The sequence below is a fragment of the Pseudoalteromonas sp. CR1 genome, from assembly GCF_019392235.1.
GTDB lineage: Bacteria > Pseudomonadota > Gammaproteobacteria > Enterobacterales > Alteromonadaceae > Pseudoalteromonas.
In genome coordinates, this window is sequence record NZ_JAHXRM010000023.1 from 1 (window position 1) to 57,076 (window position 57,076).

55 protein-coding genes are annotated in these 57,076 nt (G+C 40.4%); 31 read left to right on the forward strand and 24 right to left on the reverse strand.

All coding sequences use genetic code 11. From position 1 onward, the window contains the following. Window positions 1–257: 257 nt before the first annotated feature. Window positions 258–794 carry a gamma carbonic anhydrase family protein gene (locus tag KZZ04_RS16700; protein ID WP_219423351.1) on the forward strand — a complete coding sequence of 179 codons (537 nt, stop codon included), beginning with the start codon at window positions 258–260 and terminating at the stop codon, window positions 792–794. Here KZZ04_RS16700 and KZZ04_RS16705 read toward each other — a convergent pair. Together KZZ04_RS16705 and aroE are read right to left on the reverse strand one after the other, a co-directional pair. Continuing rightward, complete coding sequence (locus tag KZZ04_RS16705) at window positions 777–1,037, reverse strand: DUF1488 domain-containing protein (RefSeq protein ID WP_219423353.1); 261 nt, start codon at window positions 1,035–1,037, stop codon at window positions 777–779. The genes KZZ04_RS16700 and KZZ04_RS16705 overlap by 18 nt on opposite strands. Next, on the reverse strand, window positions 1,034–1,858 hold the full coding sequence (aroE, locus tag KZZ04_RS16710; protein ID WP_219423355.1) for a shikimate dehydrogenase: 825 nt from the start codon (window positions 1,856–1,858) through the stop codon (window positions 1,034–1,036). The genes KZZ04_RS16705 and aroE overlap by 4 nt, the downstream gene beginning before the upstream one ends. 53 nt (window positions 1,859–1,911) lie before the next feature. On the opposite strand from aroE, the gene KZZ04_RS16715 reads away from it, so the two are divergent. After that, window positions 1,912–2,349 carry a group II truncated hemoglobin gene (locus tag KZZ04_RS16715; protein WP_138530280.1) on the forward strand — a complete coding sequence of 146 codons (438 nt, stop codon included), beginning with the start codon at window positions 1,912–1,914 and terminating at the stop codon, window positions 2,347–2,349. A gap of 42 nt (window positions 2,350–2,391) precedes the next feature. Here KZZ04_RS16715 and hemF read toward each other — a convergent pair whose 3' ends face one another. The 6 genes from hemF to KZZ04_RS16745 all read right to left on the reverse strand — a co-directional run bounded on the left by hemF (window position 2,392) and on the right by KZZ04_RS16745 (window position 7,346). Continuing rightward, window positions 2,392–3,342 (reverse strand): oxygen-dependent coproporphyrinogen oxidase, encoded by a 951-nt coding sequence (hemF, locus tag KZZ04_RS16720; protein WP_219423357.1) that lies wholly within the window; start codon window positions 3,340–3,342, stop codon window positions 2,392–2,394. A 1-nt stretch (window position 3,343) separates the two neighbouring features. Further along, entirely contained in the window at window positions 3,344–3,907 is a 564-nt protein-coding gene (locus KZZ04_RS16725) for an L-threonylcarbamoyladenylate synthase (RefSeq protein WP_138530278.1), read from the reverse strand. Window positions 3,908–3,932: 25 nt separating this feature from the next. Further along, window positions 3,933–4,508: a type I DNA topoisomerase gene (locus KZZ04_RS16730; protein ID WP_219423358.1), complete on the reverse strand. Its 576-nt coding sequence runs from the start codon at window positions 4,506–4,508 to the stop codon at window positions 3,933–3,935. 118 nt (window positions 4,509–4,626) lie between these two features. After that, window positions 4,627–5,100 (reverse strand): DUF494 family protein, encoded by a 474-nt coding sequence (locus tag KZZ04_RS16735; RefSeq protein WP_058405191.1) that lies wholly within the window; start codon window positions 5,098–5,100, stop codon window positions 4,627–4,629. A gap of 1 nt (window position 5,101) precedes the next feature. Next, complete coding sequence (dprA, locus tag KZZ04_RS16740; protein ID WP_138530274.1) at window positions 5,102–6,193, reverse strand: DNA-processing protein DprA; 1,092 nt, start codon at window positions 6,191–6,193, stop codon at window positions 5,102–5,104. Window positions 6,194–6,224: 31 nt separating this feature from the next. Further along, window positions 6,225–7,346, reverse strand: a complete 1,122-nt coding sequence (locus KZZ04_RS16745; protein WP_219423360.1) for a LysM peptidoglycan-binding domain-containing protein — start codon at window positions 7,344–7,346, stop codon at window positions 6,225–6,227. A 119-nt stretch (window positions 7,347–7,465) separates the two neighbouring features. On the opposite strand from KZZ04_RS16745, the gene def reads away from it, so the two are divergent. From def to trkA, 4 genes are all read left to right on the forward strand, one after another. Further along, window positions 7,466–7,972, forward strand: a complete 507-nt coding sequence (gene def, locus KZZ04_RS16750; protein WP_006794002.1) for a peptide deformylase — start codon at window positions 7,466–7,468, stop codon at window positions 7,970–7,972. 21 nt (window positions 7,973–7,993) lie between these two features. Then, a complete protein-coding gene (gene fmt / locus KZZ04_RS16755) occupies window positions 7,994–8,947 on the forward strand; it encodes a methionyl-tRNA formyltransferase (protein ID WP_219423362.1) in 954 nt (317 codons plus the stop codon). Beyond that, window positions 8,940–10,238: a 16S rRNA (cytosine(967)-C(5))-methyltransferase RsmB gene (rsmB, locus tag KZZ04_RS16760; RefSeq protein ID WP_219423364.1), complete on the forward strand. Its 1,299-nt coding sequence runs from the start codon at window positions 8,940–8,942 to the stop codon at window positions 10,236–10,238. Before fmt ends, rsmB begins: the two co-directional genes overlap by 8 nt. A gap of 81 nt (window positions 10,239–10,319) precedes the next feature. Beyond that, window positions 10,320–11,696 carry a Trk system potassium transporter TrkA gene (gene trkA, locus KZZ04_RS16765; protein ID WP_058405186.1) on the forward strand — a complete coding sequence of 459 codons (1,377 nt, stop codon included), beginning with the start codon at window positions 10,320–10,322 and terminating at the stop codon, window positions 11,694–11,696. 67 nt (window positions 11,697–11,763) lie between these two features. On the opposite strand, the gene KZZ04_RS16770 is transcribed toward trkA, so the two are convergent. The 8 genes from KZZ04_RS16770 to KZZ04_RS16805 all read right to left on the reverse strand — a co-directional run bounded on the left by KZZ04_RS16770 (window position 11,764) and on the right by KZZ04_RS16805 (window position 19,331). Beyond that, window positions 11,764–11,979 (reverse strand): calmodulin, encoded by a 216-nt coding sequence (locus KZZ04_RS16770; protein WP_219423365.1) that lies wholly within the window; start codon window positions 11,977–11,979, stop codon window positions 11,764–11,766. 80 nt (window positions 11,980–12,059) lie between these two features. Beyond that, the gene (locus KZZ04_RS16775) at window positions 12,060–12,272 is read right to left on the reverse strand and encodes an EF-hand domain-containing protein (protein ID WP_058405184.1); all 213 of its coding nucleotides are present in this window, start codon (window positions 12,270–12,272) and stop codon (window positions 12,060–12,062) included. Between the two features lie 137 nt (window positions 12,273–12,409). Continuing rightward, window positions 12,410–12,622: an EF-hand domain-containing protein gene (locus KZZ04_RS16780; RefSeq protein ID WP_006793996.1), complete on the reverse strand. Its 213-nt coding sequence runs from the start codon at window positions 12,620–12,622 to the stop codon at window positions 12,410–12,412. Window positions 12,623–13,086: 464 nt separating this feature from the next. Further along, window positions 13,087–13,749: a flagellar brake protein gene (locus tag KZZ04_RS16785; protein WP_058405182.1), complete on the reverse strand. Its 663-nt coding sequence runs from the start codon at window positions 13,747–13,749 to the stop codon at window positions 13,087–13,089. Window positions 13,750–13,785: 36 nt separating this feature from the next. After that, a complete protein-coding gene (locus tag KZZ04_RS16790; protein ID WP_058405181.1) occupies window positions 13,786–15,237 on the reverse strand; it encodes a TrkH family potassium uptake protein in 1,452 nt (483 codons plus the stop codon). 96 nt (window positions 15,238–15,333) lie between these two features. Then, window positions 15,334–15,948, reverse strand: a complete 615-nt coding sequence (locus KZZ04_RS16795) for a YigZ family protein (protein ID WP_219423367.1) — start codon at window positions 15,946–15,948, stop codon at window positions 15,334–15,336. A gap of 57 nt (window positions 15,949–16,005) precedes the next feature. Continuing rightward, window positions 16,006–17,328: a Xaa-Pro dipeptidase gene (pepQ, locus tag KZZ04_RS16800; protein ID WP_219423369.1), complete on the reverse strand. Its 1,323-nt coding sequence runs from the start codon at window positions 17,326–17,328 to the stop codon at window positions 16,006–16,008. A 116-nt stretch (window positions 17,329–17,444) separates the two neighbouring features. Next, window positions 17,445–19,331: a transglycosylase SLT domain-containing protein gene (locus tag KZZ04_RS16805; protein WP_219423371.1), complete on the reverse strand. Its 1,887-nt coding sequence runs from the start codon at window positions 19,329–19,331 to the stop codon at window positions 17,445–17,447. 192 nt (window positions 19,332–19,523) lie between these two features. Between KZZ04_RS16805 and fadB the strand changes: the two genes are divergently transcribed. The 3 genes from fadB to tusA all read left to right on the forward strand — a co-directional run bounded on the left by fadB (window position 19,524) and on the right by tusA (window position 23,392). Further along, the gene (gene fadB, locus KZZ04_RS16810) at window positions 19,524–21,683 is read left to right on the forward strand and encodes a fatty acid oxidation complex subunit alpha FadB (RefSeq protein WP_219423373.1); all 2,160 of its coding nucleotides are present in this window, start codon (window positions 19,524–19,526) and stop codon (window positions 21,681–21,683) included. Window positions 21,684–21,687: 4 nt separating this feature from the next. After that, on the forward strand, window positions 21,688–22,857 hold the full coding sequence (fadA, locus tag KZZ04_RS16815) for an acetyl-CoA C-acyltransferase FadA (RefSeq protein ID WP_008130791.1): 1,170 nt from the start codon (window positions 21,688–21,690) through the stop codon (window positions 22,855–22,857). A gap of 295 nt (window positions 22,858–23,152) precedes the next feature. Then, entirely contained in the window at window positions 23,153–23,392 is a 240-nt protein-coding gene (tusA, locus tag KZZ04_RS16820; RefSeq protein WP_058405177.1) for a sulfurtransferase TusA, read from the forward strand. A gap of 128 nt (window positions 23,393–23,520) precedes the next feature. On the opposite strand, the gene KZZ04_RS16825 is transcribed toward tusA, so the two are convergent. The 7 genes from KZZ04_RS16825 to dnaA form a co-directional block, all read right to left on the reverse strand. Further along, the gene (locus KZZ04_RS16825) at window positions 23,521–23,970 is read right to left on the reverse strand and encodes a hypothetical protein (protein ID WP_219423375.1); all 450 of its coding nucleotides are present in this window, start codon (window positions 23,968–23,970) and stop codon (window positions 23,521–23,523) included. 108 nt (window positions 23,971–24,078) lie between these two features. Further along, window positions 24,079–26,148, reverse strand: a complete 2,070-nt coding sequence (gene glyS, locus KZZ04_RS16830; RefSeq protein WP_219423376.1) for a glycine--tRNA ligase subunit beta — start codon at window positions 26,146–26,148, stop codon at window positions 24,079–24,081. Window positions 26,149–26,150: 2 nt separating this feature from the next. Beyond that, on the reverse strand, window positions 26,151–27,053 hold the full coding sequence (gene glyQ, locus KZZ04_RS16835) for a glycine--tRNA ligase subunit alpha (RefSeq protein ID WP_008130780.1): 903 nt from the start codon (window positions 27,051–27,053) through the stop codon (window positions 26,151–26,153). A 141-nt stretch (window positions 27,054–27,194) separates the two neighbouring features. Beyond that, window positions 27,195–29,621 carry a DNA topoisomerase (ATP-hydrolyzing) subunit B gene (gyrB, locus tag KZZ04_RS16840; RefSeq protein WP_219423378.1) on the reverse strand — a complete coding sequence of 809 codons (2,427 nt, stop codon included), beginning with the start codon at window positions 29,619–29,621 and terminating at the stop codon, window positions 27,195–27,197. 12 nt (window positions 29,622–29,633) lie between these two features. Beyond that, window positions 29,634–30,728: a DNA replication/repair protein RecF gene (recF, locus tag KZZ04_RS16845; protein WP_219423380.1), complete on the reverse strand. Its 1,095-nt coding sequence runs from the start codon at window positions 30,726–30,728 to the stop codon at window positions 29,634–29,636. 15 nt (window positions 30,729–30,743) lie between these two features. Continuing rightward, window positions 30,744–31,847 carry a DNA polymerase III subunit beta gene (dnaN, locus tag KZZ04_RS16850; protein ID WP_006793980.1) on the reverse strand — a complete coding sequence of 368 codons (1,104 nt, stop codon included), beginning with the start codon at window positions 31,845–31,847 and terminating at the stop codon, window positions 30,744–30,746. Window positions 31,848–31,860: 13 nt separating this feature from the next. Further along, entirely contained in the window at window positions 31,861–33,249 is a 1,389-nt protein-coding gene (gene dnaA / locus KZZ04_RS16855) for a chromosomal replication initiator protein DnaA (RefSeq protein ID WP_219423382.1), read from the reverse strand. Between the two features lie 518 nt (window positions 33,250–33,767). Between dnaA and rpmH the strand changes: the two genes are divergently transcribed. From rpmH to glmU, 20 genes are all read left to right on the forward strand, one after another. Next, window positions 33,768–33,902, forward strand: coding sequence for a 50S ribosomal protein L34 (gene rpmH / locus KZZ04_RS16860; RefSeq protein WP_004335215.1), 135 nt, complete (start codon window positions 33,768–33,770; stop codon window positions 33,900–33,902). Between the two features lie 7 nt (window positions 33,903–33,909). Next, complete coding sequence (gene rnpA, locus KZZ04_RS16865) at window positions 33,910–34,335, forward strand: ribonuclease P protein component (protein WP_058405171.1); 426 nt, start codon at window positions 33,910–33,912, stop codon at window positions 34,333–34,335. Between the two features lie 126 nt (window positions 34,336–34,461). Further along, window positions 34,462–34,737 (forward strand): membrane protein insertion efficiency factor YidD, encoded by a 276-nt coding sequence (yidD, locus tag KZZ04_RS16870; protein ID WP_006793977.1) that lies wholly within the window; start codon window positions 34,462–34,464, stop codon window positions 34,735–34,737. Between the two features lie 8 nt (window positions 34,738–34,745). Next, window positions 34,746–36,380 carry a membrane protein insertase YidC gene (yidC, locus tag KZZ04_RS16875; protein ID WP_058405170.1) on the forward strand — a complete coding sequence of 545 codons (1,635 nt, stop codon included), beginning with the start codon at window positions 34,746–34,748 and terminating at the stop codon, window positions 36,378–36,380. Between the two features lie 134 nt (window positions 36,381–36,514). Next, window positions 36,515–37,879 (forward strand): tRNA uridine-5-carboxymethylaminomethyl(34) synthesis GTPase MnmE, encoded by a 1,365-nt coding sequence (mnmE, locus tag KZZ04_RS16880; protein WP_058405169.1) that lies wholly within the window; start codon window positions 36,515–36,517, stop codon window positions 37,877–37,879. Between the two features lie 939 nt (window positions 37,880–38,818). Beyond that, a complete protein-coding gene (gene mioC, locus KZZ04_RS16885; RefSeq protein ID WP_058405168.1) occupies window positions 38,819–39,268 on the forward strand; it encodes an FMN-binding protein MioC in 450 nt (149 codons plus the stop codon). 426 nt (window positions 39,269–39,694) lie between these two features. Continuing rightward, window positions 39,695–41,584, forward strand: coding sequence for a tRNA uridine-5-carboxymethylaminomethyl(34) synthesis enzyme MnmG (gene mnmG / locus KZZ04_RS16890; protein ID WP_058405167.1), 1,890 nt, complete (start codon window positions 39,695–39,697; stop codon window positions 41,582–41,584). Window positions 41,585–41,599: 15 nt separating this feature from the next. Continuing rightward, complete coding sequence (gene rsmG, locus KZZ04_RS16895; protein ID WP_219423384.1) at window positions 41,600–42,220, forward strand: 16S rRNA (guanine(527)-N(7))-methyltransferase RsmG; 621 nt, start codon at window positions 41,600–41,602, stop codon at window positions 42,218–42,220. 14 nt (window positions 42,221–42,234) lie between these two features. Then, on the forward strand, window positions 42,235–43,020 hold the full coding sequence (locus KZZ04_RS16900) for a ParA family protein (RefSeq protein WP_006793958.1): 786 nt from the start codon (window positions 42,235–42,237) through the stop codon (window positions 43,018–43,020). Between the two features lie 19 nt (window positions 43,021–43,039). After that, on the forward strand, window positions 43,040–43,966 hold the full coding sequence (locus KZZ04_RS16905; protein WP_219423386.1) for a ParB/RepB/Spo0J family partition protein: 927 nt from the start codon (window positions 43,040–43,042) through the stop codon (window positions 43,964–43,966). Between the two features lie 142 nt (window positions 43,967–44,108). Further along, window positions 44,109–44,489, forward strand: a complete 381-nt coding sequence (locus KZZ04_RS16910) for an ATP synthase subunit I (protein WP_006793956.1) — start codon at window positions 44,109–44,111, stop codon at window positions 44,487–44,489. Between the two features lie 15 nt (window positions 44,490–44,504). Continuing rightward, window positions 44,505–45,362 carry a F0F1 ATP synthase subunit A gene (atpB, locus tag KZZ04_RS16915; RefSeq protein WP_006793955.1) on the forward strand — a complete coding sequence of 286 codons (858 nt, stop codon included), beginning with the start codon at window positions 44,505–44,507 and terminating at the stop codon, window positions 45,360–45,362. 50 nt (window positions 45,363–45,412) lie between these two features. After that, on the forward strand, window positions 45,413–45,655 hold the full coding sequence (gene atpE / locus KZZ04_RS16920; RefSeq protein ID WP_006793954.1) for a F0F1 ATP synthase subunit C: 243 nt from the start codon (window positions 45,413–45,415) through the stop codon (window positions 45,653–45,655). A gap of 41 nt (window positions 45,656–45,696) precedes the next feature. Beyond that, window positions 45,697–46,167, forward strand: coding sequence for a F0F1 ATP synthase subunit B (gene atpF, locus KZZ04_RS16925; RefSeq protein ID WP_006793953.1), 471 nt, complete (start codon window positions 45,697–45,699; stop codon window positions 46,165–46,167). A gap of 16 nt (window positions 46,168–46,183) precedes the next feature. After that, entirely contained in the window at window positions 46,184–46,717 is a 534-nt protein-coding gene (gene atpH / locus KZZ04_RS16930) for a F0F1 ATP synthase subunit delta (protein WP_006793952.1), read from the forward strand. A gap of 14 nt (window positions 46,718–46,731) precedes the next feature. Continuing rightward, window positions 46,732–48,273: a F0F1 ATP synthase subunit alpha gene (gene atpA / locus KZZ04_RS16935; RefSeq protein WP_006793951.1), complete on the forward strand. Its 1,542-nt coding sequence runs from the start codon at window positions 46,732–46,734 to the stop codon at window positions 48,271–48,273. Between the two features lie 60 nt (window positions 48,274–48,333). Continuing rightward, the gene (gene atpG / locus KZZ04_RS16940) at window positions 48,334–49,194 is read left to right on the forward strand and encodes a F0F1 ATP synthase subunit gamma (protein ID WP_058405162.1); all 861 of its coding nucleotides are present in this window, start codon (window positions 48,334–48,336) and stop codon (window positions 49,192–49,194) included. A gap of 33 nt (window positions 49,195–49,227) precedes the next feature. Beyond that, window positions 49,228–50,613 (forward strand): F0F1 ATP synthase subunit beta, encoded by a 1,386-nt coding sequence (gene atpD / locus KZZ04_RS16945; protein WP_006793949.1) that lies wholly within the window; start codon window positions 49,228–49,230, stop codon window positions 50,611–50,613. 13 nt (window positions 50,614–50,626) lie between these two features. Next, entirely contained in the window at window positions 50,627–51,049 is a 423-nt protein-coding gene (locus tag KZZ04_RS16950) for a F0F1 ATP synthase subunit epsilon (RefSeq protein WP_006793948.1), read from the forward strand. A gap of 290 nt (window positions 51,050–51,339) precedes the next feature. Further along, window positions 51,340–52,698, forward strand: a complete 1,359-nt coding sequence (glmU, locus tag KZZ04_RS16955) for a bifunctional UDP-N-acetylglucosamine diphosphorylase/glucosamine-1-phosphate N-acetyltransferase GlmU (RefSeq protein ID WP_219423387.1) — start codon at window positions 51,340–51,342, stop codon at window positions 52,696–52,698. Window positions 52,699–52,726: 28 nt separating this feature from the next. Here glmU and KZZ04_RS16960 read toward each other — a convergent pair whose 3' ends face one another. Further along, window positions 52,727–53,569: a LytTR family DNA-binding domain-containing protein gene (locus tag KZZ04_RS16960; protein WP_219423389.1), complete on the reverse strand. Its 843-nt coding sequence runs from the start codon at window positions 53,567–53,569 to the stop codon at window positions 52,727–52,729. Between the two features lie 143 nt (window positions 53,570–53,712). On the opposite strand from KZZ04_RS16960, the gene KZZ04_RS16965 reads away from it, so the two are divergent. Then, complete coding sequence (locus tag KZZ04_RS16965) at window positions 53,713–54,942, forward strand: acyltransferase family protein (RefSeq protein WP_219423391.1); 1,230 nt, start codon at window positions 53,713–53,715, stop codon at window positions 54,940–54,942. An 85-nt stretch (window positions 54,943–55,027) separates the two neighbouring features. Next, window positions 55,028–56,821: a choice-of-anchor I family protein gene (locus KZZ04_RS16970; RefSeq protein ID WP_219423393.1), complete on the forward strand. Its 1,794-nt coding sequence runs from the start codon at window positions 55,028–55,030 to the stop codon at window positions 56,819–56,821. Window positions 56,822–57,076 lie beyond the last annotated feature (255 nt).

Here is a 57,076-nt window from a genome sequence, read left to right on the forward strand (position 1 = left end):
TTTACTTAACTCTCTGATTAACTCTTGCCTCGCTATGCGTTGGCGCCTGCCGTCTCAGTGGGGTCGCATTATAGGGAGAACAGATTTTTACGCAAGTACTTTTTTAAAGAAAAACTAAAAAAACACACTGTTCGGTTAGTATGTGAGCGAAAGCACTTAAAACTGGTAGTTTTATAATCAATATAGGCTTTGCAGGCACTGAATTAAGCGCTACTGTTACACTAAATACTCATAATTTTTAATTTAAAGGTGCATATATGGCAATACGTTCTTATAAAGGAATTACTCCTTCATTTAATAAATCTGTTTATATAGACGAGTCGTCAGTATTAGTCGGAGATATCACTGTAGGTGATAATAGCAGTGTATGGCCTTTAGTTGCTGCCCGCGGTGATGTTAACCATATTCGTATTGGTCAGCGTACTAATATTCAAGATGGCAGTGTATTACATTTATCGCGTACAACTAAAAGCAACCCGGATGGTTACCCTCTTATAATAGGCGACGATGTAACGGTTGGTCACAAAGTAATGCTACATGGGTGCGTACTTGGTAACCGTATACTCGTGGGTATGGGTGCGATTGTCATGGATAACGTAGTTGTAGAAGACGATGTTATTATTGGTGGGGGGTCGTTGGTACCACCCAATAAGCGCTTGGAATCAGGCTATTTGTATGTAGGAAGTCCAGCAAAGCAAGCCCGTCCATTGACTGAGCAGGAGCTCGCTTTTTTAAAAATATCGGCAGATAACTATGTCCAATTAAAAGATGAATATTTAGCTGAAGCTAACTAAGTCCACTTCTATTTGACCTGCCGAGTTATAACTTTCTTCTTCTATTAGTTGCTCGGCACGTTCTTCGTATTCAAAACGATATTTTTCAAAATACTCTGTAGCGTGACTTTCATCAGTTAGTTTAAGCGTACTTACGGCAATAATACATTCCACTAGCATGCCATTCACCTGAGCAAAAAATACCAACTTGTGATCAGGCTCCCTAAATTCGAGTCTATCTATAAATTGTATAGCTTGGTTCATTTTAGTGAGCCTTGTTTAAGCGCTTTAACTACAGGGAGGATTTCTGGCATTTTGTTATGCCAAACATAATAAGCTTGTGCAGCTTGGCCTACTAACATACCACTGCCATCTAAAAGCTTAGTGCTGTTATTATGCCCTGCTACCCAGTTCATAAAAATTGTGTTTGTCAGTGAATAAAACATATCGTATGCAACATCACAGCATGTTAAATGCTTTTTATCTAGAGCTGGCAATTCGTTATTCATGCTGCTAGATGTTGAGTTTAAAATTAGTGAGTAATCGCTTACTGGTAAATCATCGAACCCATAGCCTGAAACTTTTCCGTATTCAGCAAATAGCTGAGCTAAGTCTTTTGCCTTTTGAGCGGTACGATTAACAACAATAATTTCTGCGGGTTTTTGTTCAAGCAATGGTAATATTACTCCCCTTGCCGCACCACCAGCACCAATTATTAAAATACGCTTATTTGTAATCACAACTTTATTAGCAAGCAGGTCATTTACAAAACCAACACCGTCGGTGTTCTCTCCTAATAATGTACCATCGTCTCTTTTTTTGAGTGTATTAACCGCTCCTACTATTTTTGCAAGCGGCGTTAACTCATCGGCCATGGCAAACGCTTGTTCTTTAAATGGCATGGTAACGTTTGCACCTTTTCCCCCTTGCTCAAAAAAAGTCGATACTGTTTTTTCAAAGCTGTCGATAGGTGCTAATATTGCGCGATAGTCGATTTGCTCACCCAGTGAGATAGCAAATTGTTTATGTATCGCGGGGGATTTTGAATGTTTAATTGGATTTCCAAAAACCGCATATTTGTCCATTTTAACACAACCTCTTTGCAGCTAACTGCTGCCTATAAACGATGATAAATAATATGATTAAACGACTTTTTTCTAAATCTAAGCCTGAAAAAGTAGATCAAACACCTACGCCTGAAAAAACACCTTACGAAATAATTGGTGGAGAAAAAGGGGCACGCGCTATTTCTGAACGATTCTACGACATTATGGCCTCAGATGAATACGCTAAACCGTTATATGATATGCATCCTCAACCATTAGATAGGATTCGCCAAGTCTTTTTCGAGTTTTTATCAGGTTGGTTAGGTGGCCCCGCCCTCTTTGAGCAAAAGCATGGACAGCCCATGCTACGTAAACGCCATATGCCATTTTTAATTGATCAAAACTTACGGGATCAGTGGATGTATTGTATGAACAAAACCCTTGATATAGAAATAGATAACCCGCTACTTCGAGAAGGGCTTAAAAACTCATTCGCCCAACTAGCAAGCCACATGATTAACCAACATTAATCATAAACAATAAAAAAGACGCTTTCGCGTCTTTTTTATTGTTTATATCTGCCACTCTCGGGCTATCAACTCTTCTGGTTTACTCGAAAGCCAAGCTTGTGGTCGTAAGTAATACTGATATAGGTTTGCTTCAAGGCTGTTTTCAGCAGGTGTGAAGTTATACTCCCAGCGAGCCAGTGGTGGCATAGACATTAAAATAGACTCTGTTCGCCCACCACTTTGTAGGCCAAACAAGGTGCCTCTGTCCCAAACCAGATTAAACTCAACGTAACGGCCGCGACGGTAGAGTTGAAAATCACGCTGTTGCTCGGTAAATTTATCATTTTTACGGCGTTCAATAATTGGGATATAGGCGTCTAAAAAGCCATTCCCGACTGATTGCATAAACGAAAAACTTTGCTCAAAACCTAATTCATTTAAATCATCAAAAAATAAACCACCTACTCCTCGTGTTTCATCTCGGTGTTTTAAATAAAAATACTCGTCGCACCATGTTTTATATTTTGGATAAACGTTACTACCAAACGGCGCACAGATATCGTGTGCCACTTGGTGCCAATGCTGGACATCTTCAAATACCGGGTAAAAAGGGGTTAAATCAAATCCGCCGCCAAACCACCAAATAGGCTCTTCGCCCTCTTTTTCGGCTATAAAAAATCGTACGTTGGCATGACTTGTTGGCACATGCGGATTTTTTGGGTGAATAACAAGTGATACCCCACATGCATGAAAGCTTCGTCCTGCAAGCTCTGGCCTATGGGCAGTTGCAGAGCCTGGCATTGAGGCTCCAAATACATGAGAGTAATTAACCCCACCTTGCTCTATGATAGTGCCATTGGTGGTAACGCGAGTACGCCCGCCACCGCCTTCAGCTCTTTGCCAGCTATCTTCAACAAATTTAGCGCTTCCATCAGCAGCTTCTAGCCCCTGGCAAATCGTATCCTGTAAAGCCATAAAGTAGGTTTTTACTTGTTCTAATAATTCGCTTTGCATATTACCCTCTAAATACTTTACCGGTCATGGCATCTTTTATTGTGCTGGGTTGTGTGTTGCCACCTAATGGCTCGTCAACATAAAAACCAACTTGATCAGCAAATTGCTCTTTTGCCTGCTCAATACTTATTACTGTTTCTTGGCCTGTTAAATTTGCACTCGTTGATACCAGTGGCTTTCCAAATTCTTGGCATAAGCGTTTAACTGTTGGGTGACTTGTTACTCTTACTGCAATTGTATCAAACTGCCCTGTTAGCCATTTTGGTGTACCTTTTGCTGCTGGCATAACCCAAGTTATAGCAGCCGGCCAACTAGAGAATATATCTGCACGTTTGTCCATGGGTATTTTGGCGTCGTCAACATACTTTAGTAATTGCCCATAGTTGTCTGCAATTAAAATAAGGCCTTTTTCAACGGGACGCTGTTTAATTGCCAGTAATTTCTCAACAGCGTGCAGATTATCTGGATCACAACCCAAACCAAACACAGCCTCTGTTGGATAAACAATGACATCGCCTTGATTTAAGCAAGAGAGTGCCGAAGGCATATTTGAAAGTTCTGACAAAGTAGTCTCCAAAAATAATTAAATGTTATTGAGGTTTAGCAAGCTTATGCATGCAACTTTTTTGTGGGCATTGTAGTAGTGTACCATTTGCCATTTGTCTTTCTATGACGATGGGCCAGTTACATTTAGGGCAAGGTTGCTCTACAGGTTTATTATTGAGTGTGTATTTACAACTTGGGTAGCTGTCGCATGAGTAAAACACTTTACCGAACTTGTTACTCCGCGCAACTAAGTGACCTTTTTTACATTTAGGACATGAAGGTAGTGTAACCTCTTGTTCCTTTTGCTCGTTGTCGTTTGCAATGTAGTGGCAGTCAGGGTACCCCGTACACCCAATAAACATACCGTAACGTCCGTTTTTAACCACCAGCGGTTTGCTGCACTGAGGGCACGCTGAATCTTCAAGTATTTTTATTTCGTTACTTTCGTGGTGCACTAATGGCCTAATAAAATCACATTGAGGGTAGCTTGCACACCCCAAAAAAGGGCCTGACTTGCTATTACGCATCACTAACTCTGAGCCACACTTTGGGCATACTTCGTATTCTTTTTCTAAGGCGTGTTTATTCGCCGAGAAAAGCGAATGATCGATTTTACTCATGGTGTTCCTAAGAGATAAGTGAATTTTCGCCTAATATACCCAAACCACTTAAAGATACAAGCTATGGTGAACGCTTAGCTTTAAGTAATTTGCGTAATGGGAATAAAATAATAAGGCATTAATGCAACAATTCAGTGGGCTCATCAAAAATTAAGTCTTCCATTTGCCCATAGGCCTCTTCGGAGCCAGGTACATTAAACAGCACCATAAGCACTAACCACTTTAAATCGTCTAGGTTAATGCTTGGTTTATCAAGCGCGGCGAGTTTATCCATGACCATTTCACGAGTAATACTGTTTATAACGCCAATCTGCTCAACAAACATTAAAAAGCCACGACACTCAACGTTAAGCATGGCGCATTCGCTTTGAGTAAAAATTCGAATAGCATGCCCTGGGTTGGCAATTAAATATGGGGATTCATCGCTATGTTGTAAATCGGCTAGTTGCTCTAGCCAATTGAGCGCTTTAAAAATTTCTGGTTTATTAAATCCGGCTCGCATTAACTCATCAGTTAACTCATTTTGTTCAGCAAAAATATCAGCTTCGCTATGAATATAATTTTCAAATAGATACATAAGTATATCGAACATGCTACCTTCCTGCGCTTAGCCTAATATAACCATCTAAAATACGTTCAATCTGATCGTCTAACTCTAAATCAAGCAATCTTGCCAACACCTTATCTATTGGCCACTGAACTCGGCGTACAATATCGTCAACGGTTGTTACCTCAAACCCAATGCTATTTAATACTTCGCAATCACTACTTTGCTGCAGCGTCTCTTCTTTACTATATAGACCGCTTTGATAAGAAAAGCTCACTTCATCTAAAATATCAGTCACATTTTCAACAAGTTTAGCCCCTTGCTTAATTAAAAAATGGCTGGCTTGTGCAAGCGGGTTTTTAATAGAGCCCGGCACTGCAAACACCTCTTTATTTTGTTCAAGCGCATAACGCACCGTAATTAATGAGCCACTTTTAATTTCAGCTTCAACAATTAAAACACCTAAAGATAAGCCCGAAATAATTCTATTTCGACGAGGAAAGTTATGCGCGTTAGCGGCAGTACCGGGTAAAAATTCACTGATTAATAAACCACTATTGAGCACTTGTTCGGTTAACAGTTTATGACGTTTAGGATAATAAATATCAACGCCCGTGCCTAATACTGCAATGGTTTTACCAGATCCAGCTAGTGCACCTTTGTGCGCAGCACCATCTATTCCTCTGGCCATGCCCGATGTAATGGTAATACCTGCATTCGTTAATTCGTATGCAAACTCTGAGGCTATTTCAAGCCCTGTTGGGGTGGCGTTACGGCTCCCAACAATAGCTATTTGCGAGCTAGAAAGTAAAGACACATCGCCCTTACAAAAAAGTAATAAGGGTGCGCTAGCTATCTGCTTTAATGAATCAGGGTAACGTGCATCAAAAAAACAAATTACCTCTATACAATGCTGTGTAATACGATCTTCATAATGCTGTACTTGCAGCCAGTCTGTACTGAGTAAATTACTGGCCTGGTTAGCGGTTAAGCCTAACTCGAGTAATTTAGCGTGGGGTAAGTCAAACAATGACTCAAGTGGGTGGTGTTTAGATAGGGCCAATAAGGTTTTTGTACCTAATCCCTTACACATATAAAAGGCAAGCCAGTGAGCTAACTTGCCTGATGACTGATCCATGCTCTCTCCTAGAGCACCGACTCGCTACTTCTTAATGAATAACTGCAATATCTCCAACGCGAATTGGGTGCTGGTTTTTTGTTATTAATGCATAACTTACTTTGTCATACACTTTGAATACAATTAACTCGCCTACTTTTTCTTTGGGCATTTTCCATGTTGTATTATCTTCGTCAGCTTTATCACTAAATAACTGACTTGCATCAGATAACAGTTTTTCAAATTTACTTGAATCTTCTGGATAACGAGGACCACGAGGGCCATCAATAACCGTAGGTGATTCACGCTCTAAATCTAAAACATGGCCTGGTTCAATATTTTGCTCGCGGCCTAAGTTTAGCACTACAACATCCATTGTGCTGAACTCTCTTACTTGACGAGGTGATGCTATGACTTGCCCTTCAACGGGCTCTTTTGGGCGGTGAATATCAAAATACGCAGGCAATAGCTGTCCTTCCATTGCTGGCATTAAAAAGTCACCTTGTTTAATTTCTCGTTTTACTGACTCGACTCGTAATGACGACGGCACACCGTTACTTTCATCGCCACTTCTAAACGCTCGCGCCATGCCAACGTAAGATGCACGCGTTGCTAATACTTCGCCTGTGTTTAAATCAACATAGGGTTCACCCTCGTTGTAAATCGCATAGGCGCCATGTACTTTAAGATCGCCTTTAACATATAAAATATGGCCCAAAGTTTGTGTTTTTGTGTTTTCGTTAGCACCTAACACATACGGCATATTTTTTATATCGTCGCTGTTAATCGCTTGCTCGTAACTTAAGTAAGGTTTAATCATTTGCAAAGGTAAAGTGGTAATTGCATTTAACCCTTTTGGCGTAATACGTCCTTGAGGAGACAGCTTTCGATACGCTTTATTAATGACTAAACGTGGATTTCCGTCTGCATCGTATATAAGTGCCAATGCATCACCCGGATAAATTAAGTGAGGGTTATCAATTTGCGGGTTCATTTGCCATAGTTCTGGCCACAACCATGGCTCATCTAAATAAATGCCAGATATATCCCACAACGTATCACCTTTTTTTACAACATACTGTTTTGGTGCATCTTTTTTTATTTTTAGCACGTCAGCAATCGCCCCAAAAGAGGTGCTTAGTGCCAGTATGATTGCAACTAACGGAAATTTCATTGAGCTTCCTTGTATTGTTTTTTCATTATTATTGCTCAAAACCTGTTAAAGGTGAACGTGAATGGCTAAAATAAGAGCATACAATACCCTAAATTAAGCACAAGTGAAAAAGGTAACTAATGGCTAGGTTAGAAGTTTTAAGATTTCCAGATGAGCGTTTACGTACAATAGCAAAAGATGTTGCAGACGTTGACGACCAAGTTCGCCAAATTGTAAAAGACATGCTCGAAACCATGTACGACGAAAATGGCATTGGTTTAGCCGCAACGCAGGTAAATATCCACCAGCGTATTGTGGTTATTGATGTATCTGAAGAGCGTGACGAACCGCTGGTATTAATTAACCCGCAAATCATTAAAAAAGATGGGTCAACGATTAGCGAAGAAGGCTGTTTATCAGTACCTAACTCGTACGCAAAAGTAGACCGAGCAGAAACAGTCACAGTGGCTGCACTAAACGAAAACGGTGAAGAATTTGTGTTAGACGCAGATGAGCTATTAGCTATTTGTATTCAACACGAACTAGACCACCTACAAGGCAAGCTATTTATTGATTACTTATCTCCATTAAAGCGCCAACGTATCCGTAAAAAGCTTGAAAAAGAAGCCAAGTTTGCAGCACAGTAATCAGTACCTTAGGAAAACTCAGTGATCCAACCATTACGCATAATATTTGCCGGTACGCCGGATTTTGCCGCACGCCATTTACAAGCGCTAATAAATAGCGAACATGAAATTGTGGGCGTATATAGCCAACCAGATCGCCCTGCAGGTCGCGGTAAAAAATTAAAAGCGAGCGAAGTTAAAGCCCTGGCGATTGAAAATGACTTACCGGTTTTTCAGCCTCAGTCATTAAAAAATGATGAAGCACTTGCAGAGCTCACCGCATTAAACGCCGACATAATGATTGTTGTGGCTTACGGCTTAATTTTACCTAAAGCTATTTTAGATACGCCACGCTTAGGCTGCTTAAATGTGCATGGTTCTATATTACCTCGCTGGCGTGGTGCTGCACCTATTCAACGCGCAATTTGGGCGGGTGACGAAGAAACAGGCGTAACCATAATGCAAATGGACGAAGGGTTAGATACCGGCGACATGCTGCATATTAGCCGCTGCCCTATTAGTGATACAGAAACCAGTGCCAGTTTATATAACAAACTAGCAGAGTTAGGTCCTAGTGCATTAATTGACACCGTTAATAAACTAGCTAATGGCGACATTACCCCTGAGCCTCAAAATGATGAGCTGGCTAACTACGCCAAAAAGCTCTCTAAAGAAGAAGCAAATATTGATTGGTCTATGAGCGCCGTGCAAATAGAACGTAATATTCGCTCTTTTAATCCTTGGCCAGTGTGTTTTACCCAAATGGGTGAACAAACCGTAAAAATATACCAAGCGAAGGTAGTTGATCAATCAGGCAAGCCGGGCGAAGTTTTAACAAGTGATAAAAACGGTGTTGTTGTTGCCTGTGGTGAGCATGCTTTAAACATTACTCAGTTGCAACCGCAAGGTAAAAAACCAATGGCAATTAGCGACTTTTTAAATGGTCGCAGTGACTGGGTTAGCCCTGGCACACTATTAGGCGAAAATAATGAATAAAGTGCAAAACGTACGAGCGCTGGCCGCTGAGACTTTATATAACGTGGTTGATAAAGGCGCTTCGCTTAATCAAGAATTACCGTTTGCAAGCCAAGGTTTACCCCCAAAAGACAAAGCACTGTTACAGCAAATTTGTTATGGCGTTTTACGCTACTTACCTAGCCTTGAAAACTACTGCCAACATTTAGTAGAAAGTCCACTAAAAGGTAAACGCAGAATTTTTCAATTTTTACTCTATGTGGGTATTTATCAGCTACAACACATGCGCGTTCCACCGCATGCTGCGATTAGCGAGACCGTAAATGCATTAGGTCAAATGCGCGCACTTGGCTTAAAAGGGTTAATAAATGCTATTTTACGTAGCTTTCAACGCCAACAAGCGGAGCTTGAAGAAAAAGCAAAGCTGATTCCAGTGTGTTTATACAACCACCCTAATTGGTTTATTAAACAAGTAAAAGAAGCCTACCCTGAAAACTGGGAAGCCATACTTGAAGAAAACCAGCAGCAAGCGCCAATGTGGTTACGTGTAAACCAATCACAATTTAGCACGCAAGAATACAGCGATATGCTAACGGCAAATGATATAGAGCATACATTAAACCCAGATTTTGTAGATGGGATTAAACTTGCCAAGCCGCGTGATGTTTTTTCACTTCCTGAGTTTGATACCGGTGCTTGTTCAGTGCAAGATGCAGCAGCGCAATTAGCCGCTCGCTTCCTAGAGCCAAAAAATGACGACGTTATATTAGACGCCTGTGCAGCCCCAGGTGGCAAAACATGCCATATTTTAGAGCTTGCCGACGCCGACGTACTTGCACTTGATAGCGATGCCACTCGCCTTGAACGCGTAAAGCAAAACTTAACTCGTATTGGTTTAGGTGCTGACCTACAATGTGGCGATGCATCGCAACCGCATACATGGTGGGACGATAAACAATTTGATCGTATTTTATTAGATGTGCCTTGTTCAGCAACAGGCGTTATTCGTCGCCATCCAGACATAAAATGGTTGCGTCGTGCATCTGACATTGAAGACTTAGCTGCACTACAAGGCGATATACTCAATAGCATTTGGCCTCTACTGAAGCCCGGTGGTACATTGGTATATGCCACATGTTCGGTTCTTCCAAAAGAAAACCAACAACAAGTTGCTAAATTTTTAGCTAATAACGATGATGTAGAACATATTCCACTTCATGATAAAGACACCCTCACTACACCGGGGTTACAACTACTTCCGGGCGAAAGTGATGGTTTTTATTACGCTAAAATGGTTAAAAAGCCAAGTTAATTAAGGCTTAATAACGCGTACAACAAGCCATTTTTAAATTTAAAAATGGCTTTTTATTACTACTTAATACACTGGTAAATAATGAAAATAATCATACTCGGTGCTGGACAGGTTGGCGCCACGCTAGCTGAAAACTTAGTAGGCGAACAAAACGAAATTACCGTAGTAGATATTGACGGTAACCGTATACGCGAGCTGCAAGATAAGTACGACCTTCAAGGTGTAATGGGCCACAGTGCTCACCCTGATGTATTGCGCCGCGCCGGCGCAGACGATGCCGATATGATTATTGCGGTAACCAGCTCAGATGAAGTAAACATGGTGGCATGCCAAGTGGCGTATAGTATTTTTAATACACCCACTAAAATTGCTCGAATTCGCTCTGAGCAGTATTTAAAATACCGTGAAAAGCTTTTCCAAAACGATGATTTACCTATCGATCATTACATAGCTCCAGAAGCGTTAGTCACTAAGTATATTCGCCGCTTAATTGACTACCCTGGTGCATTACAAGTCTTGCAATTTGCCGATGGTATGCTCTCACTAGTTGCAGTAAAAGCCTATTACGGTGGTTTATTAGTAGGCTATGCTTTATCGGCATTAAAAGAGCATATACCTAATGTAGAAACTCGTGTTGCGGCTATTTATCGTCAAGGTAAAGCTATTAAGCCGCTGGGTACAACCGTTATTGAAGCCGACGATGAAGTATTTTTTATCGCAGCAACAAAACATATACGCGCCGTAATGAACGAACTACAAAAGCTTGAGCGTTCATACAAAAAAATCATGATAGCCGGTGGGGGCAACATCGGAGCCGGCCTTGCTCGCTCTCTTGAAAAAAATCACACCGTTAAACTGATAGAGCGCAGTAAAGAGCGGGCGGAACAGCTTTCAGAAATGCTCGATAATACGGTAGTATTTTGTGGCGACGCTTCCGATCAAGAACTCCTCTCTGAAGAACATATTGAACAAGTGGATGTATTTATTGCCGTTACCAACGACGATGAAGCAAACATTATGTCAGCCATGCTTGCAAAACGCATGGGCGCGCAAAAAACCATGGTGCTTATTCAACGTGGTGCTTATGTAGACTTAGTACAAGGTGGCGAAATAGACATTGCTATATCACCGCAACAGGCAACAATTTCTGCATTGTTAACCCACGTACGTCGCGGTGATATTGTTAACGTGTACTCGCTGCGTAAAGGAGCTGCAGAGGCTATAGAAGCAGTTGCCCATGGTGATGAAAGCACCTCTAAAGTAGTTGGCCGCGCAATTGCCGATATAAAATTACCTGCCGGAACAACCATTGGTGCCATTGTGCGTAACGACGATGTACTCATTGCCCACGACGACACCATTATTATGTCGGGCGATCACGTAATCATGTTTTTAATTGATAAAAAGCATATCAACGTGGTAGAAAAACTCTTCCAAGTAAGCGCTATATTTTTATAACGCGTCAGACACAAAAAAGCCGCTGAATATGGCGGCTTTAGTGGAGTATGATTGGGGTATATTGATATTACTGTACTTTGGCAAACTCGTCTTTTGAAAGCTCACCATTTCCATCTGTGTCTAAATCTTTAAAAATTTTTACTAGCTGTGAATTTACTTTTGCCTCTTCCATGCTAATTACACCATCGCTATTGCTATCAAACGATGCAAAGTCTACGGCCGCATAAGCTGCTGAAGAAGATGCTAAAACTAAAACTGCAAGTGTTATATTTAATGTTTTCATAATAATGTTCCTAGTAAAATGGGAAGTCCTTTTCTAAGATCCCTGTCTGTGAAAAATAGTTAAACCAATACCGGTTAACTTTAAAATTTTGCAAACTCGTCTTTAGAAAGTTCACCATTGCCATCTGTATCTAGCTCTGTAAACTCAGCCATTAAATCAGTGTCTATTGCCGCTTCGCTTGGGCTAATTGCACCACTGCCGTCGGTATCTAAACTGTCAAAATCTGATGCTGCAAATGCTGCTGAAGAAGACGCTAATGCAATAAGTGCTAATGCTTTGTTTAAATGTTTCATGACTTAATCCTTCAAAATTTTATTTAAAAAATAACCTAATTAACTCGTAAAATAGCTTCACTTCCTTGTTATCCTTTTTCGAAGGCTCCCTTGCCTACTTAGGTTGTCTTTGGCAACTCAGGATGCTTGTTATCTAATTAAGCTTTTGAAAACTCTTCTTTTGATAACTCACCGTTTTGGTCAGTATCGAGCTCTGAAAACATGCTCATTAATTTTGCATCAACCGATGCCTCAGCTTGGCTAATTGCGCCATTGCCGTCTACATCGAGTGTATTAAAGTCAGAGCCTGCAAAAGCGGCTGACGAAGAAGCAAGTGCGATAAGTGCTAATGTTTTATTTATGCGTTTCATAGTATGTATCCTTCAAATTGTATGTGAGTGATTGGTACTTACTGTTAATCACGTTTTTCGATTAGTACAACCAGACTATTACAACTTAAATGCCAACATTTAATAAGTGTTATTTTTCAATAACTTAAGCATTAAATACTGAAAGCCATGCAAATTTAAGCATTATTTTTGTAGCTATTTAGCAACGCAGGTTTAGTTAAAATTTGTAAGTTATTAAAAATCAGTTAGTTAGGTTTCATACAAAAAACCACAAAGCCAGATAACTTGAATAACTAAGAGGGGGTTAGGTATTGAGCAGGTAAGTTTTAAACTGAACGAGGTATAAAAAGAAAATAAATCATAAAAAAATTTAAAGTTATCCAATTGTTTTTATTGAGTAAAAAGAATAATTTTAAAGGCTGGTAATTTATTTTCGTTCATAAAGTAAAAAGTCGTTATTTTGTTGCAAAATAGCGACATTAAAGCTAATCGGCATCGAGTTCTATCATTGCGGGGTCAATAAAGTGCTCTTTCATAAAAGCTTTCATTTCTTCTTTACTGGCTAATAACTTAATCCCACAACGCACGCCTGCATTATGATCTTTTACACTGCACACTTCGCCTTCAAAGTCTTTACCATTACTCCCTAATACAACTGTGCATTGAGAGTCTTTAATGCTTTCTAGATCAGCGTCAGTTTTTATATCGAACATAGCACCGGTTAGTGAAATATCTTTAATAACACCATCAAGTACCTTGTCATCACTGAGTTTAAGTTTTGCAGGTAATAAGGTTGGAATACGTGTTTGCGAACGTAAACTAAATAGCTGAACTTGCTTAGGGTAGTTAATAAAAATAAGCCTAACGGGATGTGATGCAATAGATTTAATTTGCTGTCTAAAAGCAATTATTTGTCCATCGTCACCTTCTATTAATGCTCTTACAACCACAGTAACACCATCTCGTAAGTAGTCATTTGCGCCCGGTAAACGTTTAGCTGTTGGAAAATTTAAAATAATAAACTTTTCCTCAAGCAAGCCGACCATTTCTGTTTTCACGCGCTTACTGCTGGTAGGTGTTAATATTTCTAAGTCAACTAAACTGCCAACCGGTATATTATTTAATTTATCTGCATGTGTTGCTGGCATATCCATTCCATAAACATAGTAGTAAAACGTTGTGTTTTATCCGCGCCAAAACGTAGGCGTAAATAACACAAGCAAAGTAAAAATTTCTAGTCGGCCAAATACCATTGCAATCGTCAGCAACCATTTAGCGCCATCGGTAATTGCACCATAATGCGAGGCAACATCACCTAAGCCTGGACCTAAGTTATTTAAACACGCCGCCGTAGCCGAAAACGCTGTAATATTATCCATTCCCGTTCCCATCAGCGCCAGCATAATAATAATAAACACCAGAGCATAAGCAGAGAAAAACCCCCACACTGCTTCTACAACCTTATCAGGCAATGCTTTACGGCCAAGCTTAATTGAATAAATAGCACGAGGATGTACCAAACGGTTGAGTTCACGCACGCCTTGCAGGTAGAGTAAAAACACGCGCACCACTTTCATACCGCCCCCGGTAGAGCCCGCACAGCCGCCTATAAAGCTCGAAAATATTAATAAAATAGGTAAAAACAGTGGCCACGTCGAAAAGTTATCAGTAGCAAAACCGGCCGTTGTACTCATTGATACCGCTTGAAATAATGCTTGGTCGAGCGTTTCATCACCATTAGCGTAAATCTCATTTGAGGACAAAACCGCAAAACAAATAACCACCAGCGCTAATTGAATACATAAAAACACTTTAAACTCAGGGTCACGAATGTAGACCTGCACGTTCCGGCTTGCCACAGCAGCGTAGTGTAAAGAGAAGTTAATAGCTGCGATGATTAAAAAGAAGACACAAATAAAGTTAATAACCGGGCTATCAAAGTGACCCATAGAAGCATCATAAGTCGAAAACCCGCCAATCGCGACGGTAGAAAACGCATGACAAATTGCATCAAACCAGTCCATACCTGCCGCCCAATACGCCAACATACAGGTAATGGTTAACGACACATAAATATACCAAAGGTGCTTTGCGGTATCGGCTATGCGAGGGGTCATTTTTGAATCTTTTACTGGGCCGGGGATTTCAGCACGGTACAACTGCATTCCACCAACACCTAGCATGGGCAGTATTGCAACAGCTAATACGATGATCCCCATACCGCCAAACCACTGTAATTGCTGGCGGTAAAACAGTACCGACTTAGGTAAATACTCAATCCCAGTCAAAACTGTAGCCCCCGTGGTTGTTAAACCCGAAAAGGCTTCAAACACAGCATCAGCAAGGGATAAATTAGGTTCTTGTAAAAAGATAAGAGGCAAGGATGCGAATGCCCCCAGTACCAACCAAAACAAAACCACAATTAAAAAGCCTTCGCGTGCTTTCAAATCCCCGTTTTCATGTCGGTTTGGGTAATACGCTATTAAACCAATAATAATACTGAAAATAAACGCCAAAACAAAAGGGACACCGCCACCATCTTTATAAATTAAAGACACCACAGCAGGTGGCACCATGGTAATACTAAACAGCGCAACAAGTTGGCCAAGAATTTTTATGATGGTACGAAATTGCATTTAGCTAATCGCTTTTATTATTAGTAAATTCAGGCTCAACTGCATTAACCTGGTTAAATAGAATGAATATGCATTATATGCAACTTGTGTAGGTTATTACTCTTTAATAGTTAACTCAACTGCGCCGTGACTTAAATCAAAAATATCTTTAATTGCTTGCTGTGCTTGGCGGCTATCAATGGTGATCACCCAGTTAATATTAGCAGTAAATTGCTTTTCAATGTTAAGCACTTGGTAGTGTGTTTTAAGTAGCTGCTCAATTGCGCCCTGCATACTGTATTCGCTGCTGCCCAGTAGCTCAACGCTTGGCACTTTAAGTACGGTGTTTAATTTTGCTAATGCATTATTTAACGATCCGCCATATGCTCGCACTAAACCGCCAGTTCCAAGTTTAATCCCTCCAAAATAACGAGTTACCACGGCTGTAACTTCACCTAGCCCTGATCCCACAAGCACATTTAACATTGGTTTACCGGCCGTACCATTTGGCTCACCATCGTCTGAAAAACCATACACATGGCTTCCACCGGGGTTACCTGCCACATGGGCCCAACAATTATGCCGAGCATCGCTGTACTTATCTTCAATACTTTTAATAAACGCTTTAGCTGCGACTAAATCTGGGGTGTGTGCAATATGCACAATAAAGGTGCTTTTTTTTATTTCTTCTTGATGAAACACACCCTCGGCTGGGTATTTATATTCTGACATATTTTACTTAACCAAAAAAATGGGGCCATCAGGCCCCTTCTATCGCAAACTGCTCACTTAATCTAAGTGTAAGTCACGCGTCATATTTTCTAAACTATCTTCGTGCACAATAATGTTATCTTCAATACGAATACCACCATAAGGTTTAAATTCTTCAACCTTATTCCAATTAATGTATTGCTTGTTATCCGTTTGTGCTAAATCACCTAACAACGAATCAATAAAATATAAACCTGGTTCGATAGTAAATACCTGGTTTTTCTCTATCATACGGGTACAACGTAAAAATGGGTGCCCGTCTGGTGATGCTTGATGAGTACCTTTGTCGTCACTCATAAAACCGCCTACATCATGCACTTGTAAACCAAGGTGATGCCCTAAACCATGTGGGAAGAAAGTAGACGTGATTTTACGCTCAACTATATCTGCAGCCGGTAAGTTAACTATATTAAAGTCGCTAAGAATTTGCGCTATACGGTTATGGCACTCAACGTGTAAATCACCGTATAACATGCCCGGTTTTAAACCTTTACCTAACTCAATCTGTATTGCAGTCATTGCTGTAACTAACTCAGCAAATTCACCCTGCTTTTTAAAGTCATAAGTGCGCGTGATATCTGCAGCATAACCGTTAAAGTTTGCGCCAGCATCAATTAAAAATGAGTTATGTGTTTGCGGTGCATTTGGCTCAAAATGGGTGTAATGCAAAATAGCGCAGTTTTCGTTAAGCGCCACTATATTACCGTATGGCATTTCATTTTCGCTTTGGCGTGTTGCCATTAGGTAAGCGTGCTGAATATCAAACTCACTGCCACCGTTAAAAAAAGTGTCGCGCGCAGCTTTGTGGCCGTCAACGGCTATGCGGTTAGCATTACGTAAACATTCGAGTTCATATTGTGTTTTGTAAGCACGGTTAAAGTGTAAATAGTTAAGCACGGGCTCTGGGTTCATGATGCTAAAACCAAGTGCTTGAGCTACTTCTATGTATTCACCCATATACGCGTATTTTGCTTTATCATAAGGGAGCAGCTTTTCAACCTGATCGGGCTGTAACAATAACTCTATATCAAAATACTCAGCCCAAAAATCACGTGGCTCGTCGGGTACTTTATGCCAAAAGTCAACAGGACGATAAAAAATAAGCTTAGGTTTATCGCTACCATTAACAACAATCCAGCAATGCGGGTTATCAATAACAGGTAACCAGGCTTTAAAGTGAGGATTAACTTTAAACGGGTAATACATGTCGTCTAAAAATTGGCGCTTTGCTTGGCCAGAGTGAATAACTAATCCTTCTAACCCTTCGCTTTCGCAAATTGTACGAGTACGCTGCTGCAGTGTTGCAATATGTTCTGCGTATAAAACGGCTAATTTATCCATTGTTAATCCATCTGTTAAATTTAACGTGTGCTGAGTCTACCACTTATAGCTATTACGCTCAAAAAAGGGGGATGGCTCACTGTAAGCACTATCCCCCTAATTTAAACTTATGTTTACTACCCGCCTATTTTCATTTCCAGTATAGGAGCCAATATATTACCCTCTCGGCCCATGCGAGTATGGTATACCTGCCTATAAGCAAATACATTTTTTACGTAATCGCGTGTTTCACGGTATGGAATAAGCTCTATCCATAACTCTGCAGGCATTGCATCATCAGGCACCCAGCGTTTTATACGATGGTAGCCTGCATTATAAGATGCCGTAGCTAATATTTCGTTACCGTGATTTTTCTTTTTCAAATAACGTAGATAACTAGTTCCTAGCCTAATATTTGTTTTAGGTTGATATAACCGACTATTAGACACGCTACCTTTATTTACATATTTAGCAGTACTTGGCAGCAATTGCATTAAACCTCGAGCATTAGCACTTGATCGCGCGTCAGGTGCAAATGAGCTTTCTCGCCTTGCTATAGCTATACTCCACGCCACATCTATTTTATTGCGCTTACTGTAGCGTTCAAATATGTCTTGAAAAGCAAACGGAAAACGCTGCTCAACGTTATCCCACGCTTTTATTTTAGCCAGTGTGAATATAGTGCTGTCGTGCCACCCCAAATCGGTAGATAAAACGGAGGCTGCAAGTTTTTCTTCTTCATTTGAAGTATTTGTTAAGTAATTCCACTCACGTCTCGCGGAAGTAACACGCTCTAGTTCGTATAATGCTTTTGAACGTTTAAAACCGGGAGCATTACTTACTTTATTGATTAGTTGCTCACTGACCACTTTAGGTTGATTATTTAAATCAACCGATAACCCTAAACGAGCAGCAGCTAAAAAGCCGTAGTAATCTCGGTTAGTTGCAATACTTTGCCACATTTCTTTAGCTTTTTGCTCATCGCCGCGTTCTGCGTAACTATATGCAAGCCAATACTGTTGACCCAAGCTAAGGTTTTCTTTACCAGTAAAAAACGCAGCAATGCCTGCCCAATCCTGAGTTTTTAGCATATTACCAAGCTGCCATTGCATTAATTTGTTGTCTTGGCGCTCTTTTGGCACTTTGTTTAACCAAAAACTGGCTTGTTTATGCCCGCTAGAAGCGAGTGATAAAGCAAAGGTGTAGTATAAATCTGCCTTTTCTTCATCGCTGTAGTTAAACATACGCTCTATTTTTTCCCATGCGCGAAGTGCAAGTTCTTTATCTCGCCAAATTAGACGCTTAACACCATAAAGTGCAATTTCCCCCTCTTTGCGCGATTTATTTTTATAGCGGTATAACCCCGCCGCGGCACTCGGGTCGCGTCGTACTTTTAAATATAAGTCAGCAAGGTAACGCTCATTTTTTGGTAAAAGTGTTTTTAAATAAGGAAGTAAACTTTGTGTACCGCCTTGCGCGGCAAGCGTTATTCGCTGCCATACAGTATCGGCATTCATATAGCCTTTTTTACGCCAATACGAAAATAACGAGTCACACTCTTTAGGTTGTGACTTACCCACCGTCCATAAATCGGTCACCTGATTTAAAATGGCCTTTTCTGGGGCACCTAAGTCCAGCTGATACCCTAAATAAGTGCAAGTGTACTCAACATTACTCGTGTCGCGGTAATTACGAATATACGCCGCTTTTCTATTATTTTTTTCAAGATACTCCAGCCACACTTTACGAACAGGCCATTCAAGTGGCGTATGCTGATATATATTTAGATAGCTTTCTATCTCTGCCTGATATTTTATGCTCGGGTTTCGTTGCCAGTATGTTTTTTCTACATACGGTTTTAGTGGGTGATTTAGGTTATTAACTACATTTTTGAACTCACGGTAACTTGCGTTGCGTACTTTTTTTTCAGCATCTAAAAATGCGTCGTTATCGATGCTAGCCTCGGCAGAATAAAGAGGAAAAATAAAAGCAGCTGCCGCAAAACTAAATAATTGTTTTTTCATAATGTCCTTTAATAAAAAATTAAAGTAGTGAATAAAAGCTTTTTCACCACCTTAGCACCAAACCAGCTATATTTTAACCAGTCGTTTGTAACCGAGTTAAATTTTTCGTTGCATTTTCTATTCAAAGCAAGCACACTGATTGAAATGCAAACTCATCGTACCAGTCTTAGTTCGTCAACTAGGGAGAATAAAATGTTATATAAAAGCGATTCCTTTGAAGTTAGCTTCCTAAAGGAAAACATCGCCGAGTTTAAGTTTTGTGTTGCAGGTTCTGTAAACACATTATCTCAAAAAACTCTTTCAGATTGTGCTGCAGCATTAAAAGAATTAGCTGCTAATTCTGATATCAAAGGCATGGTTTTTACCAGTGATAAAGACCACTTTATTATCGGCGCCGACATCTTCGAATTTTTACCTACATTTACTAAACCTGAAGAAGACTTAGTAGTGTGGATCAAAAACGCAACTGACGTTTTTGATGCAATTGAAGATCTTCCATTCCCAACTCTAAGCGTTGTAAACGGTTTAGCACTTGGCGGCGGATGTGAGTGGGCACTTGCTACCGATTATCGTGTTGCAAGCGAAAGCGCTAAAATGGGCCTACCAGAAGTTAAACTTGGCATAATGCCTGGTTTTGGTGGCACAGTGCGCTTACCACGTATCATTGGTGCAGATAACGCAATGATGTGGATCACTTCAGGCGCTGAAAACCGCGCAGCTGATGCCCTTAAAGTAGGTGCGTTTGACGCGGTAGTTAGTGCTGACAAACTTTTAGAGTCAAGTGTAGCAACACTTGAATTAGCGATTGCAGGCAAGTTAGATTGGCAAGCAAAACGCAACGCAAAACTACAGCCACTTAAATTAAACCGTGTTGAACAAGGCATGAGCTTTGCTATGGCAGAAGGTATGGTAATGGGTAAAACCAAAGGCCACTATCCTGCTCCGGTTATGGCAGTACGTACTATTAAAGCAGCGGCAAACTGTACTCGCGATGAAGCAATGGCAATCGAAAATGCTAACTTTGCAAAACTTGCGCGTACTAACGAAGCTGCAGCACAAACGGGCATTTTCTTAAATGACCAATTCATCAAAGGTAAAGCACGTAAACTTGCTAAGCACAGCGATGTAGAAATTAAACAAGCTGCAGTATTGGGCGCGGGTATTATGGGCGGCGGTATTGCATATCAGTCAGCTTATAAAGGCACACCTATCATAATGAAAGACATCCAACAGGATGCGCTTGATTTAGGTATGGGTGAAGCGTCTAAATTATTAGGTGCAAAAGTTAAGCGTGGCCACATGCCAATGGAAAAAATGTTGGCAACACTCAGTAAAATTAAACCTACACTTAACGATTCAGACCTACAAGACGCCAACATTATTGTTGAAGCCGTTGTAGAAAACCCTAAAGTTAAGCAAGCAGTATTAGCAGACCTTGAAAAGAACATGCCAGAAGGTACTGTACTTACATCAAACACGTCAACTATCTGCATTGATTTACTTGCTGAAGCACTTGATAAGCCAGAAAACTTCTGTGGTATGCACTTCTTTAACCCAGTGCCAAAAATGCCATTAGTAGAAATTATTCGTGGTGCAAAAACGTCAGACAAAACCATTAACGCAGTTGTTGATTATGCCCTTAAACTTGGCAAGTCTCCTATCGTTGTTAACGATTGCCCAGGCTTTTTTGTAAACCGTGTTTTATTCCCTTACTTTGCAGGCTTTAGCAAGCTAGTTGTTGAAGGCGCTAACTTTGCAAAAGTAGATAAAGTAATGGAAAACGTATTTGGTTGGCCTATGGGTCCGGCTTACCTACTAGATGTTGTAGGTATTGATACGGCTTATCATTGTACTGGCGTAATGGCTGACGGTTTCCCTGAGCGCATGGCGCGTGCAGAAAAAGACCCAGTGACTGTTTTCGCAAATGAAAAACGTTTTGGTCAAAAGAACAAAGCAGGCTTCTACAAGTACGAAACAGACCGTCGTGGTCGTCTTAAAAAATCAAGCGATGCAACAGCAGTTGAGCTACTAGCGCCAATTACTGATGCACCGAAAGAATTTGATAAACAAGAAATCATTGACCGTTGTATGATTCCAATGATCAACGAAGTTCTTCTTTGTTTACAAGAAGGCATTGTTGCTTCTCCACAAGAAGCTGATATGGCCCTTGTGTACGGTGTTGGTTTCCCTCCATTTAGAGGCGGTGCGTTCCGTTACTTAGATCAAACTGGTTTAGCTAACTTTGTTGCAGCAGCAGACAAATACGCTCACCTAGGTGCGATTTACCAAGTATCAGAGCAAACTCGCAAATGGGCTGAAGAAGGCCGTGTTTTCTATAAGGTGGAAGGTTAATATCATGAATAATCCAGTAATTGTAGATTGTATCCGCACACCAATGGGTCGCTCAAAAGGCGGCGTATTTAAAAACAAGCGTGCGGAAGATTTAAGCGCTCATTTAATGAAGGGCTTACTAGAACGCAACCCAGCGGTTGATCCTGCATCAATCGACGACATTTATTGGGGTTGTGTACAGCAAACATTAGAGCAAGGCTTTAACGTTGCACGTAACGCATCGCTACTTGCGGGTATTCCACACTCAGTACCAGCAACGACCGTTAACCGTTTATGTGGCTCGTCAATGCAAGCATTGCACGACGCTGCGCGCGCTATTATGACTGGCGCTGGCGATACTTACCTAATTGGTGGTGTTGAGCACATGGGTCACGTTCCTATGACTCACGGTAACGACTTTCACCCAGGCCTAGCAACGTCAATTGCGCAAGCTTCAGGCTCTATGGGTTTAACAGCAGAATACCTTGCAACTATTCACGGCATTAGCCGTCAGCAGCAAGATGAATTTGCATACCGTTCGCATCAACGTGCACATGCTGCAACAGTTGAAGGACGTTTCCGCCGCGAAATTTTAGCAATGGAAGGTCATGCAGCAGATGGCTCTTTAATTTTAGTTGAAGACGATGAAGTAATTCGTCCTGAAACAACGGTTGAAGGTTTATCTCAGCTTCGCCCAGTATTTAACCCAGCATCGGGTTCTGTTACAGCGGGTACATCTTCTGCACTTTCTGATGGCGCATCAGCGATGTTAGTAATGAGCGAAGAAAAAGCTAAAGAGTTAGGCTTACCAATTCGTGCGCGCATTAAAGCAATGGCAGTTGCCGGTTGCGATCCATCAATCATGGGTTACGGCCCAGTACCAGCAAGTAAAAAAGCACTTGCACAAGCGGGTATCACAATTGATGACATTGATGTAGCTGAGCTTAACGAAGCCTTCGCAGCGCAATCACTGCCAGTACTTAAAGACTTAGGTTTAGCTGATGTGGTTGACGAAAAAGTTAACTTGAATGGCGGCGCTATCGCTCTGGGCCACCCTCTAGGTTGTTCTGGTTCGCGTATCAGCACCTCGCTAATTCACTTAATGGAAGATAAAAATGCTAAATATGGTTTAGCGACTATGTGTATTGGTTTAGGCCAAGGCATCGCAACTGTATTTGAGCGTGTTCAAGACTAATACTCTTAACATGTAAACCATCTTGGTGAGTAAAAAGGCGCACTGACGAAAGTTAGTTCGCCTTTTTTATTTGCCAAATTTAAGGTACTTTACTAAAGCGATTTAGATTAGTGATGTTGTTGTGATCGGGTTTATAATTTAATGTTTATGTGTATAAACTTAAATGAAAACTGATCCAGATCTAAGTAATTTAGTTAAAGTATACTTAAAATTACGCTAAACTTTGGCGCAACAAAAAAGTCTGACTACTCATTAAAATCACATATTTGAATCACTATTAACAGGCATACGTACTATGAATTTTGATAATCCCGATCACCAATTAGATGCAATAGGTCTTCGCTGTCCAGAACCTGTAATGATGGTACGTGCTGCTATTCGAAAAATGAACGAGGGTGAAACACTGTTAATAACCGCCGATGACCCATCAACCACCCGTGATATTCCAAGCTTTTGTGTATTTATGGATCACACGCTGGTCGCTAAAGACGCGAATGAAGCACCGTATAGGTATGTGGTGAAAAAAGGGTTGTAAAGCTCTCAGTTCTCAGTTCTCAGTTCTCAGTTCTCAGTTCTCAGTTTCAAAATAGAAACCGTGCTCGTTAAATCAAGTACGGTTTTTTACTTCTCTTTACGCTAAAAACTGCAACTATAAACATTCTGCTATTTCTTCGTTATAGTCACTTTTGGTTCGTCGTAGTCACTGAAATCAATGCTGACTATATACGCGCCTTTTATCGCAGGTGTATAACTAAAGTAATTATAAATAGTATTACAGTCTGCGCTTGCTGCTTGGCCTAGCGTTAAACTTTGACCTTGTGGATATGAGTCGCTATAACCACAGTTAAAGCCTTCACTAAAATCGGCATCGGCTATTTTAAATTCGTACACTTTACCTGGTGTGCTAAATTTTACCTGTGCTTGATAAAGTGCTGGGCCCACTAAATTAAACTGATATTGAGGCTCTGCATCCCATAAAGTAAAATCGCCTCGCAGGTACATGGTGCGGTCGAGTTCTTTTTGTGGCAATACATCGTTAATTGATATTTGGCTTGAACATGCGCTGAGTAACCCAACAATAGCGAGTGGTATTATTTTTTTTATTGAAATCATCAATTTTAATCCTATTCATTATACATATTAAAAAAATGCCTATTTTGCTAATAGGTATTAAAACTAAAAAGCCAGCGTTATGCTGGCTTTTTAAATTGCTATTGGCTGTTATTTTTGTAAAACAGATATATCTGCAATATCCAAAAATAAACCACTTAACTGACTTAATAGCGCAAGGCGATTTTGCTTAACATCTTCATCGTCAGCCATAACCATTACGTTGTCAAAAAAGTTATCAACACTTTCACGAATGCCTGCCAATTGGCTAAGCGCCTCTTGGTAGTTTCCATCAGCATAAAGTGGTGCCAGCTCAGTCGCAAATTTTGCCACTTGTGAAGCAAGTGCTTTTTCTGCATCGTCGCTTAATAAGCTCTCATCAACGTTACCTTGGCTTGTGATATCGTTTTTAGCCAGAATATTACCTACACGCTTATTAGCTGCTGCAAGCGCTTCTGCGGCGTCTAAAGTGCGAAAGTGGCTTACCGCTTTAACACGGCGGTCAAAATCAACAGGTTTAGTTGGACGACGCGCAAGCACAGCTTGAATTACATCAACTTCAATGCCTTCATCTTGATACCATGCGCGGAAGCGCCCTAGCATAAACTCAAACACATCTGTTGATACATTTAGATTAGTTAGCTTATCGCCAAACAATGTTTGTGCTTTTGCTACTAGGTCTAAAATATCAAGCGGTAACCCTTTTTCGACCATGATACGCAATGCACCAATAGCAGCACGACGAAGTGCAAATGGGTCTTTATCACCTTTTGGTGCTTGGCCTATACCAAAAATACCCACCAGCGTATCAAACTTATCAGCAATGGCTACTGCACAACTAATTAGGTTTGTAGGTAAGTTATCACCTGCAAAGCGTGGCATGTATTGCTCATTTTGCGCTATGGCTACATCTTCTGCTTCACCGTCAAAACGAGCGTAATGCATTCCCATTACACCTTGTACGTCGGTAAATTCCATTACCATTTCGGTCATTAAGTCTGTTTTACTTAATAGGCCTGCACGTTTTGCAAGGTCTTTATCTGCGCCTAATTGCTCTGCAATGTATCCGGCAAGTTCGCTAATACGTACAGACTTATCTTTAAGCGTACCTAACTGCTTTTGGAATAAAACGGTATCTAGCGACTCTAAACGGCTTTCTAATGTTTTCTTTTTGTCGGTTTCAAAAAAGAACTGCGCATCGGCTAAACGTGGACGCACTACTTTTTCGTTACCTGAAATTACCACGCTTGGATCTTTACTTTCGATGTTAGATACAAACAAAAACTTATTTAAAAGTTTGCCGTTTTGATCTAATAACGGGAAGTATTTTTGATCGTCTTTCATGGTGTAAATTAGCGCTTCGGCAGGTACATCTAAAAATGCTTCTTCAAATGTTGCCGTTAACGTTACTGGCCACTCTACAAGTGATGTTACTTCTTCAAGTAAGTCTTCATCCATTGCAACAACCGCATTCACTGCGTTTGCAGCGTCTTCTATTTGTGCACGAATTTGCGCTTTACGTTGTTCGTAGTCAGCAATAACGTAAGCAGATTTAAGTACATCAAAAATCTCATCAGCATGGCTGATGCTAATTTTTTCTGGGTGATGAAAACGGTGACCTTGCAGTTGGTTACTTACTTGCTTACCCAGTATTTCACCTTCGAGTAACTCGCTACCAAATAAAATAGTGACGGTATGAACTGGGCGAATAAATTGTGTTTTATTTGCCCCCCAGCGCATAGGCTTTGGAATTGGTAATTTACTTAACGCTTTAGCGATAGCATCTGTCATTAGCGTTTTTGTTTCTTGCCCTGCTACTTTAGCAATATGCAGTAACCATGCGCCTTTATCGGTTTCAAGTGTTTGTGCTTCACTTACGTCAATACCACAACCACGTGCCCAACCCATCGCGGCTTTAGTTGGGTTACCTTCGCTGTCGAACGCTGCTTTTGTTGCAGGGCCGCGTTTTTCAACTTCTTTGTCTTGTTGTTTAGCTTCAAGCGCTTTTACTTGCAAGCCCAAACGACGAGGTGAAGCATACCAGCTTACGCCTTGGTGCGCTAACTCTAGTGTTTCTAACTCTTGTGTTAAGTTTGCAGCAAATGCTTCGGCAAGTTTACGCAACGACTTTGGTGGCAATTCTTCAGTGCCAATTTCTACTAATAAATTTTGTGCTGACATGCTTACTTATCCTTACACAGCGGGAAACCAAGCGCTTCACGTGCATCGTAATAACTTTGTGCACATGCTTTTGATAACGCGCGGACACGTAAAATATAACGCTGACGTTCTGTTACCGATATAGCATGACGCGCGTCTAATAGGTTAAATGCATGCGATGCTTTCATTACTTGCTCGTAAGCAGGAAGGGGTAAGTTCGCTTCAATTAACTTTTGGCTCTCGGCTTCACACTTATCAAACTGTGCAAACAAATCTTCTACGTTTGCATGTTCAAAGTTGTAAGTAGACTGCTCTACTTCATTTTGATGAAATACATCGCCGTAGGTTACGCGTCCTAATGGACCGTCTGCCCATACTAGGTCGTAAATACTATCTACGCCTTGAATATACATTGCTAAACGTTCAAGGCCATAAGTAATCTCGCCAGTTACTGGTGAGCACTCTAAACCCCCTACTTGTTGGAAGTAGGTAAACTGCGTTACCTCCATACCATTTAACCAAATTTCCCAACCTAGGCCCCACGCACCTAATGTAGGTGATTCCCAGTTATCTTCTACAAAGCGTACTTCGTGAGTAAGGGTATCAATACCCATTGCTTCTAGTGAGCCTAAGTAAAGCTCTTGAATGTTATCTGGTGATGGCTTTAGCACTACCTGAAATTGGTAGTAATGTTGTAAGCGATTTGGATTTTCACCATAGCGACCATCCGTAGGACGACGACACGGTTGAACGTATGCGCTCGACATTGGCTCTGGGCCAATAGACTTTAAAAATGTTTGCGGGTGGAATGTCCCTGCGCCCACTTCCATATCAAGTGGTTGAATAATGACACAGCCTTGCTGCGCCCAATAATCCTGTAAAGCCAGGATCAAACCTTGGAAGGTTTTTACGTCGTATTTTTGCATATTTGGCTTTTTACTATCTAAGAAGTAGCGTGAAAATTACCCTTAGTATACCGTGTGTACACTCAGGTTTTAAGCAGTTTGTTTATTTGTAGAAAATAAAAAAGGAGCCATTAGGCTCCTTTTTATTATCTAAATATGTTTTTACACGTCTAAGTTAACTACGCGAAGCGCGTTAGTTTCAATAAAGTCACGACGTGGCTCTACCTGATCACCCATAAGCGTAGCAAATAACTGATCCGCGCCTACAGCATCTTCAATGGTTACTTGTAACATACGGCGTGCACCTGGATCCATGGTTGTTTCCCACAGTTGATCAGGATTCATCTCACCCAATCCTTTGTAGCGTTGAATATAGATCCCACGCTTAGATTCAGTGATCAACCATTCCAAAGCATCCACAAAGTTATCAACAGGTTTTGTTTTCTCACCACGTTGAATATAGGCACCTTCTGTAATGATGTTTGCAATGTTAACACCAGTCACAGCAATACGTTGGTAATCACGCGATGTAATGAAGTCGTAGCTTAGTACATGAGACTTATCTACACCGTGTTGACGAATATTCACAACTGGGTAGTACAAGTTACGCTCTGCATCATACTCAGTTGCAGCGTTGAAAATAGTTGCATCTTCGTCACGGTCTACTAGGTCATCAACAAGCTCTTTTGTCCACGCAATTACTTTAGCTTCGTCTTCAAGGTCTTCTTTTGTTAATTCGCTTTGGTAGATCAAACGTTCCATTACCGTATTAGGGTATTTACGTTTTAAACGCTCGATTACTTTAACTGTGTTTTGATAATCGTGAACTATTTCCTCTAACGCTTCACCTTCAAGTGCTGATGCATCGGCACTTGTGTATAGCGCTGCGTTATTTAGTGCAAGCGATGTTAAGTAGTCAACAAGTGCAGGATCGTCTTTTATGTAGCGTTCTTGCTTACCTTTTTTCACTTTATAAAGTGGTGGTTGAGCAATATAAATATAACCGCGCTCTACAATTTCTGGCATTTGACGATAAAAGAACGTAAGCAACAAGGTACGAATGTGAGAACCATCCACGTCCGCATCGGTCATTATAATGATACGGTGGTAACGTAGTTTTTCAGGGTTATATTCATCACGGCCAATACCACAGCCTAACGCAGTGATTAGCGTTGCCACTTCTTGTGAAGACAGCATTTTATCAAAACGTGCTTTTTCAACGTTTAGAATTTTACCTTTAAGCGGAAGAATCGCTTGATTCTTACGGTTACGACCCTGCTTGGCTGAACCGCCAGCAGAGTCCCCTTCCACTATGTAAAGTTCTGATTGCGCAGGATCTTTTTCCTGACAATCTGCTAATTTACCCGGTAAACCGGCAAGGTCCATAGCGCCTTTACGACGTGTCATTTCACGTGCTTTACGTGCAGCTTCACGCGCACGTGATGCATCAATAATTTTCCCAACAACAATCTTAGCATCTACTGGGTTTTCTAATAAAAACTCAGTGAATTTTTCAGCCATTGCTTGTTCTACCGCAGACTTAACTTCGCTAGATACTAGCTTGTCTTTTGTTTGCGATGAAAACTTAGGATCTGGAACTTTAACACTGATAACTGCAGTCAAACCTTCACGCGCATCGTCACCGGTTGCGTTACTCGTTGTTTTTGCTTTCTTGTTAAAGCCTTCTTTTTCCATAAAGTTATTAAGTGTACGTGTTAGCGCAGATCTAAAGCCAGCTAAGTGAGTACCACCATCACGTTGTGGAATGTTATTTGTGAAACAGTAAATGTTTTCTTGGTATGCGTCATTCCATTGCATTGATACTTCAACGCTAATTCCGTCTTCAACACGCTCATGTGTAAAGTGGAATACACCTTTATGAATAGGTGTTTTATTGCGGTTAATGTATTCAACAAATGCCTGAATACCACCTTCGTATTTAAAGTGATCGCTTTTATTTTCTTCACGCTCATCATTTAAAATGATGCTAACACCGGAATTCAGGAACGACAGTTCACGTAGGCGTTTTGCTAAAATATCGTAATGAAAATCTAAATTAGTGAATGTTTCTGCACTAGGCCAAAAGCGTAGTTCTGTCCCCGTAGTTTCAGAGTCACCAATGACAGCGAGTGGTGCATCTGGCACACCCATAGTGTAAAACTGCTCATGAAGTTTGCCTTCGCGACGCACGGTTAGTTTTAATTTTTCTGAAAGTGCGTTTACAACCGAAACACCTACACCATGCAAGCCACCTGATACTTTATAAGAGTTATCATCAAACTTACCACCAGCGTGAAGTACCGTCATGATTACTTCGGCAGCCGAAACGCCTTCTTCTTCATGGATAGACACTGGGATACCACGGCCGTTATCTCTAACCGAAACAGAGCCATCTAAGTGAATCGTTACAAAAATATCATCACAATGACCGGCTAAGGCTTCGTCTATTGAGTTATCAACGACCTCAAACACCATGTGGTGTAAGCCTGTGCCATCATCGGTGTCCCCTATATACATTCCAGGACGCTTTCTTACTGCGTCTAATCCTTTAAGTACTTTAATACTCGACGAGTCATAATTCTCAGACATGGTTAATCCCACTTATCTTGTTATTAGGTTGCCATGTTTCACGTGGAACATTTGTAGTTCTCGTTGCATGGGTTCCACCACAGCAGAAATACTCTCAGATAAAATTGAAGAGATAAATATTTGAGAACGACAGTAAGACAATAATTGTCCAACTTTCTCTTTTGTATCTTCGCCTAACTCTGAGGGTAAATCATCTATTAGCAATATAGATTGCTTATCGGTCTCTGACTCAATTAAGCTATTTTGCGTTACTTTTAACGCATACAATAATAACTTTAACTGCCCGCGTGAGAACGTATTCTCTACACTGTTGCCAGCGACACTAAAACTAAAGTCAGCCTTATGAGGGCCTTTACTTGTAAATCCTTGGCGAGAATCTCGCTCAAAGTTTTGTTCTAATGCATCGTTAAGAGATTCATTCTCTTTCCAGCCTGCATTAAAGGTAATTTCTAAATCGCGTATAAGCGTTAATTCTGCACACATTTTACCAAAAAACTGCTGCTTAAACCTACTTATATACGCCATTCTCAATTTATTTATTTCTTCAGCCAGTCTAACAAATTCTTTGTCCCAAAACTTAATTTGGTCAAAATAATTCTTAGGCTTAGACTTTAACAATGCATTGCGTTGTTTTAATACTTTATTAAAGGATTGCCACAGGTAAAAGAACTCATGTTCCACGTGGAACAATCCTAAATCTAAAAACTTTCTGCGCTCTTTTGGACCACCAAAAAACAAAGAGTAGCTTTCAGGCGTAATTATTTGAACAGGCATAAGTTGTGCAAGTTCAGATATTTTCCGGCTCGCTTTGCCTTGAATCTTTAAATTTGTTTCACCTAACCGCGTTTTACTAATACCAATAGGAATTGATAAATCATGAACCGTTTTTCGGCCATGAATTACAAACTGGTCCTGTTGGTGTGCAATTATGCTTTTATGTTTTGGTGTTCGAAAAGACTTGCCGTGAGAAAGGTAATAAATAGCTTCTAAAAGACTGGTTTTCCCGCTGCCATTTTCACCATATATAATATTAACGCCATTAACAGGTTCTAGCGTCAGCGCCTCAATATTACGAAAATATTTGAGGCTCAAATGACTTAAGCTCATTATATGTTTATGATCTTATAAACGCATAGGCATAACAACATACATAGCTTCATCATCACCAGCGCCTTCTATTAAAGCACTGCTGTTTGAATCTGCTAACGTAAACTGTACATCTTCGGTTTTTAATGTGTTTAATACATCTAAAACATACGAAACATTAAAACCAATTTCTAATTCATCACCTTGGTAATTTACTTCAACAACCTCTTCAGCTTGCTCTTGCTCTGGATTGTTAGCAGTAATTTTTAATAAACCATTTGATAAATTTAAGCGTACACCACGAAACTTTTCGTTCGACAAGATAGATACACGCTGAAACGCATTTCGCAACCATTCACGGTTCGCAATAATTGTTTTATCACCGCCACGTGGAAGTACACGTCGGTAATCAGGAAAACGCCCATCAACAAGTTTACTTGTAAATGTAAACTCAATATCAATAATACGAATGTGGTTAGCACCAAATTGGATAGTTACTAGCTCATCGTCGGCAACCATAAGGCGCATAATTTCTTGTACACCTTTGCGCGGTATAATTAATTGGCGCTGGGTATTTAATGATTGAGTAAGTTTTTTCTGTGCAATAGCCAAACGGTGCCCATCGGTAGCCACCGTTTTAATATCACTGTTATCAACTTCAAACGACATACCATTTAAGTAATAACGTACATCTTGGTTTGCCATTGAAAAGTGTGTGCTTTCAAGTAATTTACGAAGCTCTAAACGTGTTAGTTGAAATTCAACTTCACCGTCCCATTCTTCTAAATTGGGAAAATCAGCAGCGGATAATGTCGTTAATGAAAAACGACTTTTACCACTGGTTAATAACAGCTGGTGATCTTGTAAGCTTAAAGTAATGTCTGAACCTTCAGGTAAGCTTTTACAAATATCGAGTAATTTTTTAGCGGGTAAAGTCAATTTTGTGTCGGCAATATCATCACCTACAAAAACACCAGACACTAATTCAATTTCAAGGTCGGTCCCTGTCATCGAAAGCTGTCCGTTTTCTACTACTAACAAAACGTTAGATAAAATTGGTAACGTATGCTTTCGCTCAATTGCGCCCGATACTTGTACCAATGGCTTTAAAAATTGTTGTCTTGATATTGTTATTTGCATAATAAAGTCAGCCCTAAGATGACAATGTTCTTATTAAATTTTGATAATCTTCTTTGATTTCGTGGCTTTCATCACGTAGTGATTTTATTTTACGGCACGCATGTAAAACAGTTGTATGGTCTCGCCCGCCAAAAGCATCCCCAATCTCAGGTAAGCTGTGATTAGTAAGTTCCTTAGACAACGCCATAGCAACCTGACGAGGTCTTGCTATAGAGCGGCTTCGGCGTTTAGAAAGTAAATCTGACACACGAATTCGATAATACTCAGCCACTGTACGCTGTATATTATCAATTGTGACAAGCTTATCTTGCAGTGCCAGTAAATCACGCAGTGCTTCTTTTACAAAGTCGATAGAGATAGGACGCCCTGTAAAGTTTGCATTTGCAATTACACGATTAAGTGCCCCTTCAAGCTCTCGCACGTTTGAACGTAATTTTTTTGCAATGAAGAAAGCCACTTCGTGCGGTAAATTAATTTTACTTTGCTGGGCTTTTTTCATCAAAATAGCAACGCGAGTTTCAAGTTCTGGTGGCTCTATAGCAATTGTTAATCCCCAACCAAAACGAGACTTAAGTCTGTCTTCAACCCCTTCAATTTCCTTAGGGTAACGATCGGAAGTTAAAATAATTTGTTGGTTGCCTTCAAGTAAGGCATTAAAGGTATGAAAAAATTCTTCTTGAGAACGCTCTTTGTTTGCAAAGAATTGAATGTCATCAATCATTAATGCATCAACACTACGGTAATAACGTTTAAATTCTTCTATTGCGTTATTTTGTAGCGCTTTAACCATGTCTTGCACAAAACGTTCAGAATGCATATAAACAATTTTTGCATCAGGCTTATTAGCCATAATGCCATTGCCTACAGCATGGAGTAAGTGCGTTTTACCTAAACCTGTTCCACCGTATATAAATACAGGGTTAAATGCAGAGCCAGGATTATCGGCCACTTGAGTTGCAGCCGCTTTTGCTAGCTGGTTAGATTTACCCTCAACAAAACTATCAAAGGTATAGTTTTCTTTAATATTAGATTTATAACCCGATTTAGGTGCTGGCTCAACAACCGGCTTTTGCTCTCGCGGTTGTTGCTTTGCTGATGCTTGCGTATTAGGTGCAGATTGCGTTTCTATAACAGGTGCAATCTGTGTATTTAACAGCGGCTTACTACCTACATCAAAACGCAGTTCAGGTGCTTCATCACCACAAATCTCTACAAGTAATTCGTTAATTCGATTAAGGTATTTTTCTCTTACCCAATCAAGCACAAAGCGATTAGGTGCATAAATAGTCAGAGTATCTTCGGTACTTTCTGCTTGAAGTGGTCTTACCCACATACTGAACTGCTGCGAAGGCAATTCATCTTGCAATACATATAAACAACTTTGCCAAACCGACAGATACACAGTTAAACTCCCAGAGATATAATTTTTATTCCCGCACATCAAAAATGGTTAAATACCATGCATTTATTGCGTTTAAATAGCCAAATAAGCGGCCCAAGACCAAGTATTATGAAGGCAGTTTATCCACAAGTAAAAGGCTGATTTTTATAAAATGATGTATAACGTTATAAAAAAACACTAACAAACTGATTTAATTACATTTTTAATTATTAACTTGATAGTAGATCATAACAAAATAACACCAAGATCGCGAACCAATTCTACGATCCAATTTACTTTTCCCCGGCTTTTATTCACTTTTTATACAGGGGCTGTGGAAAACTTCTTATTTATGATGATCCTACTAGATCACGCTTTATGATCCCCAGCTGCTTGCTTAATAAACACAGTGCTTAACGCGTAATTATGATTGACTTTAAGTCGTTTCATCTATAATATCTCGCGCTCGCAATGGCACCTGTGCCAGGATCGCGACCTGCATAGGATGTTTTAACTTTAACCGATCGGATGAGATTGTTATGAAAAGAACTTTTCAACCTAGCGTTTTAAAACGCAAACGTGCACACGGCTTCCGTGCTCGCATGGCAACTGTAAATGGCCGTAAAGTATTAGCACGTCGCCGCGCTAAAGGCCGCAAAGTTCTTTCTGCTTAATTTATAAGTGGAAGACTTTAGCTTTGGCAGGGAGTTACGTCTGTTAACTCCCTCGCATTACTCTCGTATATTTAACGAACCCGCCCGGGCTGCAACTCCTTACTTCACTCTATTAGCTAAACCCAATGACCAAGGGAAACCTAGGTTAGGACTTACTGTTGCTAAAAAACGTGTAAAAAAGGCATGCCAACGAAACCGTATTAAACGTCTTGCTCGCGAAAGTTTTCGTTTAAATCAACACAACATTGATAACATTGATATTGTGCTTATGGTTAAAAATGGTATTGACGAACAGTCTAATGAAGAATTAACCAAGCAACTGACTAAGTTATGGCGAAAAATTAATGAACGCTGTAAACCAGGTGCGCCTAAGCCTCCACCCTTTAAGAAACGCCCAAACAAATCAGCTAAATCTAATAAACAAACCCAATAGCAATAGAATTACAGGGTTAATTAATGTATCTTTAGCTCACCTTTTAATCATGCATTTAAAATTTCCAATAGAGCCTTTAAATACATGATATCTATCTCACTAAATTTAACTAGGGGCATAAACATCATGAGGTTACTTAAACCACTTGTTGCTTTACCGACATTATGTTTAGTGTTATTGATCCGCGGTTATCAAAAGTGGATTAGCCCGCTATTAGGTCCGCATTGTCGTTTTAATCCAAGCTGCTCACATTACGCAATTCAAGCAATAAAATTGCATGGATTGATAAAAGGAAGTTGGTTAGCATTAAAACGCATATTAAAATGCCATCCTTTACATTCAGGTGGTGATGACCCAGTACCTGAAAAAATAACCCATATTAACCACCAACACGAGAAATAAGAGCTGTTATGGAATCGCAACGCACGTTTTTATTCATTGGCCTAATGCTAGTGTCGTTTTTATTGTTCCAAGAATGGAATAATGATTATAACCAGCCAAAAGTCGATCCAAGTGCCACAACACAAACACAACAAGCAAATTCAACTGAATCAGATGATTTTATACCCTCATCATCAGAATCTGGCTTACCGGCTTCAACAACATTAGCTAAACGTTCTGTTATAGAAATTAAAACAGACGTGTTTAAAGTTAAAATCGACACCAAAGGTGGTGATATTGTTGAATCAGACTTACTTCAGTATGAAGAAGTGAAAGGCGAAGAAACACCTTTCATGCTGCTGGGTGAGTTTGATGGTAATCAATACTTTTCACAAAGTGGTTTAATTGGTTTAAATGGTCCTGACGCATCTGCAAACGGTCGCCCTACTTACCACAGCGAACAAACATCTTATACCTTAACCGGTGATGAGTTACGTGTACCGCTGCAGTTTACTGACAGCAACGGTGTTAGCTTTACTAAAACGTATGTATTTAAAAAAGGGCAATATGACGTTGGCTTAGAATACACAGTAAACAATACAACCAGTGCGCCTATTCAAGTACAGCTTTACACGCAAGTTAAGCGCACAGTACAAGAAAAAGGCAGCTTAGTTGATCAAAACTATTTAGGTGCAGCTTACGGTACTGACGAAGAACCGTACGAAAAGTACAGTTTTTCTGACATGGCTGACAAAAACCTCAATGAAAGCACACAAGGTGGTTACATTGCATTTATTCAACATTACTTTGTAAGTGCGTGGGTACCAAAACAAGACCAAACCAACACCCTGTATAGCTTAATTACGAGCAGCAATGCCGCAATCATTGGTACAAAAGCACAACCAGTTAATGTACAAGCCGGTACTGAGCAAACTATTACTTCTATCTACTACATGGGCCCTAAAGAGTCTGATGTATTAGAAGCGCTTCACCCTGACTTAGACCTAACTGTAGACTACGGCTGGTTATGGTTTATTTCACAGCCACTATTTGTATTACTAAAATGGCTTTACAGTATCCTTGGTAACTGGGGTTTAGCAATTATTGCTATCACTATTATTGTTAAATCATTGATGTACCCGCTAACTAAAGCACAATACACGTCAATGGCTAAAATGCGTGCCCTTCAACCAAAAATGGCTGCATTAAAAGAAAAATATGGTGATGACCGTCAAAAATTCGGTCAAGCTACTATGGAAATGTACAAAAAAGAGAAAGTAAACCCAATGGGTGGCTGTTTCCCTATTTTGTTACAAATGCCAATATTCTTAGCGTTGTTTTATGTATTTTTAGAGTCAACAGAACTTCGCCATGCTGAGTTTATGCTTTGGTTAACTGATTTATCAGCACAAGACCCATACTACGTATTACCAATTTTATTTGGTGCAAGTATGTTTATAACTCAGAAGCTTCAACCAATGACGGTTACCGATCCAATGCAGCAAAAAATGATGACCTTTATGCCGGTTATCTTCTCTGTATTCTTCTTATGGTTCCCATCAGGCTTAGTACTTTATTGGTTAGTATCTAACCTTATTTCAATCGCGCAAATGCTTTATATTTATCGCGGTATGGAAAAGAAAGGAATAAAAGTAAGAGGCTAACTTAGCCCTACTTATCAAAAAGGCGACTTAGGTCGCCTTTTTTATTGCCCATTTTTTATCAGAGCATTCGCGAGTGGTAATTTCATAGGTTACAATAGCGCCATAACGTACACATTGTTGGTAAATTTAATAGCATGATCAATCAAGACACAATTGCAGCACAAGCAACCGCCCCCGGCCGTGGTGGTGTTGGTATTATTCGGGTTTCTGGCAGCCTTGCTAAAAGCGTTGCCGAGCAAGTTATTGGTAAAATACCAAAGGTGAGATACGCCGATTACGTACCATTTAAAAACTTAAACGGTGATCAGCTTGACCAAGGTATTGCTATTTATTTTGCCGGACCGAACTCATTTACTGGCGAAGATGTACTTGAGTTGCAAGGCCATGGCGGCCCAGTTGTGCTTGATATGCTACTTAAAGAAATTAGTAAAATAGAGGGTGTACGTTTAGCAAAGCCAGGAGAATTCTCTGAGCGCGCATTTATGAACGACAAGCTTGATTTAACCCAAGCAGAAGCAATTAGTGACCTTATTAATGCCACCAGTGAACAAGCCGCTAAAAGCGCCTTACAATCGCTTCAAGGTGAGTTTTCCAAACATATAGAAACCCTGGTTGAAAAAGTAATCCACCTTCGTATGTACGTAGAAGCTGCAATCGACTTTCCAGATGAAGAAATAGACTTTTTGTCTGACGGTAAAGTAAGCGGTGATTTAGACGCAATTATAAATCAGCTAAACACCGTAACTAACAAAGCCAAACAAGGCAGTATAATGCGCGAAGGTATGCGTGTAGTTATTGCAGGTCGTCCTAATGCAGGTAAATCAAGCTTGCTTAATGCCCTAGCAGGTCGAGAAGCAGCAATCGTAACCGAAATAGCAGGTACCACCCGCGACGTGCTACGCGAACACATTCACATTGATGGCATGCCACTGCATATTATCGATACCGCAGGTCTTCGTGAAAGCCCTGACCGCGTAGAACAAATAGGTATTGAGCGCGCATGGGAAGAAATAAACCAAGCCGACCGCGTTTTATTTATGCTTGATGGCACCGATACCGTCGATACCGACCCACATAAAATTTGGCCAGAATTTATGGCAAAATTACCAAAAGGCATGGGGGTTACAGTGATCAGAAATAAAGCCGATTTGTCGGGTGATATTGTAGGCCTAGATGAACACCAACAATACCCAGTCATAAGCTTAAGTGCTAAAAATGCAGATGGTATTGAGCTTGTACGAGAGCATTTAAAAGCCTGTATTGGTTTTGACGGCGCAACAGAAGGTGGCTTTATGGCTCGTCGCCGCCATTTAGATGCTCTAGAGCGCGCAGCTTATCATTTAGATACGGGTAAAACGCAGCTTGAAATGCATATTGCGGGTGAAATTTTGGCCGAAGAGCTACGCTTAACGCAGCAATTTTTAAACGAAATAACGGGTGAGTTTACTTCAGACGACCTACTAGGAAAAATATTTAGCTCGTTCTGTATTGGTAAATAAAAGACCTAACAACTAAATAATTAAAAATTAAGGGCGTAAAAACGCCCTTTTTTACTGCCTAAATTAAGCCTTCCTATATCAATGTATGAGTATTTTTTAGATAAGCTAAGTGCTATTTTAGGCTCTCAATTACTCTAAATTAGTATCTTTAAATGCTTATTAATGGCCTACTTTACAAGATATAACCGCCTAATTAGGGTGATATATCCCCCACATACGAATAAGTTAAGCCAATATAATTAACCTTAAAACAAACTAAAATCACTGTTTTTAGTATTTTGTTAGCTAAATTGCAGCCATATTTGGCTATATATCAAAAAATAAAGCGATCACAAGTGTGTATTGATCGGGCTATCCACCAGCTAAAACATATAAAAACATGTACCAATATTACAAAAATTTTAAATTTAGTCAGATCAGTTATCCACAATTCCTACTTTTTGAACAAAACCCTAAAAATTTTTAACTGAAAAACACGTTATTAACTCTATTTTTAGTAAAAAACAGCCATAATGAAATTTAATTTGGTATTTATTTAGTAAGATCATATTTAATTGATCACTTTTTAAAATTGTTTTAGATCTTAATAATCAGTTATAAACACCCTTTATATCCACATTATGATCAACTTCATTTTTATATTAAATATTCATCACTTTTGCACTTACAAATAATTAAAATCAATAACTTACAAAATTTCAGGCTAATAGGATATAGAGTTAAACAGAACTTCCCCCAATCTTATTAACAGCTTGATCAGAAGATTACATTTAAATATTTTATGTTACAGCCATATAAATCAATAACTTAAAATAATTTTAAACAATGATCTAAAAATCAACCTAAAAATAGTTATCCAAACTAACACTCTTCTCTTTACTGCTGTTTTCACTCGGCTATCATAGGCAGCAATTAAAACTAATGCGATCATAACTAATCATGAGTTCAGTAAATATTATTGTTGGCAGCCAAATGGGATCGGCCGAGTATGTTGCAGAGCAATTAAGCGATGAGCTTAATAACCAAGGTATTGAAGCTCAACTACATGATCAGCCTGAGTTTAATGAAATAGATCAACACAATACAGTATGGCTAGTATGTACATCTACTTATGGTGCAGGTGATTATCCAGATAACCTTTTAAGTTTTGTAGAACAAGTAGCTCAAACAACTGATTTAAAACATTTAAAGTTTTCGGTTATAGCACTAGGCGATACCAGCTACGACACGTATAACTTAGCAGGGCGCAATATAGAAGCACTACTGCTCGAAAAAGGCGCTATAAAAGTAGCAGAACGCTTAGAGTTAAATATATTAGACGAATCACTCCCTGAAGACACAGCACTAGCTTGGTTAGATGCTTGGGTGTCTCAAACAGGATTAAAATAAAGAGATCAAGTTAAATTCCATATAAAAGTTACCCACAATTTACTAATAATTTAATTAATAATGTGGATAAAGATTGAATAAACTGCATTTTAGAGCATGCTTATCCATGGGATAAGATCTAACTAATCACCCCCTGTGTATAAAGTGGCTTTTTGATCAGTGCTTATTTGTGGGATGATCCGATCATATTAACACCTTTAGATCTGATCTAATTTAATGTTTTTAAACAAGATCTAAAGCTTATCAACAGAAAACCCGATCAGTAGTAGTAATAGTATTAAAAGATCTCTTTAAAAGATCCTTTATATTATTAGAGATCACTTACTTAGATCTGAGCACAGTTTAATCATTTATCTTCTGCTCATTTCTAGGTAGAATACGCTCCCTTTTGAAGTTTACCGGTTTGATTTAAGTAGGATCCCATTAATGATTTTTCATGAAAATTTTGACGTTATCGTAGTAGGTGGTGGACATGCAGGCACTGAAGCCGCATTGGCAGCTGCCCGTATGGGGATGAATACCCTGCTACTGACTCACAATATGGATACCCTTGGTCAAATGTCTTGTAACCCAGCAATTGGTGGGATAGGCAAAGGTCACTTGGTAAAAGAAATAGATGCCCTTGGTGGTGCAATGGCACAAGCTATTGATAAAGGCGGGATCCAATTTCGTACTTTAAATTCTTCAAAAGGACCGGCTGTTCGTGCAACTCGAGCACAAGCCGATCGCGCTTTGTACAAAGCGGCTATTCAAACAACATTACAAAATCAAGAAAACTTAAAAATATTTCAGCAATCGTGTGACGATCTAATTGTTGAAAACGATCGTGTTACTGGCGTAGTAACTCAAATGGGGTTACGTTTTAGCGCACCCAGTGTAGTACTTACTGTAGGTACCTTTTTAGGTGGCCAAATACACATAGGTTTAGAAAATTACAAAGGTGGACGTGCAGGCGATCCGCCATCAATTGCTTTAGCACAGCGTCTTCGCGAACAACCATTTAGAGTAGATCGTCTAAAAACAGGAACTCCACCACGCATTGATGCCCGTACGGTTGATTTTAGCAAAATGCAAGAACAACCAGGTGATACGCCTACACCAGTGTTTTCATTTTTAGGTAAACAAAGTGATCACCCGCAACAAATACCGTGTTACATCACTTACACAAATGAAAAAACACACGATGTTATACGCAAAAATTTGCATCGTTCACCTATGTACTCGGGTGTTATAGAAGGGATTGGCCCGCGTTATTGTCCATCTATTGAAGATAAAATTGTCCGCTTTGCTGATAAAGACAAACACCAAATATTTGTAGAGCCAGAAGGTTTAACATCTTACGAGCTTTACCCTAATGGCATTTCAACAAGCCTACCATTTGATGTGCAATTGGAAATAGTGCAATCGATTACTGGTTTTGAAAATGCACATATTTGCCGACCTGGTTACGCAATTGAATACGATTACTTTGATCCACGTGATTTAAAACAATCATTAGAAACTAAATTTATTGAAGGTTTATTCTTTGCAGGCCAAATAAACGGAACTACAGGCTATGAAGAAGCCGGAGCGCAAGGCTTAATTGCTGGTATGAACGCAGCGCTTAAAGTGCAAGGTAAAGATTCGTGGACGCCACGTCGTGACGAAGCATACGTTGGTGTATTAATTGACGACTTAGCAACGCTTGGTACAAAAGAACCGTACCGTATGTTTACTAGCCGTGCCGAATACCGTTTACTATTGCGTGAAGATAATGCCGATATTCGTCTAACCGAAAAGGGCCGTGAGCTAGGTTTAGTTAATGACGAGCGTTGGCAAGCATTTAACGAAAAAATGGAAGTGATCGAGAAAGAAAAACAACGCATAAAGGACACGTGGATTCATAAAGATCATAATGTTGTTGATCAGGTAAACGCATTATTAAAAGCGCCATTAACGCGTGAGGCAAGTTTAGAAGAATTATTGCGTCGTCCTGAGATCCGTTATGATGATCTAATGGCTATTGAAGGCTTAGGATCTGAATTTACAAATAAGGCGGCTTTAGAGCAAGTTGAGATCCATACTAAATACGCAGGTTACATTGCGCGTCAGCAAGATGAGATCAACAAACAGCTTCGTCATGAAGAAACAATCTTACCAAAAGAGTTTGATTATAAAACCGTGTCTGGTTTATCAAATGAGGTGGTGGCAAAACTAGAAGAGTCTCGTCCAGACACTATTGGTCAAGCCTCGCGTATTTCTGGTATCACACCCGCGGCTATTTCGTTATTATTAGTGTATCTGAAGAAGCAAGGCTTATTACGCAAATCTGCGTAATGGTAAGGGCACCTAGTGTTACAACAACAATTAACTACATTGTTAGCGCAAACTGATATTGCGCTAACAGAAAAACAACAACAACAGCTTGTTCGCTACGTTGAGCTACTGGATAAGTGGAACAAGGCGTATAACTTAACCTCAGTACGTTTGCCTCAAGAAATGATGGTAAAACATATTATGGACAGCCTTGTTGTTGCACCTCATTTACCCGGTCATCATTATATTGATGTGGGTACAGGCCCAGGCCTTCCAGGCATTGTATTAGCCATTGCACTTCCTACTACCCAATTTGTTTTACTCGACAGTTTAGGTAAACGTGTACGCTTTTTAATGCACGTTAAGCATGAACTTGGGCTTGATAATGTTACCCCGGTGCAGTCAAGAGTTGAAGAATATCAACCAAGTGTTAAATTAGATGGCGTACTCAGTCGTGCATTTGCTTCATTACAAGATATGGTTGACTGGTGCTCGCACTTAATTGATCATTCGGGTCAATTTATTGCGCTTAAAGGCGTTTACCCTAGCGAAGAGTTAGAGTCACTACCGGTTGGCGTAAAGTTTGAGAAAAAAATTGCATTAGAAGTACCTGAGTTAGATGCACAACGACATTTAATTATTCTTTCTAAAGACTAGGGATCAGAGACACTGTGGCAAAAGTCATCGCATTGGCAAATCAAAAAGGGGGTGTAGGTAAAACTACGACCGCTGTTAATCTCGCTGCGTCTATGGCCGCAACGAAGCGTAAAGTGCTGTTAATTGATCTCGACCCGCAAGGTAATGCCACTATGGGCAGTGGTGTAGATAAGTATGGCGATGTGCCTACTATTTACGACCTACTTATTGAAGATAAGCCCATTGAAGACGTGATCATTAAAGAAACGTCTGGCGAATACCATATGATTGCAGCAAACGGAGACGTCACCGCTGCTGAAGTTAAACTAATGGAATTATTTGCCCGTGAAGTACGCCTTCGTAATGCACTTGAAAAAATTCAGGACCAATACGAGTTTATATTCATAGACTGCCCGCCTTCATTAAATATGCTCACTGTTAATGCTATGGCCGCTGCCGATTCCATTTTAGTGCCAATGCAGTGTGAGTATTATGCACTTGAAGGCTTAACTGCATTAATGGATACCATCACGCAGTTGGCTAAATTGGTTAACCCCGAATTAAAAATTGAAGGCATATTGCGCACTATGTACGATCCGCGTAACCGCCTAGCAAACGACGTTTCAGAACAATTAAAACAACATTTTGGTGATAAAGTGTATCGCACTGTGATCCCGCGCAATGTTCGTCTAGCCGAGGCGCCAAGTTTTGGCGCTCCTGCTATGTATTACGACAGAGCATCAAGTGGCGCAAAAGCGTATTTAGCACTTGCCGGTGAAATGCTGCGCAGAAAAGAAAAAACAGCGTCCGTTGTCGCCTAACTTTGAGGTAAAAAATAACATGTCTGCTAAAAAACGAGGTTTAGGCCGAGGACTCGATGCACTTTTAAGTTCGTCTAAGCCTGCACCCAGCACCAGCAAGGAACAAGACACACAAAACGTAACAGAGGTTGTTCAAAGTACAGTAAGTGCTACAGATAACCCATTACAAACATTGCCTATTGAGTTTTTGCATTCAGGCAAGTACCAACCTCGTAAAGACATGTCTGAAGAGGCACTCGAAGAACTTGCCAGTTCAATTCGATCACAAGGTATTATACAACCCATTGTAGTACGCCCTATTGCTCATAACAGTTATGAAATTATTGCCGGTGAGCGTCGTTGGCGCGCAGCGCAAATAGCTAAGCTCGACACTGTTCCGTGTATCATTAAAGATGTACCCGATGAGGCCGCCGTTGCTATTGCCCTGATTGAAAATATTCAGCGTGAAGATTTAAATGCAATGGAAGAGGCGGTTGCACTAAATCGTTTATTAAATGAGTTTGAATTAACACATCAACAAGTGGCTGATGCGGTTGGGAAATCAAGAACGACCGTAACAAACTTATTACGTTTAAATAATTTAAACAACGATGTAAAAATTCTGTTAGAACATGGTGACATAGAAATGGGTCATGCGCGCTGTTTACTTGCACTTGAAGGTGAAGCACAGTCTGACGCTGCACGAACGGCTGTTGCAAAGGCACTTACTGTAAGAGAGACTGAAAAATTAGTGCGCGCAATTTTAGAGCCAGCACCCGCCAAGCAAGAACACCAAAAAGACCCAGATGTTAAACAGTTAGAACAACAATTAGCAGAAAACCTAGGTGCTAAAGTAGAGATAAATTACAACAAAAAAGGCAAAGGTAAATTGGTTATTTCATATACTAATTTAGACGAGCTTGACGGCATTTTGAATCGTATTAATCACGACAATACCCACCATTGATCTATTACATGTCTAAAAAGAGACATTTGTAGCAAATTTGTGTTACAAACACTCTACTCAAGTTGCAAAACTGGCAGGATACAGTATAATTTCGCCAGTTTTCACACCCTAACGATTTGAATGCCATTAAGGTTAACAAAAAGTGAATAATAAGTTAGCAAGTCCGTATAGGCTTGCCGCATTTAAATTAATTTGTCTTCAGGGTGTTGTAGCATTATTTGCTGCCGTAATTATTTTTATTGGTTTGGGAGTTGAAGCCAGTCTGTCAGCGTTAGCTGGTGGCGCAGTCGCGATACTCCCTCACTGTGTTTTTGCACTTTACGCCTTTCGATTTATGGGCGCGAGTCGTGCAGAACAAGCGTATAACGCGTTAAAACGCGGTAACGCTCTAAAGTTTATGCTGACAATCATTTTGTTTGCGCTAGTACTAAAGCATTTTCCGGTAGTTTTACTGCCCTTTTTTAGTATCTATGTACTAGCTTTATTCACTGGATTGTTTGCACCCGTTTTTTTTAAACATTAACTTTTGGGATATAACATGGCTGCAGAAGAAGTTACTCTATCTAGCCATATCCAGCACCACTTAACCAATGCTAAGATGTGCTCGACCGATGCCGGTCTAGCCTTCAATAAAGCATGTACGGACAGTGGTTTTTGGACATGGCATGTAGATACCCTCGCATGGTCAATCGGACTAGGTCTTATCTTTTTATGGATCTTCCGTAGTGCCGCTAAAAAATCAACATTGGGCGTACCAGGTAAATTTCAGTGTTTCATTGAAATGATAGTTGAGTTCGTTGGCGACAACGTACGTGACACTTTCCATGGTAAAAGCAAGCTGATAGCACCATTAGCATTAACGATATTCGTTTGGATATTTTTAATGAACTTAATGGATTTAATCCCAGTTGACTTCTTGCCTGCATTTGCTGGTTTAGTTGGTGAGCAAGCTTTTGGCATGGACTCACACGACGTATACATGAAAATTGTACCAACAACAGATATAAACTTAACAGCAGCACTAGCGCTAGGCGTGTTTATATTAATGATTGGTTACTCAATTAAAATTAAAGGTATCGGCGGTTTTATTAAAGAGCTAACACTTCACCCGTTTAGTTCAAACAATACAGCTATGCAGATTCTTTTAATCCCATTCAATCTATTACTAGAGCTTATCGCATTGGTTTCTAAGCCGTTTTCACTGGCACTGCGTTTGTTCGGTAACTTATATGCAGGTGAACTAATCTTCATCCTTATAGGTGCGATTGGCTTAATGCAACTACCGTTGCACTTTGTTTGGGCTGTATTCCATATCTTAGTAATCGTATTGCAAGCATTCGTATTTATGATGCTAACAATCGTATACCTAAGTATGGCAAGTTCAGATAATCACTAATTTACAATTTTACTTTTACTTTTAATACAATTGAAACTTTGGAGAAATAAATGGAAGCTTTAGAACTAGTAACAGGCTTAAAATACATCGCAGTTGCACTACTAATTGGTTTTGGTGCAATCGGTACAGCTGTTGGTTTTGGTAACATGGGCGGTAAATTCCTTGAAGCATGTGCGCGTCAACCTGAGCTAGCACCATCGCTACAAGTTAAAATGTTTATCCTTGCTGGTCTAATCGATGCTGTTGCAATGATTGGTGTTGGTATCGCGATGGTATTGTTGTTCGTACTTTAATTTTATTTTTTGAACAGCTTACTATTTAAGGAGGAGCGGTTGTGAACTTAAACGCCACTCTTATCGGTGAATTAATTGCGTTTACGGTGTTCGTACTTTTTTGTATGAAGTTCGTATGGCCACCACTAAACGGTGCAATTGAAGCTCGCCAGAAGAAAATCGAAGATGGTTTAGCTGCCTCTGATAGAGCCGAAAAAGACTTAGAACTTGCGCAACAAAAAGCTGCAGAACAGCTTAAAGATGCAAAAGCTCAAGCGGCTGATATCATTGATCAAGCTAAAAAGCGTGCCGTGCTAATTGTTGACGAAGAAACCGTTCGTGGACAAGAAGAGCGTGAAAAAATTATTGCTCAAGGGCACTCTGAAATTGAATCAGAGCGTAACCGTGTGACAGAAGAGCTACGTAAGCAAGTAGCAACACTGGCTGTGGTTGGCGCAGAGAGAATTTTAGAGCGTGAAATCAATCAAGCCGCACATAGTGACATCGTTGAAAAACTTGTCGCTGAGCTGTAATTAGGAGGGTATGAGCATGTCTGAATTGACTACTATCGCTCGCCCATACGCTAAAGCGGCTTTTGAACTTGCCGTTGAAAAAGGCGCTATTGAAAGCTGGAATGACATGTTGTTTTTCGCTGGCCATGTTGCCAGCGATGAGCAAGCATCAGCCATTTTAGCTGGATTGCCTACTGCTTCTGCACAAGCTGAGTTATTTATTAACTTATGCGCAGAGCAGCTCAACGAACAAGGTCAGAACCTAGTGAAGGTGATGGCTGAAAATGGACGTTTGATTGCACTGCCTGAGGTTGCACAGTTATTCGCTGCGTTTAAAGCAGAGTATGACAAAGAAATCGATGTAGATGTGATTTCGGCAACCCCTCTTACTGCAGCGCAGCAAGAGTCATTGGTAGCGACACTTGAAAAACGTTTCGCACGCAAAGTTAAGCTGAATTGTAGTGAAGACGCGTCAGTAGTTGGCGGCCTTATTATTAAGGCAGGCGACACTGTAATCGACGGCTCTGTACGCGGAAAATTAAACCGCTTAGCCACAACACTACAATCGTAATTGGGAAAAAGAGCATGCAACTTAATTCCACTGAAATTTCAGAACTAATCAAACAACGTATTGAGAAGTTCGAAGTTGTAAGTGAAGCTCGTAACGAAGGTACAATTGTATCTGTTACTGACGGTATCATCCGCATCCACGGTCTAGCTGACTGTATGCAAGGTGAGATGATTGAGCTTCCTGGCAACCGTTATGCTATCGCACTAAACCTTGAGCGCGACTCAATTGGTGCAGTAGTAATGGGTCCGTACGCTGACCTTACTGAAGGCGTAAAAGTATACACAACTGGTCGTATCTTAGAAGTTCCTGTTGGTGCTGGCTTACTTGGTCGTGTTGTTAACACACTAGGTGCTCCTATAGATGGTAAAGGCGCTTTAGATAACGACGGGTTTGAACCTGTAGAAAAAATTGCACCAGGTGTAATCGAGCGTCAATCTGTAGATGAGCCAGTTCAAACTGGTTACAAATCTATTGATGCTATGATCCCAGTTGGTCGTGGTCAGCGTGAGCTTGTAATCGGTGACCGCCAAACAGGTAAAACTGCACTAGCAATCGATGCAATCATCAACCAAAAAGACACAGGCGTTAAGTGTGTGTACGTAGCGGTTGGTCAAAAAGCATCTACTATTGCTAACGTAGTACGTAAATTAGAAGAGCACGGTGCACTTGCAAATACTATCGTAGTTGTAGCATCTGCTTCTGAGTCTGCGGCACTTCAGTACTTAGCACCGTTCTCGGGCTGTACTATGGGTGAATACTTCCGTGACCGTGGTGAAAACGCATTAATCGTATATGATGATTTATCTAAGCAAGCAGTTGCTTACCGTCAAATCTCATTACTACTTAAGCGTCCACCAGGTCGTGAAGCATACCCAGGTGACGTATTCTACCTTCACTCGCGTCTTTTAGAGCGTGCATCGCGTGTAAACGCTGATTACGTTGAAAAGTTCACTAACGGTGAAGTGAAAGGACAAACTGGTTCATTGACGGCATTGCCAATCATTGAAACTCAAGGCGGCGACGTTTCTGCGTTCGTACCGACTAACGTTATCTCTATCACCGATGGTCAGATCTTCTTAGAAACTGACTTATTCAACTCAGGTATCCGTCCGGCAGTAAATGCTGGTATCTCGGTATCGCGTGTTGGTGGTGCTGCACAAACTAAAATCGTTAAGAAACTAGGTGGCGGTATCCGTCTAGCCCTAGCTCAGTACCGTGAATTAGCTGCGTTCTCGCAGTTCGCGTCTGACCTTGACGATGCTACACGTGCTCAACTTGAGCATGGTGAGCGTGTAACAGAGCTAATGAAGCAGAAACAGTACGCGCCAATGTCTGTTGCTGAAATGTCTTTGTCGTTATTTGCAGCTGAGAAAGGTTATCTTAAAGATATCGAAATCGCTAAAATCATGGATTTCGAAGCAGCTTTACTTTCTTACGCAAGTAGCACATACGCAGAGCTTGTGGCTCAAATCAATGAAACTGGTAACTACAACGCCGAGATCGAAGCGCAACTTAAAGAACTTCTAGAGAAGTTCAAGTCTACGCAAACTTGGTAATTTAGTTATTAATGGTGCGCTTTAGTTTACTAAAGCACACCTTGATTCGGAGAGAGAGTCATGGCCAGCGGAAAAGAGATTAAAAGCAAGATCGGGAGTATTAAAAATACTCAAAAGATCACTAGCGCAATGGAAATGGTTGCTGCGTCTAAAATGAAAAAGGCGCAAGAACGAGTGGCTTCAAGCCGTCCATACGCTGACAAATTACGCAAAGTGATTGGTCGTGTTGCTCAAGCAAATCTTGATTTTACTCACCCGTTCTTAGAAGAACGTGAAGTAAAACGAGTTGGTTATATTGTTATCTCTACTGACCGTGGTCTGTGTGGCGGCTTAAACTCAAACGAGTTTAAGAAAGTTGCATTAGACATAAAAGCATGGAAAGAAAAAGGTGTAGACGCAGAGTTTGCAACTTTAGGCAGCAAAGCTGCTGGTTTCTTTCAACGCTTTGGTGGTCAAGTGCTTGCTAAAAAAGCAGGCCTAGGAGATAAACCTTCAGTACAAGACGTTATTGGTCCTGTAAAAGTAATGCTTAATGCATTCTCTGAAGGTAAAATTGACCGTTTATTCCTGGTATATAACAACTTCGTTAATACCATGAAGCAAGAGCCAACAATAGATCAGTTACTCCCTTTGCCAAAAGCTGAAGAAGAAGTATCTGCCCACACATGGGACTACTTATACGAACCAAGTCCAGACGCTATTTTAGAGTCTTTGTTAGTTCGCTTTGTAGAGTCTCAGGTATACCAAGGTGTGGTTGAGAACGCTGCCTCTGAACAGGCTGCCCGTATGGTTGCAATGAAAGCTGCAACTGATAACGCTGGCGACCTTATGGATGAGTTACAGCTTGTTTACAACAAGGCCCGCCAAGCGGCAATCACACAAGAAATTAGTGAGATTGTTTCTGGTTCAGCCGCAGTTTAATGCTTCAGGCAAAGATTAACGAGAGGAATAGACATGAGTTTAGGTAAGGTCGTCCAAATTATCGGTGCCGTTGTGGATATTGAATTTTCACAAGACAACGTGCCAGCCGTATATGACGCGCTAAAAGTAACAGATGGCGATTTAGCTGGTTTGACTCTAGAAGTTCAACAACAGCTAGGTGGCGGTGTGGTACGTACTATCGCACTAGGTACTACAGACGGTTTACGTCGTGGTGCAGCAGTATCAAACACAGGTGAAGCGATTCAAGTTCCAGTTGGTAAAGCAACACTTGGTCGTATCATGAACGTACTTGGTGAGCCAATCGATGAAGCTGGCCCAATCGGCGAAGAAGACCGTATGTCTATTCACCGTGCAGCGCCTTCATACGAAGAGCAATCAAGTTCAGTTGAGCTTTTAGAAACAGGTATCAAGGTAATCGACCTTGTATGTCCGTTTGCTAAAGGTGGTAAAGTTGGTTTATTCGGTGGTGCCGGTGTTGGTAAAACCGTAAACATGATGGAACTTATCCGTAACATCGCAATCGAGCACAGCGGCTACTCAGTATTCGCAGGTGTTGGTGAGCGTACTCGTGAGGGTAACGATTTCTACCATGAAATGAACGATTCAAACGTACTTGATAAAGTATCGCTTGTATACGGTCAGATGAACGAGCCTCCAGGTAACCGTTTACGCGTAGCGTTAACAGGTCTTACTATGGCTGAAAAGTTCCGTGACGAAGGTCGCGATGTACTTTTCTTCGTTGATAATATCTACCGTTACACACTTGCGGGTACAGAAGTATCTGCACTACTTGGTCGTATGCCATCAGCAGTAGGTTACCAGCCTACACTAGCTGAAGAAATGGGTGTACTTCAAGAGCGTATCGCATCTACTAAGACGGGTTCAATCACATCAATCCAAGCGGTATACGTACCTGCGGATGATTTAACGGATCCATCTCCAGCAACAACGTTTGCTCACTTAGATGCAACAGTAGTACTTTCACGTGATATCGCATCACTTGGTATTTACCCAGCGGTAGATCCACTTGATTCATCTTCACGTCAGCTTGACCCATTAGTAATTGGTCAAGAGCACTACGATACAGCACGTGGCGTTCAAACGGTTCTTCAGCGTTACAAAGAACTTAAAGACATCATCGCAATCCTAGGTATGGACGAGCTTTCTGACGAAGATAAGCAACTTGTATCTCGTGCACGTAAAATCCAACGCTTCCTATCTCAGCCGTTCTTCGTGGCAGAGGTATTTACAGGTGCGTCAGGTAAATACGTTTCACTTAAAGACACAATTGCTGGCTTCAAAGGCATTTTAAACGGTGAGTTTGATGACCTTCCAGAGCAAGCGTTCTACATGGTTGGCTCTATCGAAGAAGCTCAAGAAAAAGCCAAAAGCATGTAATTAGGAGGGTAGTATGGCAGCTATGACTGTACATCTTGACGTAGTAAGCGCAGAGCAGAACTTGTTTTCTGGTTTGGTTGAATCGATTCAAGTATCTGGTAGTGAAGGTGAGCTTGGTGTTAATGCCGGTCACGCGCCACTACTAACTGCCCTTAAACCTGGTATGGTGCGTTTAGTTAAGCAATTTGGTGAAGAAGAACTCATTTATATTGCTGGCGGTACACTAGAAGTTCAACCGAACATAGTGACCGTACTTGCAGACACAGCCGTTCGTGGTGAAGACCTAGACGAACAAGCTGCAGAGCAAGCTAAACGTGACGCTGAAGCGCAAATGGCAAAAGGTGCATCGTCAGAGCTTGATTACAATCAAGCGGCAATGCAACTAGCTGAAGCGGTAGCACAACTACGTGTTATTCAGCAATTACGTAAAAAGTAAGCCTATCTGGTTTATAAAAAAGCCCACTTTATGTGGGCTTTTTTGTGCTTGTTGCTAAGGTCCGTGTTTAAATTTAAGCTTTTTTAGTCGTAGAAGTTATTAACTGAGCTTTTCACTTATATCCTTCATCAATCCCCGCTACAATAACGCCATTAAATTAAGTGTGTTTTTCAGTCAAGATTCAGTACTAGCAAATTAGTTTACTGAGTATTTGCACAGGGCGTGACTTACGCAATCTTCTGTATAAACAGACTTATTAACTAAAACAACGGAAAAAGGAAATTGTTTTAATGGCTCTAACAACAGTAATTCTTGCTGCGGGTAAAGGTACTCGTATGCGCTCTGCTCTACCTAAAGTACTGCATAAAGTGGCAGGTAAACCTATGGTGCAGCACGTTATAGATAACGCAAAGGCACTTGGTGCAACCACTACTAATTTAGTTTACGGACATGGCGGCGAACTATTACAACAACAACTTGCCGATAACAACGTAAACTGGGTACTGCAAGCAGATCAGCTTGGCACTGGCCACGCAGTAGCACAAGCTAACCCTCACATTAATGATGACGACACCGTACTTGTGTTGTACGGCGATGTACCTCTTACAAAGCAATCAACGCTTGAGCGCTTATTAGCTGCAACACCTAAAAATGGTTTAGCGGTATTAACCGTTAACTTAGTTAACCCAAATGGCTACGGCCGTATGCTGCGTGAAAATGGCAAGCTTGTTGGTATTGTTGAGCAAAAAGATGCAAACGCCGAGCAGTTACTTATTAGTGAAGTAAACACCGGCATTATGGCGGTTAACGGCAAGCTTTTAAAAACATGGTTAGGCAACTTATCTAATAATAATGCGCAGGGTGAATACTACCTTACCGATATCGTTGCTATGGCTCACAGTGAAGGCGTAGAAATTACTTCAGCACAGCCAGATCATGCAATGGAAGTTGAAGGCGCAAATAACCGCGTACAACTTGCAGGCCTTGAACAAGCTTATCAAGCATGGCAGGCAGAAGAGTTAATGTTAAACGGTGCCACTCTCGCCGACCCAGCCCGTATCGATGTACGTGGCGACGTTAAAACAGGCGAAGACGTATTAATTGATATCAACGTTATTTTTGAAGGCAATGTAACCCTTGGTAACAATGTACAAATTGGCCCTAACTGCGTACTTAAAAACTGCACTATTGGCGATAACGTTGTAATAAAAGCAAATACCCTGATTGAAGATGCAAGCGTAGCGGCTAAATGTACGCTGGGCCCTTATGCACGCCTACGCCCAGGTGCAGTAATGGAAGAAGACTCGCACATTGGTAACTTTGTAGAGATGAAAAAAACCCGCTTAGGCAAAGGCTCTAAAGCTAATCACTTAAGTTACTTAGGCGATGCTGAAATTGGTGAAAAAGTAAATATTGGCGCAGGTACAATTACCTGTAACTACGACGGGGTGAATAAAGCAAAAACCATTATTGGCGATAATGCTTTTATTGGCTCAAATTCATCACTTGTTGCCCCTGTAAATATTGGTGCAACAGCAACTGTGGGAGCGGGCTCTGTGATCACTAGCACCGTTGAAAACGAGCAGCTTGCAATAGCACGTTCAAAGCAGCGTAATTTAACCGGCTGGAAACGCCCTGTTAAAAAATAATACTGAAAGGCTACCTAGGTAGCCTTTTTTATTGCAGCTTAAGTTTAAATTGCTCTTTATAACGCCTAGAAAGGTTAAGCACTTTACCTGTAGTTAGTTTTATTTCGCTGTCGCCGCTGGGGAGTGGTGTAATGCATTCTACTTTATCGAGTTTTACGCCATGACTTCGGTGAATCCTACAAAAGCCCTGTGCTTCTAGTTGCTTACATAATTCAGTGAGCGTCACTCTTAAAGGGTAAATGGACGTGCCAATGTGTAAGTTTACATAATTGCCTGAAGATTCAAGCCAATCCACGTCGTCAATTTTTATAATAAATTCTTTACCCCGCTTTTTAACTAATAAGCGATTAATAGTATCAGTATTGTGTTGCTCACTTTCATCAATAGATGAAGCCTCCCCGAGTAGCTGTTTAACAATATACTGATAAACTTTAATAAGGGTGATAAAGAATAAAAAACTTATCGCATCTTTTTGGTATTCATATAAAAATTCAAACCAGCTGAGCCCAAAGTTGTAGTGAAGTTCGTTCAACCAATAAATAAGCTTACGTCCTCCAACCATTACACTAATATGGAATACGCTGAAAATAATAGACGCTACAAAGTAAGTACACAGCGAAAGCGCAATATTGTGCCAGTCAAAAGGCACCTTTCTTAATAGCCATACTACAGCCGGAAATATAAGTAATGTGCTAAACGCACTTGAATACTCCCATACAAACGGCTCCCATAATAAAAAAGGCAGCGTCCCGTCTCTTTGTGCTTCCATTATTTGAGTTGTCGCATTAACCGTATTGTTAATTACAACGTAGCTAAACAGAAGTAACGCAGCATAAAAAGTTTGAAAACGTTGAAAGTGTTGAAGGTTCATTATGTGTGCTTTTATATTTATAGGCGACAGTTATCCCTGTATACCACCTTTTATCACTATTGCTTGTAATATAAGCACTTATGTATAGTTTTTGCGAGTTATTTTAAGTTAACTACCGATATCAAAAACACATTGGTTAACGTATGAGTACTCAATTAAACGCAATACAATCTACACGCTCTCGCCATTACTTTATTGATTGGTTGAGAGTAATTGCATTTGCGACTCTCATTTTTTATCACATAGGTATGTTGTATAGCCAAAATTGGGGGTTTCATTTTAAAAGTAATTATACGTCTGAACACGTAGAGTATTTTATGTTGCTGTTTTCCCCTTGGAGAATGCTGCTAATTTGGTTTATATCAGGGGTAGCACTTCGTTTTATGCTTGATAAGGTAAGTGGCTATAAGTTACGTACCTTATTTGTTTTAAAGCGTTCTATTTTCATATTACTCCCCCTGCTGGTGGGGTTATGGTTAGTTGTACCTATACAGCTTTATGCCGAAATGCATCAACAAGGCGTTATAGATATAACGTACTGGCAGTTTTATTTAGCGTTTTTAGATACCAGTCATAGTATGTTTGCTGATTACCAATCTGGAGTATGGCCGCATGTTGATGTAAATCATTTATGGTATTTACGTTCTTTATGGCAGTTCATGCTTATTGTTTTTATATACTCATTAGTAGCAAAGCTTTCTATTTTTTCTTTTTTATTAACCACGGTTAAAGTAAACCTATCATTTTCTATGCTCACAGGCCTATTAGTAATAGCCATGTTGCTTGCTAATAATTATTTAAAAGGTGATGCAATACGCGAAGTAAGCGGCTTTATATTTTTATTTACAGGATACCTGTTAGCCAAAAATACTTATTTTTGGGCAAGTTTAAATCAATATCGTTGGGTATTGTGTACAAGCTTTATCCTATTATATGTGTGCATTGTTTTGGCGTATCAGAGTGTATTAGATTTACCAAATTATGTTTGGGTCACTATATATAATACTCAAAGAGTTGTTGGGGTGTTCGCCATGCTCACCTTAGCGCAGCGCTTTTTAAACTTTAAAGCACCTTACCTAAATACACTAAATAGCGTGGTGTTTCCCTTTTACGTATTACATCAAAGTGCATTAATTATTTTGTGTTTTATGCTGCGGCCTTTTAATTTTTGCCCCGTGGTTGAGTTATTTTTAATTACAGTGGGTACTTGGGGGGCGTGCGCAGCTATTACATTAGTGGTAATGCGCTTTGATGCTCTGAGGCCCTTGCTAGGTATTAAAATTAAAAATAACTATTCGCCAACGATAAAAAAGGCCGGTTATATTTTGGGTATGTTGCTTATTTTACCTTTAGCCTATCAGCTGGTTTTTTAAGGTAAAAAAGTTTTATTAAAAGTGCCACAACTTTGTAATACCTCTGTGTTGATATTTACGTAATACCACACTAAGAGAAATTACAATGTTAAAAAAATCAATAATAGCGCTTTCACTTTTATCTATACTGACCGGTTGCTCATTAGATGGCGATGATGGTCAAAGTGGCGCACAGGGTTTACAAGGTGTACAAGGAACTGCAGGTGAGAATGGAATTAACGGCACCAACGCTAACTCAGCTTTAACCATTAGTTTAGTAGGTAGAGCTGTACTCAATGCGCAAAGTCCTGAAGGTGCTGCCGAAATAGTCGCTTATCAAGCATCAAAAAAATGGATTTACGCTATTAATAGCTCGGGCGATACAGCGGTTGTAAATATTATCCCTGCCGACACATTCGATACAGCTGCTTTAGCGCAAGATAACGAAGGCATTGTAAATACAACTAACTTAAGTACGGCAATTACACTTACCTTAAACGACAACACCCCCGGTGAAGCAAACAGCATTGCAATAGACGAAAATAACCAATTACTTGCTGTAGCCATGGCCGCAAAAAACGTTGGTGAAATGGGCCAAGTTGCCTTTTACGATATAAGCGGCGATACACCAATCTTTATAAAAAATGTAACCGCTGGTTTTTTACCTGATATGGTTACTTTTAGCCATGATGGAGTAAAAGTGGTTGTTGCCAACGAGGGAGAACCTAATGGCGACTATAGTATTGACCCACAGGGGTCTATCAGCATTATTAATATTATTGATGGCGAAGTTGCCGACACCGCTACAAATATTGACTTTACAGCATACAACGACAAGCAAGCTGAGCTTGAAGCTCTAGGATTGGTATTTGCTAATCCAACAGGGCGCACTATAAATGGTAATTTAATCAATACAACCGTCGCTATGGACTTAGAGCCAGAGTACGTCAGCATTTCTAAAGATAACAAATACGCTTATGTATCAATTCAAGAAAATAACGCGCTTGCCATCGTTAATCTAGAAGATAACTCTCTTGAGTTAAAAGGGTTAGGATTTAAAGACTGGTCTAACTTACAAATAGACGCATCAGATAAAGACGGCGGTGTTAATTTTAAATCATACCCCGGCTTATATGGAATGTACCAGCCAGACACAATCTCAAGCTTTAGCTGGAAAGGCGCCAACTTTATAGTGTCGGCTAATGAAGGCGATGCACGCGAATACTTTTTTGATACAACAGACGAAGCAGACTGCATAGCCAAAGGCGGCTTAGATTTCGATGAAGACGATGGTTGCCTTGCTTACATAGATGAAAGCCGCGTTGAAGACTTAACACTTGCTGCTAACTTTGACTACTTAAATAACGACGATAACGACATCGGCCGTTTAAAAGTGACAACGGTTAAAGGTGATACTAATAACGATGGCCAATACGAATCGCTTTATGCCTATGGCGCACGTTCATTTACTATTTGGGACAGTAATGGGCTGGTGGTGTTTGACTCAGGCGACGACATAGGCCGTATAACTGCATCTGTCCATGGCGAAGCCTTCAATAACAATGAAGATGAAAATAAAGGCGATACACGCTCAGACGATAAAGGCGCAGAACCCGAAGCGCTCACTATAGGTACAATTGGTGAACGCACCTTTGCATTTATAGGACTCGAGCGTATGGGCGGTATCATGATTTACGATATTACTAACCCATATGATGTGCAGTTTGAAGATTACTTTTATAACCGAGGTGTAATAGAAGGAGCAGCTATAACCGGCGACCTTGCCCCAGAAGGGATGATGTTTGTACCGGCTGAACAAAGTGCCACTAATAAACCACTCCTCATAATAGGTAATGAAATATCTGGTTCTATTGCAGTATGGGAAATTTCAGCTAATTAACCATGCTATTTAAAAGCGGAAAATAAAATGTTTTGTTTTCCGCTTTTATATTCATAGATCATTAGCATTTTTAAAGTGATTAAAAATGCATGTTTTTTAAACTAAAAGCGCTCTCCACCCCTTTATTTGTATACCTTTCGTACTAAAAGTGTTTTTATTCAAAAAAGCGTGAATTAAACATTGACCCCCACTCGAATATCCCTATAATGCGACCCCACTGAGACGGCAGGCGCCAACGCATAGCGAGGCAAGAGT

Bases quoted from the DNA above. Each gene is read 5' to 3' on its own strand.
- KZZ04_RS16700 (WP_219423351.1), top strand. From the start codon at position 258: ATGGCAATACGTTCTTATAAAGGAATTACTCCTTCATTTAATAAATCT.
- KZZ04_RS16705 (WP_219423353.1), bottom strand. From the start codon at position 1,037: ATGAACCAAGCTATACAATTTATAGATAGACTCGAATTTAGGGAGCCT.
- aroE (WP_219423355.1), bottom strand. From the start codon at position 1,858: ATGGACAAATATGCGGTTTTTGGAAATCCAATTAAACATTCAAAATCC.
- KZZ04_RS16715 (WP_138530280.1), top strand. From the start codon at position 1,912: ATGATTAAACGACTTTTTTCTAAATCTAAGCCTGAAAAAGTAGATCAA.
- hemF (WP_219423357.1), bottom strand. From the start codon at position 3,342: ATGCAAAGCGAATTATTAGAACAAGTAAAAACCTACTTTATGGCTTTA.
- KZZ04_RS16730 (WP_219423358.1), bottom strand. From the start codon at position 4,508: ATGAGTAAAATCGATCATTCGCTTTTCTCGGCGAATAAACACGCCTTA.
- KZZ04_RS16735 (WP_058405191.1), bottom strand. From the start codon at position 5,100: ATGTTCGATATACTTATGTATCTATTTGAAAATTATATTCATAGCGAA.
- dprA (WP_138530274.1), bottom strand. From the start codon at position 6,193: ATGGATCAGTCATCAGGCAAGTTAGCTCACTGGCTTGCCTTTTATATG.
- KZZ04_RS16745 (WP_219423360.1), bottom strand. From the start codon at position 7,346: ATGAAATTTCCGTTAGTTGCAATCATACTGGCACTAAGCACCTCTTTT.
- def (WP_006794002.1), top strand. From the start codon at position 7,466: ATGGCTAGGTTAGAAGTTTTAAGATTTCCAGATGAGCGTTTACGTACA.
- rsmB (WP_219423364.1), top strand. From the start codon at position 8,940: ATGAATAAAGTGCAAAACGTACGAGCGCTGGCCGCTGAGACTTTATAT.
- trkA (WP_058405186.1), top strand. From the start codon at position 10,320: ATGAAAATAATCATACTCGGTGCTGGACAGGTTGGCGCCACGCTAGCT.
- KZZ04_RS16770 (WP_219423365.1), bottom strand. From the start codon at position 11,979: ATGAAAACATTAAATATAACACTTGCAGTTTTAGTTTTAGCATCTTCT.
- KZZ04_RS16775 (WP_058405184.1), bottom strand. From the start codon at position 12,272: ATGAAACATTTAAACAAAGCATTAGCACTTATTGCATTAGCGTCTTCT.
- KZZ04_RS16780 (WP_006793996.1), bottom strand. From the start codon at position 12,622: ATGAAACGCATAAATAAAACATTAGCACTTATCGCACTTGCTTCTTCG.
- KZZ04_RS16785 (WP_058405182.1), bottom strand. From the start codon at position 13,749: ATGCCAGCAACACATGCAGATAAATTAAATAATATACCGGTTGGCAGT.
- KZZ04_RS16790 (WP_058405181.1), bottom strand. From the start codon at position 15,237: ATGCAATTTCGTACCATCATAAAAATTCTTGGCCAACTTGTTGCGCTG.
- KZZ04_RS16795 (WP_219423367.1), bottom strand. From the start codon at position 15,948: ATGTCAGAATATAAATACCCAGCCGAGGGTGTGTTTCATCAAGAAGAA.
- pepQ (WP_219423369.1), bottom strand. From the start codon at position 17,328: ATGGATAAATTAGCCGTTTTATACGCAGAACATATTGCAACACTGCAG.
- KZZ04_RS16805 (WP_219423371.1), bottom strand. From the start codon at position 19,331: ATGAAAAAACAATTATTTAGTTTTGCGGCAGCTGCTTTTATTTTTCCT.
- fadB (WP_219423373.1), top strand. From the start codon at position 19,524: ATGTTATATAAAAGCGATTCCTTTGAAGTTAGCTTCCTAAAGGAAAAC.
- fadA (WP_008130791.1), top strand. From the start codon at position 21,688: ATGAATAATCCAGTAATTGTAGATTGTATCCGCACACCAATGGGTCGC.
- tusA (WP_058405177.1), top strand. From the start codon at position 23,153: ATGAATTTTGATAATCCCGATCACCAATTAGATGCAATAGGTCTTCGC.
- KZZ04_RS16825 (WP_219423375.1), bottom strand. From the start codon at position 23,970: ATGATTTCAATAAAAAAAATAATACCACTCGCTATTGTTGGGTTACTC.
- glyS (WP_219423376.1), bottom strand. From the start codon at position 26,148: ATGTCAGCACAAAATTTATTAGTAGAAATTGGCACTGAAGAATTGCCA.
- glyQ (WP_008130780.1), bottom strand. From the start codon at position 27,053: ATGCAAAAATACGACGTAAAAACCTTCCAAGGTTTGATCCTGGCTTTA.
- gyrB (WP_219423378.1), bottom strand. From the start codon at position 29,621: ATGTCTGAGAATTATGACTCGTCGAGTATTAAAGTACTTAAAGGATTA.
- recF (WP_219423380.1), bottom strand. From the start codon at position 30,728: ATGAGCTTAAGTCATTTGAGCCTCAAATATTTTCGTAATATTGAGGCG.
- dnaN (WP_006793980.1), bottom strand. From the start codon at position 31,847: ATGCAAATAACAATATCAAGACAACAATTTTTAAAGCCATTGGTACAA.
- rpmH (WP_004335215.1), top strand. From the start codon at position 33,768: ATGAAAAGAACTTTTCAACCTAGCGTTTTAAAACGCAAACGTGCACAC.
- yidD (WP_006793977.1), top strand. From the start codon at position 34,462: ATGAGGTTACTTAAACCACTTGTTGCTTTACCGACATTATGTTTAGTG.
- yidC (WP_058405170.1), top strand. From the start codon at position 34,746: ATGGAATCGCAACGCACGTTTTTATTCATTGGCCTAATGCTAGTGTCG.
- mnmE (WP_058405169.1), top strand. From the start codon at position 36,515: ATGATCAATCAAGACACAATTGCAGCACAAGCAACCGCCCCCGGCCGT.
- mioC (WP_058405168.1), top strand. From the start codon at position 38,819: ATGAGTTCAGTAAATATTATTGTTGGCAGCCAAATGGGATCGGCCGAG.
- mnmG (WP_058405167.1), top strand. From the start codon at position 39,695: ATGATTTTTCATGAAAATTTTGACGTTATCGTAGTAGGTGGTGGACAT.
- KZZ04_RS16905 (WP_219423386.1), top strand. From the start codon at position 43,040: ATGTCTGCTAAAAAACGAGGTTTAGGCCGAGGACTCGATGCACTTTTA.
- atpB (WP_006793955.1), top strand. From the start codon at position 44,505: ATGGCTGCAGAAGAAGTTACTCTATCTAGCCATATCCAGCACCACTTA.
- atpE (WP_006793954.1), top strand. From the start codon at position 45,413: ATGGAAGCTTTAGAACTAGTAACAGGCTTAAAATACATCGCAGTTGCA.
- atpH (WP_006793952.1), top strand. From the start codon at position 46,184: ATGTCTGAATTGACTACTATCGCTCGCCCATACGCTAAAGCGGCTTTT.
- atpA (WP_006793951.1), top strand. From the start codon at position 46,732: ATGCAACTTAATTCCACTGAAATTTCAGAACTAATCAAACAACGTATT.
- atpG (WP_058405162.1), top strand. From the start codon at position 48,334: ATGGCCAGCGGAAAAGAGATTAAAAGCAAGATCGGGAGTATTAAAAAT.
- atpD (WP_006793949.1), top strand. From the start codon at position 49,228: ATGAGTTTAGGTAAGGTCGTCCAAATTATCGGTGCCGTTGTGGATATT.
- KZZ04_RS16950 (WP_006793948.1), top strand. From the start codon at position 50,627: ATGGCAGCTATGACTGTACATCTTGACGTAGTAAGCGCAGAGCAGAAC.
- glmU (WP_219423387.1), top strand. From the start codon at position 51,340: ATGGCTCTAACAACAGTAATTCTTGCTGCGGGTAAAGGTACTCGTATG.
- KZZ04_RS16960 (WP_219423389.1), bottom strand. From the start codon at position 53,569: ATGAACCTTCAACACTTTCAACGTTTTCAAACTTTTTATGCTGCGTTA.
- KZZ04_RS16965 (WP_219423391.1), top strand. From the start codon at position 53,713: ATGAGTACTCAATTAAACGCAATACAATCTACACGCTCTCGCCATTAC.
- KZZ04_RS16970 (WP_219423393.1), top strand. From the start codon at position 55,028: ATGTTAAAAAAATCAATAATAGCGCTTTCACTTTTATCTATACTGACC.